The 56042-nt window shown below is 70.4% G+C and carries 52 protein-coding genes, 2 tRNA genes, 1 pseudogene and 1 riboswitch (1 of these 56 running past the window's edge); of the genes and pseudogenes, 33 read left to right on the forward strand and 22 right to left on the reverse strand.

From position 1 onward, the window contains the following. Positions 1-40: 40 nt before the first annotated feature. From KBX46_RS07505 to KBX46_RS07515, 3 genes are all read left to right on the forward strand, one after another. The gene (locus tag KBX46_RS07505; RefSeq protein ID WP_088950834.1) at positions 41-1573 is read left to right on the forward strand and encodes an acyl-CoA carboxylase subunit beta; all 1533 of its coding nucleotides are present in this window, start codon (positions 41-43) and stop codon (positions 1571-1573) included. 77 nt (positions 1574-1650) lie between these two features. Continuing rightward, a complete protein-coding gene (locus KBX46_RS07510) occupies positions 1651-2799 on the forward strand; it encodes an acyl-CoA dehydrogenase family protein (protein WP_210791830.1) in 1149 nt (382 codons plus the stop codon). A gap of 124 nt (positions 2800-2923) precedes the next feature. Beyond that, a complete protein-coding gene (locus KBX46_RS07515; RefSeq protein WP_210791832.1) occupies positions 2924-5581 on the forward strand; it encodes a helix-turn-helix domain-containing protein in 2658 nt (885 codons plus the stop codon). A gap of 250 nt (positions 5582-5831) precedes the next feature. Here the strand turns inward: KBX46_RS07515 and KBX46_RS07520 are convergent, their stop codons facing one another. Next, the gene (locus KBX46_RS07520; RefSeq protein WP_099849546.1) at positions 5832-6338 is read right to left on the reverse strand and encodes a MarR family winged helix-turn-helix transcriptional regulator; all 507 of its coding nucleotides are present in this window, start codon (positions 6336-6338) and stop codon (positions 5832-5834) included. Between the two features lie 99 nt (positions 6339-6437). Between KBX46_RS07520 and KBX46_RS07525 the strand changes: the two genes are divergently transcribed. Continuing rightward, positions 6438-7019, forward strand: coding sequence for a YceI family protein (locus tag KBX46_RS07525; RefSeq protein WP_088950838.1), 582 nt, complete (start codon positions 6438-6440; stop codon positions 7017-7019). Between the two features lie 297 nt (positions 7020-7316). Further along, entirely contained in the window at positions 7317-8795 is a 1479-nt protein-coding gene (locus KBX46_RS07530; RefSeq protein WP_141912009.1) for a glutamate--cysteine ligase, read from the forward strand. A 107-nt stretch (positions 8796-8902) separates the two neighbouring features. Here KBX46_RS07530 and KBX46_RS07535 read toward each other — a convergent pair whose 3' ends face one another. Beyond that, a complete protein-coding gene (locus tag KBX46_RS07535) occupies positions 8903-10282 on the reverse strand; it encodes a hypothetical protein (RefSeq protein WP_210791834.1) in 1380 nt (459 codons plus the stop codon). A 122-nt stretch (positions 10283-10404) separates the two neighbouring features. Here KBX46_RS07535 and KBX46_RS07540 point away from each other — a divergent pair, with 122 nt between their 5' ends. Together KBX46_RS07540 and KBX46_RS07545 are read left to right on the forward strand one after the other, a co-directional pair. Beyond that, positions 10405-11100, forward strand: a complete 696-nt coding sequence (locus tag KBX46_RS07540; protein WP_099849551.1) for a PASTA domain-containing protein — start codon at positions 10405-10407, stop codon at positions 11098-11100. A gap of 166 nt (positions 11101-11266) precedes the next feature. Further along, positions 11267-12151 (forward strand): PASTA domain-containing protein, encoded by an 885-nt coding sequence (locus KBX46_RS07545; RefSeq protein ID WP_210791836.1) that lies wholly within the window; start codon positions 11267-11269, stop codon positions 12149-12151. 7 nt (positions 12152-12158) lie between these two features. Here the strand turns inward: KBX46_RS07545 and KBX46_RS07550 are convergent, their stop codons facing one another. Beyond that, positions 12159-12620 carry a hypothetical protein gene (locus KBX46_RS07550; RefSeq protein WP_210791838.1) on the reverse strand — a complete coding sequence of 154 codons (462 nt, stop codon included), beginning with the start codon at positions 12618-12620 and terminating at the stop codon, positions 12159-12161. A 98-nt stretch (positions 12621-12718) separates the two neighbouring features. Beyond that, positions 12719-13003: a hypothetical protein gene (locus KBX46_RS07555; protein ID WP_088950844.1), complete on the reverse strand. Its 285-nt coding sequence runs from the start codon at positions 13001-13003 to the stop codon at positions 12719-12721. Positions 13004-13629: 626 nt separating this feature from the next. Here KBX46_RS07555 and KBX46_RS07560 point away from each other — a divergent pair. The 3 genes from KBX46_RS07560 to KBX46_RS07570 all read left to right on the forward strand — a co-directional run bounded on the left by KBX46_RS07560 (position 13630) and on the right by KBX46_RS07570 (position 15316). After that, positions 13630-14505, forward strand: a complete 876-nt coding sequence (locus tag KBX46_RS07560; RefSeq protein WP_088950845.1) for a helix-turn-helix transcriptional regulator — start codon at positions 13630-13632, stop codon at positions 14503-14505. Continuing rightward, a complete protein-coding gene (locus KBX46_RS07565) occupies positions 14481-14702 on the forward strand; it encodes a DUF397 domain-containing protein (protein ID WP_088950846.1) in 222 nt (73 codons plus the stop codon). The genes KBX46_RS07560 and KBX46_RS07565 overlap by 25 nt, the downstream gene beginning before the upstream one ends. A gap of 215 nt (positions 14703-14917) precedes the next feature. Next, the gene (locus KBX46_RS07570) at positions 14918-15316 is read left to right on the forward strand and encodes a hypothetical protein (RefSeq protein ID WP_141912017.1); all 399 of its coding nucleotides are present in this window, start codon (positions 14918-14920) and stop codon (positions 15314-15316) included. On the opposite strand, the gene KBX46_RS07575 is transcribed toward KBX46_RS07570, so the two are convergent. Continuing rightward, a complete protein-coding gene (locus KBX46_RS07575) occupies positions 15284-15883 on the reverse strand; it encodes a hypothetical protein (protein ID WP_141912018.1) in 600 nt (199 codons plus the stop codon). The two genes, KBX46_RS07570 and KBX46_RS07575, sit on opposite strands and share 33 nt — an antisense overlap. Before the next feature lie 217 nt (positions 15884-16100). On the opposite strand from KBX46_RS07575, the gene KBX46_RS07580 reads away from it, so the two are divergent. Further along, a complete protein-coding gene (locus KBX46_RS07580) occupies positions 16101-17657 on the forward strand; it encodes a S8 family serine peptidase (RefSeq protein ID WP_210791840.1) in 1557 nt (518 codons plus the stop codon). Positions 17658-17721: 64 nt separating this feature from the next. On the opposite strand, the gene KBX46_RS07585 is transcribed toward KBX46_RS07580, so the two are convergent. The 3 genes from KBX46_RS07585 to KBX46_RS07595 form a co-directional block, all read right to left on the reverse strand. Beyond that, positions 17722-18531, reverse strand: coding sequence for a WecB/TagA/CpsF family glycosyltransferase (locus KBX46_RS07585; RefSeq protein WP_374223697.1), 810 nt, complete (start codon positions 18529-18531; stop codon positions 17722-17724). Beyond that, entirely contained in the window at positions 18528-19643 is a 1116-nt protein-coding gene (locus KBX46_RS07590; RefSeq protein ID WP_210791844.1) for an NAD-dependent epimerase/dehydratase family protein, read from the reverse strand. The genes KBX46_RS07585 and KBX46_RS07590 overlap by 4 nt, the downstream gene beginning before the upstream one ends. A 64-nt stretch (positions 19644-19707) precedes the next feature. Further along, positions 19708-19793 (reverse strand) — tRNA-Leu (locus tag KBX46_RS07595). 207 nt (positions 19794-20000) lie between these two features. Between KBX46_RS07595 and KBX46_RS07600 the strand changes: the two genes are divergently transcribed. The 8 genes from KBX46_RS07600 to KBX46_RS07635 are packed head-to-tail and all read left to right on the forward strand — an operon-like array spanning position 20001 to position 29713. Beyond that, on the forward strand, positions 20001-20789 hold the full coding sequence (locus KBX46_RS07600; protein WP_007454122.1) for a DUF3662 and FHA domain-containing protein: 789 nt from the start codon (positions 20001-20003) through the stop codon (positions 20787-20789). A gap of 6 nt (positions 20790-20795) precedes the next feature. Then, a complete protein-coding gene (locus KBX46_RS07605) occupies positions 20796-21281 on the forward strand; it encodes an FHA domain-containing protein (protein ID WP_088950851.1) in 486 nt (161 codons plus the stop codon). Further along, a complete protein-coding gene (locus tag KBX46_RS07610) occupies positions 21278-22747 on the forward strand; it encodes a PP2C family serine/threonine-protein phosphatase (protein WP_210791846.1) in 1470 nt (489 codons plus the stop codon). Before KBX46_RS07605 ends, KBX46_RS07610 begins: the two co-directional genes overlap by 4 nt. Positions 22748-22777: 30 nt before the next feature. After that, positions 22778-24268 carry an FtsW/RodA/SpoVE family cell cycle protein gene (locus KBX46_RS07615; protein WP_088950853.1) on the forward strand — a complete coding sequence of 497 codons (1491 nt, stop codon included), beginning with the start codon at positions 22778-22780 and terminating at the stop codon, positions 24266-24268. Beyond that, entirely contained in the window at positions 24265-25770 is a 1506-nt protein-coding gene (locus KBX46_RS07620) for a penicillin-binding protein 2 (protein ID WP_210791848.1), read from the forward strand. Before KBX46_RS07615 ends, KBX46_RS07620 begins: the two co-directional genes overlap by 4 nt. Then, positions 25770-27182 (forward strand): serine/threonine-protein kinase, encoded by a 1413-nt coding sequence (locus KBX46_RS07625; RefSeq protein WP_210791857.1) that lies wholly within the window; start codon positions 25770-25772, stop codon positions 27180-27182. The genes KBX46_RS07620 and KBX46_RS07625 overlap by 1 nt, the downstream gene beginning before the upstream one ends. Beyond that, the gene (gene pknB, locus KBX46_RS07630; protein WP_210791859.1) at positions 27179-28996 is read left to right on the forward strand and encodes a Stk1 family PASTA domain-containing Ser/Thr kinase; all 1818 of its coding nucleotides are present in this window, start codon (positions 27179-27181) and stop codon (positions 28994-28996) included. The genes KBX46_RS07625 and pknB overlap by 4 nt, the downstream gene beginning before the upstream one ends. Positions 28997-29023: 27 nt before the next feature. Further along, positions 29024-29713 (forward strand): vancomycin high temperature exclusion protein, encoded by a 690-nt coding sequence (locus tag KBX46_RS07635; RefSeq protein WP_210791861.1) that lies wholly within the window; start codon positions 29024-29026, stop codon positions 29711-29713. A 22-nt stretch (positions 29714-29735) separates the two neighbouring features. Here the strand turns inward: KBX46_RS07635 and KBX46_RS07640 are convergent, their stop codons facing one another. The 4 genes from KBX46_RS07640 to KBX46_RS07655 are packed head-to-tail and all read right to left on the reverse strand — an operon-like array spanning position 29736 to position 33322. Continuing rightward, positions 29736-30386, reverse strand: coding sequence for an aminodeoxychorismate/anthranilate synthase component II (locus KBX46_RS07640; RefSeq protein ID WP_210791863.1), 651 nt, complete (start codon positions 30384-30386; stop codon positions 29736-29738). A gap of 2 nt (positions 30387-30388) precedes the next feature. Continuing rightward, positions 30389-30667, reverse strand: coding sequence for a hypothetical protein (locus KBX46_RS07645; protein WP_210791865.1), 279 nt, complete (start codon positions 30665-30667; stop codon positions 30389-30391). Between the two features lie 4 nt (positions 30668-30671). Further along, positions 30672-32525 carry a class E sortase gene (locus KBX46_RS33265; RefSeq protein WP_210791867.1) on the reverse strand — a complete coding sequence of 618 codons (1854 nt, stop codon included), beginning with the start codon at positions 32523-32525 and terminating at the stop codon, positions 30672-30674. Next, positions 32522-33322, reverse strand: a complete 801-nt coding sequence (locus KBX46_RS07655; RefSeq protein ID WP_210791869.1) for a DUF881 domain-containing protein — start codon at positions 33320-33322, stop codon at positions 32522-32524. The genes KBX46_RS33265 and KBX46_RS07655 overlap by 4 nt, the downstream gene beginning before the upstream one ends. A gap of 221 nt (positions 33323-33543) precedes the next feature. Between KBX46_RS07655 and KBX46_RS07660 the strand changes: the two genes are divergently transcribed. The 5 genes from KBX46_RS07660 (at position 33544) to KBX46_RS07680 (ending at position 39816) form a co-directional block, all read left to right on the forward strand. Beyond that, complete coding sequence (locus tag KBX46_RS07660; protein WP_088950861.1) at positions 33544-33807, forward strand: cell division protein CrgA; 264 nt, start codon at positions 33544-33546, stop codon at positions 33805-33807. 208 nt (positions 33808-34015) lie between these two features. Continuing rightward, entirely contained in the window at positions 34016-36211 is a 2196-nt protein-coding gene (locus tag KBX46_RS07665; protein WP_088950862.1) for a (Fe-S)-binding protein, read from the forward strand. Between the two features lie 104 nt (positions 36212-36315). Further along, positions 36316-37641: a hemolysin family protein gene (locus KBX46_RS07670; protein WP_231927178.1), complete on the forward strand. Its 1326-nt coding sequence runs from the start codon at positions 36316-36318 to the stop codon at positions 37639-37641. Continuing rightward, a complete protein-coding gene (locus tag KBX46_RS07675) occupies positions 37634-38635 on the forward strand; it encodes a hemolysin family protein (RefSeq protein WP_088950863.1) in 1002 nt (333 codons plus the stop codon). Before KBX46_RS07670 ends, KBX46_RS07675 begins: the two co-directional genes overlap by 8 nt. A gap of 167 nt (positions 38636-38802) precedes the next feature. Continuing rightward, the gene (locus KBX46_RS07680; protein WP_210791871.1) at positions 38803-39816 is read left to right on the forward strand and encodes a C40 family peptidase; all 1014 of its coding nucleotides are present in this window, start codon (positions 38803-38805) and stop codon (positions 39814-39816) included. Between the two features lie 54 nt (positions 39817-39870). Here KBX46_RS07680 and KBX46_RS07685 read toward each other — a convergent pair whose 3' ends face one another. Next, the gene (locus KBX46_RS07685; RefSeq protein ID WP_210791873.1) at positions 39871-41850 is read right to left on the reverse strand and encodes an N-acetylmuramoyl-L-alanine amidase; all 1980 of its coding nucleotides are present in this window, start codon (positions 41848-41850) and stop codon (positions 39871-39873) included. A 236-nt stretch (positions 41851-42086) separates the two neighbouring features. Then, positions 42087-42222: riboswitch (cyclic di-AMP (ydaO/yuaA leader) on the forward strand. Positions 42223-42235: 13 nt separating this feature from the next. Here KBX46_RS07685 and KBX46_RS33100 point away from each other — a divergent pair. Next, positions 42236-43276 carry an NlpC/P60 family protein gene (locus KBX46_RS33100; RefSeq protein WP_099849584.1) on the forward strand — a complete coding sequence of 347 codons (1041 nt, stop codon included), beginning with the start codon at positions 42236-42238 and terminating at the stop codon, positions 43274-43276. Positions 43277-43351: 75 nt separating this feature from the next. Here the strand turns inward: KBX46_RS33100 and dcd are convergent, their stop codons facing one another. Further along, positions 43352-43930, reverse strand: a complete 579-nt coding sequence (dcd, locus tag KBX46_RS07695) for a dCTP deaminase (RefSeq protein WP_099856866.1) — start codon at positions 43928-43930, stop codon at positions 43352-43354. 99 nt (positions 43931-44029) lie between these two features. Here dcd and KBX46_RS07700 point away from each other — a divergent pair, with 99 nt between their 5' ends. Further along, positions 44030-44569 (forward strand): pyridoxamine 5'-phosphate oxidase family protein, encoded by a 540-nt coding sequence (locus KBX46_RS07700; RefSeq protein ID WP_088950868.1) that lies wholly within the window; start codon positions 44030-44032, stop codon positions 44567-44569. A 73-nt stretch (positions 44570-44642) separates the two neighbouring features. Here the strand turns inward: KBX46_RS07700 and KBX46_RS07705 are convergent, their stop codons facing one another. Beyond that, a complete protein-coding gene (locus KBX46_RS07705) occupies positions 44643-45626 on the reverse strand; it encodes a zinc metalloprotease (RefSeq protein WP_210791875.1) in 984 nt (327 codons plus the stop codon). Positions 45627-45828: 202 nt separating this feature from the next. Between KBX46_RS07705 and KBX46_RS07710 the strand changes: the two genes are divergently transcribed. Together KBX46_RS07710 and KBX46_RS07715 are read left to right on the forward strand one after the other, a co-directional pair. Further along, positions 45829-45902 (forward strand) — tRNA-Gly (locus KBX46_RS07710). Positions 45903-46476: 574 nt separating this feature from the next. Next, entirely contained in the window at positions 46477-48768 is a 2292-nt protein-coding gene (locus KBX46_RS07715; RefSeq protein WP_210791876.1) for a hypothetical protein, read from the forward strand. A gap of 316 nt (positions 48769-49084) precedes the next feature. Here the strand turns inward: KBX46_RS07715 and KBX46_RS07720 are convergent, their stop codons facing one another. The 3 genes from KBX46_RS07720 to KBX46_RS07730 are packed head-to-tail and all read right to left on the reverse strand — an operon-like array spanning position 49085 to position 50292. Further along, positions 49085-49546, reverse strand: a complete 462-nt coding sequence (locus tag KBX46_RS07720) for a hypothetical protein (protein ID WP_210791878.1) — start codon at positions 49544-49546, stop codon at positions 49085-49087. Positions 49547-49597: 51 nt separating this feature from the next. After that, a complete protein-coding gene (locus KBX46_RS07725; protein WP_210791880.1) occupies positions 49598-49948 on the reverse strand; it encodes a hypothetical protein in 351 nt (116 codons plus the stop codon). Positions 49949-49965: 17 nt separating this feature from the next. Continuing rightward, positions 49966-50292 carry a hypothetical protein gene (locus KBX46_RS07730; RefSeq protein WP_210791882.1) on the reverse strand — a complete coding sequence of 109 codons (327 nt, stop codon included), beginning with the start codon at positions 50290-50292 and terminating at the stop codon, positions 49966-49968. A gap of 132 nt (positions 50293-50424) precedes the next feature. On the opposite strand from KBX46_RS07730, the gene KBX46_RS07735 reads away from it, so the two are divergent. From KBX46_RS07735 to KBX46_RS07745, 3 genes and pseudogenes are all read left to right on the forward strand, one after another. Continuing rightward, positions 50425-51012, forward strand: a complete 588-nt coding sequence (locus KBX46_RS07735) for an RNA polymerase sigma factor (RefSeq protein ID WP_099849592.1) — start codon at positions 50425-50427, stop codon at positions 51010-51012. Next, positions 51009-51812 (forward strand): hypothetical protein, encoded by an 804-nt coding sequence (locus KBX46_RS07740; RefSeq protein ID WP_210791885.1) that lies wholly within the window; start codon positions 51009-51011, stop codon positions 51810-51812. Before KBX46_RS07735 ends, KBX46_RS07740 begins: the two co-directional genes overlap by 4 nt. 114 nt (positions 51813-51926) lie before the next feature. Continuing rightward, positions 51927-52777, forward strand: a pseudogene (locus KBX46_RS07745) (IS5 family transposase). Positions 52778-52863: 86 nt separating this feature from the next. Here KBX46_RS07745 and KBX46_RS07750 read toward each other — a convergent pair. After that, positions 52864-53379 carry a DUF6886 family protein gene (locus tag KBX46_RS07750; RefSeq protein ID WP_308159412.1) on the reverse strand — a complete coding sequence of 172 codons (516 nt, stop codon included), beginning with the start codon at positions 53377-53379 and terminating at the stop codon, positions 52864-52866. A 229-nt stretch (positions 53380-53608) separates the two neighbouring features. On the opposite strand from KBX46_RS07750, the gene KBX46_RS07755 reads away from it, so the two are divergent. Further along, positions 53609-53953 carry a VOC family protein gene (locus KBX46_RS07755; protein ID WP_308159413.1) on the forward strand — a complete coding sequence of 115 codons (345 nt, stop codon included), beginning with the start codon at positions 53609-53611 and terminating at the stop codon, positions 53951-53953. 56 nt (positions 53954-54009) lie between these two features. Here the strand turns inward: KBX46_RS07755 and KBX46_RS07760 are convergent, their stop codons facing one another. The 3 genes from KBX46_RS07760 to KBX46_RS07770 all read right to left on the reverse strand — a co-directional run bounded on the left by KBX46_RS07760 (position 54010) and on the right by KBX46_RS07770 (position 55885). Beyond that, positions 54010-54654, reverse strand: coding sequence for a dihydrofolate reductase family protein (locus KBX46_RS07760; protein WP_210791891.1), 645 nt, complete (start codon positions 54652-54654; stop codon positions 54010-54012). Positions 54655-54687: 33 nt separating this feature from the next. Further along, positions 54688-55392: a dihydrofolate reductase family protein gene (locus KBX46_RS07765; RefSeq protein WP_210791893.1), complete on the reverse strand. Its 705-nt coding sequence runs from the start codon at positions 55390-55392 to the stop codon at positions 54688-54690. A 73-nt stretch (positions 55393-55465) separates the two neighbouring features. Continuing rightward, a complete protein-coding gene (locus tag KBX46_RS07770) occupies positions 55466-55885 on the reverse strand; it encodes a hypothetical protein (protein ID WP_210791895.1) in 420 nt (139 codons plus the stop codon). 75 nt (positions 55886-55960) lie between these two features. Here KBX46_RS07770 and KBX46_RS07775 point away from each other — a divergent pair, with 75 nt between their 5' ends. After that, positions 55961-56042 carry the 5' end (the start) of an LLM class flavin-dependent oxidoreductase gene (locus KBX46_RS07775; protein WP_210791897.1) on the forward strand. The gene runs 797 nt beyond the window's last position, so the window shows 82 of its 879 coding nt (coding positions 1-82); the start codon lies at positions 55961-55963; the stop codon falls past the right edge of the window.

The raw sequence follows: 56042 nt of genomic DNA on the forward strand, positions 1-56042 counted from the left end.
GCCTAACGATCGTTCAGGTCGTTATGGCGAGGGAGTCGGCGTGACGCTCGACGGTGAGGCACTGGAGCAGCTGCGCAAGCGGGCCCGGTCCGGCGGCGCGGACAAGTACCACGCGGCCAACGCGGCCAAGGGCAAGCTGTTCGCGCGAGAGCGGGTCGCGCTCCTGGTCGACGAGGGCTCCTTCGTCGAGGACGGCCTCTATGCCAACACGATGGCCGAGGGGCTGCCCGCCGACGGGGTGGTCACCGGCACCGCCACGATCGACGGCCGACAGGTCTGCCTGATGGCCAACGACTCCACCGTCAAGGCCGGCAGCTGGGGCGCCCGCACCGTCGAGAAGATCATTCGGATCATCGAGCGGGCGTACGGCGCCGGTGTGCCGATGGTCTACCTGGTCGACTCGGCCGGCGCCCGGATCACCGACCAGGTCGACCTGTTCCCCGGCCGCCGTGGCGCCGGCAAGATCTTCTGGAACCAGGTGCGCGCCTCCGGCTCGATCCCGCAGGTGTGCGCGCTGTTCGGCCCGAGCGCCGCCGGAGGGGCGTACATTCCGGCGTTCTGCGACGTGGTCGCCCTGGTCGACGGCAACGCGAGCATGTATCTGGGCTCGGACCGGATGGTCGAGATGGTCACCGGCGAGAAGACCACCCTGGAGGCGATGGGCGGGGCCAAGGTGCACACCGCCGAATCCGGGGTCGGGCACTTCCTCTGCAAGACCGAGGCCGACGCGCTCGACGTGGTGAAGACCTACCTGTCGTACCTCCCGGCGAACTGGACGCAGGCGCCGCCGACCGCCCCGGCCGTCGCCGCCCCGGCCAAGGCCGACCTTGCCGCGCTCGTGCCGGCCAGCGAGCGGCAGGCGTTCGACATGCGGCGCTACGTCAAGGGTCTGCTCGACGAGGGTTCCTTCTTCGAGATCCAGGCACTCTGGGCCAAGGAGTTGACCATCGGCTTCGGCCGACTCGACGGCCAGGTCGTCGGTGTCATCGGCAACAACTCGATGTTCAAGGGCGGCGTGCTCTTCGTCGACTCGGCCGACAAGGCGACCCGGTTCGTGCAGCTCTGCGACGCGTTCAACGTGCCGCTGCTGTTCCTCAGCGACGTACCCGGCTTCATGGTCGGCAGCGTGGTGGAGAAGCAGGGCATCATCCGGCACGGCGCGAAGATGATCACCGCGATCTCCGAGGCGACGGTGCCGAAGATCTGCGTGGTGGTCCGCAAGGCGTACGGCGCCGGCCTCTACGCGATGGCCGGTCCCGGGTTCGAGCCGGACGCCACGATCGCGCTGCCGACCGCGAAGATCGCGGTGATGGGGGCCGAGGCCGCCGTGAACGCGGTCTACGCCAACAAGATCGCCGCCATCGCGGACGAGAACGAGCGGGCCGCCTTCGTCGCCGCGAAGCGGGCCGAGTACGAGCAGGACATCGACGTCGTCCGCCTCGCCAGTGAGCTGGTGGTGGACGCCATCGTCGAGCCGCAGGACCTGCGCACCGAGCTGGTCCGTCGGTTCGCGGCGGCGCGTACGAAGGACCGGCACTTCTCCCGCCGTCGGCACGGCGTCACCCCGGTCTGATCCTCGATCCGGGCCCCCACAGCGACCCGCCCCGGCGTCACGAGCGCCGGGCGGGACCGTCCTTACAGGAGGATGAGATGGACTTCCGGCTCACCGACGAACAAACGGCGCTGCGGGACAGCGTGCGGGACTTCGCGCGCGAGGTGGTCGCCCCGGTCATCGCCGAGCACTACGAGCAGCACACCTTCCCGTACGAGGTGATCCGGCAGATGGGCAAGATGGGCCTCTTCGGCCTGCCCTTCGGCGAGGAGCACGGCGGCATGGGCGGCGACTACTTCGCCCTCTGCCTGGCCCTGGAGGAGATCGCCCGGGTCGACTCCAGCGTGGCCATCACGCTGGAGGCTGCGGTGTCGTTGGGCGCGATGCCGATCTACCGCTTCGGCACCGAGGAGCAGAAGGCGACCTGGCTGCCCAAGCTGCTCAGCGGCGAGGCGCTGGCCGGTTTCGGTCTCACCGAGCCGGGCACCGGCTCCGACGCCGCCGGCACCCAGACGCGGGCGGTGCTGGACGGCGACGAGTGGGTGATCAACGGCTCGAAGGCGTTCATCACCAACTCGGGCACCGACATCACGGCCATGGTGACAGTCACCGCGGTGACCGGCACGAACCCGGACGGTTCCAAGGAACTGTCGACCATCATCGTGCCGTCCGGCACGCCCGGGTTCACTGTGGCGCCGGGCTACTCCAAGGTGGGATGGACCGCCTCGGACACCCACGAGCTGACCTTCGACGACTGTCGCGTGCCGGCTGCCAACCTGCTCGGTGCACGTGGCCGGGGTTTCGCCCAGTTCCTGCGCATCCTCGACGAGGGCCGGATCGCCATCGCCGCGCTGGCCGTCGGCCTCGCCCAGGGCTGCGTCGACGAGTCGATCAAGTACGCGAAGGAGCGGCACGCCTTCGGCCGGCCGATCGGCGCCAACCAGGCGATCCAGTTCAAGATCGCCGACATGGAGCTGAAGGCGCACACCGCCCGGCTGGCCTACTACGACGCCGCCGCCCGGATGCTGGCCGGCGAGCCGTTCAAGCGGCAGGCCGCCATCGCCAAGCTGCACGCCAGCACGATCGCCGTGGACAACGCCCGGGAGGCCACCCAGATCCATGGCGGGTACGGCTTCATGAACGAGTACCCGGTGGCCCGGTTCTGGCGGGACTCCAAGATCCTGGAGATCGGTGAGGGCACCAGTGAGGTGCAGCGCATGATCATCGCTCGGGATCTGGGCCTCTGAGAGATCCAGTCGGACACCCGCACCGGGTGGACCGCCAGTACGGCTGTCGGGTTTCGGCGGGTGGGCGTCAATAGCCCGACGTTCGACTGCCGAGCGTCGGAGTCGATCCGTACTCTTCGTGCCCATGACTCCGGATCATGATCGGTCGCGGAGCCCGGCTGGTCGTACCGCCCTGTCGGAGCTGCTCCGCGAGCATCGACGCGCCGCCGGCCTGACCCAGGCCGAGCTGGCGTCCCGGGCCGGGGTGGGTGTGCGGACGGTGCGTGACCTGGAGCGCGGTCGGGCGGTCCGGCCGCAGCGCACCACAGTGGACCTGCTCGCCACGGCGCTGGCGTTGACCGACACCGGCCGGGCAGCGTTCCTGGCCGCGGCCCGCGGCTCCGCCGGTGAGCTGGTCCGCCCGGACACCACCTCGCCAGCGCTCGCGGTCAGCGGCAGAACCACGTCCGCCGACCGGCCGGTCAACCTCCCACCACCGGTGACGCTGATCGGCCGGGACCGCGACATCACCGAGCTGACCGGAATGCTGACGGCGGAGCGCGGGCCCCGGCTGGTGAGCCTGGTCGGGTTGGCCGGGGTCGGCAAGACCGCCCTGGCGACGTCGATGGCGCACGTGGTGGCCTCGGCCCACCCGGCCGGCGTGACCGGGGTGCTGATCGGCGAGGGCTCGGACGGGCCGGATGTGCTCGCCGCCTCGATGTCGGTGCTTGGCGCGGCACGGCTGCCGGACCTGGTGGCCCGGCTCGCCGGGCAGCCGGCGCTGTTGGTGATGGACGCGGTGGAACGCGCTCCGGGGCCGGTGGCCGCGACGCTGCACCGGCTGCTCGCGGCCCTGCCCTCGCTGCGGGTGCTGGTCACCGGACGGCACCCGGTTGGCCTACCCGGCGAGCGGGTCTGGCCGGTCTCCCCGCTCGACGTGCCGCCACCGGACGCCGAACGCTCCGGGCTGGCCACGCTCGAATCGTGGCCGGCTGTCGCGTTGTTCACCGCCCGGCTCGCTCAGGTCCGCCGGGAGACACCCACACCCGACGAGCTGCCAGCGCTTGCCGCGCTGGTTCGTCGCCTGGGCGGGCTGCCGCTGGCCATCGAGCTGATGGCCGCCCGGGGCCGGCTCCTCGACCTCACCGAGCTCCTCGACCGGTACGGCGACCGGGTGCTCGACCTCGCCACTCCCGCCGATCCCCCCGTCCACCCCGGTTGGGACGCGTTGGACGCGTTCACCCCGGGGTCGAGCGGCCCGGAGACCACCCCGGCGGTGGCCACGGTCACCCTGCGCGACGCGGTGGCGACGAGCTACCGACTGCTGGCGCCGGACGAGCGGGCGGCGCTGCGGCAGCTCGCCGTGTTCGGCAACCGCTGGTCGGTGGAGTTGGCCGAGGAGATGCTCGCCGACGAGGCCGACCGGGACGGCACGGTGGCGATCGATCCTGTTCCGCTGTTGGACCGGCTCGTCGAGCTGGGGCTGCTAGGCGTACGCGGCACCGGGTCGTTCCGGTTCCGGCTGCTCGACGCTGTCCGTGACTATGCCGTGGAGCAGGCGGCCGGGGAGGGTGAGCTGACCTGCATCCGACGGCGGCACGCGGAGGTGATCGCTCGGTTGGTGGCACGGACCGCGGTCGACCTGATCGGCCCACGAATGTCCGAGGCGGTGCACCTGCTGGACGAGATGAGCAGTGACATCAGCTCGTCGCTGTCCCACGCGGCCACCGACGACCCGTTGACCGCGCTGCGACTGGCGGCCTGTCTGACCCGCTGGTGGCGGTTCCGTGGGCGCGACGTCGTCGGACGACAGTGGCTGCACCGCCTGCTGGCCGACCCGCGTACCGCCGACGCCGATCCGGTCCTGCGTGGCTGGGCCGCGCTCGGGGTTGCCCGGCTCGCGGCCGAGCATGGCGCGAGCGCCGAGGAACTGCCGACGGCGCGCGCGGCGTTGGACACCTTCCTGGAGGCCGGCGACGTCACCGGGGAGTTGGAGGCGCGCACCGTGCTCGGCAACCTGTTGATCTCCGTCGGCCGGCACGACGAGTCTCGCGAGCAGGCCGAGGTGGTGCTGCGGCTGGCCGCCCGCAATGGGCGGACCCGCGACCTGGCGGTGGCCCAGAACAGCCTGGCCTGGCACGAGATCCGGGTCGGTGATCTGGCTGCGGCCCGACGCCGGCTCGCCGCGGTGGACCGGCTCGCCGCCGAGAGTGGGGAGCAGCGGCTGCGGGTGCTGGCCTGGGCCAATCGCGCCGAGGTCGCCCGCCTGGAGGGCTGGTACGCGGACGCCGTCGACCATGGTCGGCGGGCGATGGCGGGGTTCTCCGAGCTGGGCGATCCCGGACACCGCCGCCGGGTGCTGGGAACGGTCGGGTTGGCGCTCGCCCAGGACGGGCGTGCTGCCGAGGCGACCGAGGTGCTCGCCGAGCTGCGTACCGGGGTGGCCGAGGCTGCGGCGGCCAGGTCGGGGCGGGTCCTGCCGCGACCGCGCTCCGGTGACGCGGCACTGCCCTGGGGTGGACCGGACGCCGGGCTCTGCGCGCTGATCGAGGGGAATCTCGCGCTGCACCGGGGTGACCGGGAGTTGGCTGCCGAGTGGTTCGCCGCCGCCGCCGACGAGGCGGGCCAGGATCGCCGGGACGTGGTGGAAGCGCTGGTGGGGCTGGCCGCGAGCACTGCCGATCCGGGAGTGCTCGACCGGCTCGCCCGGGCCTGCCAGGAGAGCGGCATCCAGCTGCTGCCGCAGGAGACCGGACTGCTCTACGCGTTGACCACCGCTCGGGAAGGGCCGGCGGCCCAGTAACCCGGACCGTGTCGGCCGCCTCGGGCGCGCCCGAGGCGGCCGGGGCGAGAGAGTGGCGCGGGCGAAGAGCCCCCTTGGTGCTACCCCTCGCTGATCGCCCGCGCCGTCACCCCCCGGTGATCCCCGGTGCACGAAGCCTGCCACCGCTGCGACGGCAGAAAGCCGGCTTCGCCCGGATCATCCAGCTTGGCTCAGTCAGTTCTGCCGGTCTTTCTGCCGGTGCTGTCACCCCGCCCACCCTCGGGTGTGCTCAGGACCGGGCGGCGTCGGTCTGCTGCTCGAAGCTGGTGTCGTCGCTGCCGGCGGTGGCGCACGGATGCGCGGCGTCGCGGACCCGGCGCAGCCCGTCGAGAAGGGCCGCCAGTGCCTCGGGGTCGAGTTGACCGGTGAACCACTGCTCGATCATCTGCAGGTGCCCGGGCAGCGTCTCGTTCAGTCGCTGCATGCCGGCGGCGGTGACCACCGCGTACGAGCTGCGCCGGTCGCTCGGACAGGCGCGCCGGGTGAGCAACCCGTCACGTTCCATCCGGTCCACCACACGGGTCACTCCGCTGGTCGACAGGGAGGTCTGCGCGGCGAGGTCGGTCATGCGTAGCTGGTTGCCCGGTGAGCGGGCCAGACGGGTGATGACCTCGAACTCGACCGCGGAGAGGCCGTGCTCTTCGAGTTGGGCGTTGAACCGGGCTGAGAGCCCGGCGTGTGCCTCGAAGAGCAGGCCGACGGCGGTGATCCGGGGATCGTCGAAGACGTTGGTCACCGGTTCATCGTAGCAGTACTTGACACGGGGAATATTGCAGTGGTTATAGTTGCTCAGGCAGTCGTTGGGCTACTAAACAATCTCCTGGAGGACAGCAGCATGACCAGCAGCATCGATGCGGTTACCCGCGACTGGGACGGCCTCACCATCCCGGCGGCCGGCACCTACGCGCTGGACGTGGCGCACAAGCGGGTTGGCTTCGTTGCCCGGCACATGATGGTGAGCAAGGTTCGCGGTGAGTTCAACGAGGCGACCGCCACCATCACCATCGCCGAGGACCCGCTGCAGTCGTCGGTCGTCGCGACCATTCAGGCGGCCAGCATCGACACCACGCAGGCCGACCGGGACGCACACCTGCGCAGCCCCGAGTTCCTGGACTCGGAGAAGTTCCCGACGCTCGAGTTCCGCAGCACCGGGGTCAAGTCCCGTCGTGGCAACGAGTTCGTGCTCACCGGTGAGCTGAGCATCAAGGACGTCACCCGCCCGGTCGAGCTGGAGGTGGAGTTCGAGGGTGTCGGCCGCAGCCCCTTCGGCCAGGACATCTTCGGTTTCTCGGCGAGCACCGAGATCGACCGCGAGGAGTTCGGCCTGACCTGGAACGTCGCCCTGGAGACCGGGGGCGTGCTGGTCAGCCGCAAGATCAAGATTGAGATCGAGGGCGAGGCCGTCCGTCAGGCCTGATCCCTCCCGGATCAACCACGCAGGGCCCGCGCCGCACGTCGGCGCGGGCCCTGCGTCGTCTCTGACATCCGATGCCGAGGTCGTGGTAATTGTCACGAGTTGTTCTCACCGCCATCGGGTCCTGGCGGCTGGCAGCGGGGTACAGATGGCGCCACGAGCAGCGTCCGCTCGGGTCGATGTCGGATCACCGCCATTGGCCTCTGGCCCCGGTCAGGTGGGCGCTCTTACCGTGATGGTTCACAATGCGCTTCCGGGACGGCAGGATCCCGACCGCGCCGGTTGTCGGGAGGACACCACATGGGCAGGGACGTCTCGCAGGGCGCCTTCACCCGGGATGATCGCGTCCGGTACCGGCAGAAGGTGCGGCGGTGCCTGGACGTCTTCGCCCTGATGCTGGACGACTTCGGGTTCGACGCCGACCGACCGATGACCGGCCTGGAGATCGAACTCAACCTGGTCGACTCGGCGGCCGAGCCGGCGATGCGCAACGAGGAGATCCTCGCCGACATCGCCGACCCCCTCTTCCAGACCGAGCTGGGGCAGTTCAACCTCGAACTCAACGCCGAGCCCCGGCTGATCGAGGGCGCCGGTTTCGCCGAATACGAGCATGACCTGCGCGGCAGCCTCTCCCGGGCCGACGAGCGAGCGGCCAGGTCCGACGCCAAGATCGTCCTGGTCGGCATCCTGCCCACCCTCACCGAGGGGCACCTGGTCGAGGACAATCTCTCCACCAACGAGCGCTACCGGGTGCTCAACGACCAGATCGTCGGCGCTCGGGGCGAGGACATCGAGCTGGACATCCGTGGCGTCGAACAGCTCCGCACGCACACCGACTCGATCGCCCCCGAGGCCGCCTGCACCAGCCTCCAGTTCCACCTCCAGGTGGCACCGGACAGCTTCGCCGACTACTGGAACGCGTCCCAGGCCATCGCCGGTGTGCAGGTGGCGGTCGGCGCGAACAGCCCCTTCCTGTACGGCCGTCAACTCTGGGCCGAGACCCGGATCGCCCTTTTCCAGCAGGCCACCGACACTCGTCCGGATGAACTGAAGGCCCAGGGCGTACGGCCCCGGGTGTGGTTCGGCGAGCGGTGGATCACCTCGATCTTCGACCTGTTCGAGGAGAACGTCCGGTATTTCCCGCCGCTGCTGCCGATCTGCGAGGACGAGGACCCGGTGGAGGTGCTGCACGCCGGCGGTGTGCCGCAGCTCGGGGAGCTGAGGTTGCACAACGGCACGGTCTACCGGTGGAACCGCCCGGTCTACGACATCATGAACGGCCGTCCGCACCTGCGGGTGGAGAACCGGGTGCTCCCGGCCGGTCCGACGGTGGTGGACATGCTCGCCAACGCGGCCTTCTACTTCGGGCTGGCCCGCGGTCTGGCCGAGTCGGACCGCCCCATCTGGAGTCAGCTCACCTTCAGCTCCGCCGAGGAGAACTTCCACGCCGCCGCCCGGCGTGGCCTCGACGCCGTGCTGCACTGGCCCGGGCTCGGTGAGGTGCCGGTCACCAAGCTGGTGCTGGAGCAGTTGCTGCCCACCGCCGCCGTCGGCCTGGACGGGTTCGGCGTCGCCCCGGCCCAGCGGGACCGGCTGCTCGGCATCATCGAGCAGCGCTGCCGGACCGGTCGCAACGGCGCCGTCTGGCAGACCGAGGCGGTCTGGGCGGCGGAGCGGCGGCACGGCATGGACCGGAAGGACGCGCTGCACCACATGGTCCAGCGCTACGCGGAACTCCAGCGCACCAACAACCCGGTCCACACCTGGCCAGTCCCCTAACCCCATCCCCCTCCCGCCCACCCCCACCGGCGTCGATCATGAAGTTGTTGCCACGACACGCCGCGTGGGATGGCAACAATTTCATGGTCAACAGAGCAGGGCAGTCCTCAGTCCGTCGTGGGGCGGGTGGCGCGGCGGGTTGAGCGGGTGCGCCGGGCGCTTGACGTCGGATCCTCGGTGGATGGGGCGACAACCGGGACGTCCGGGTTCACGCGTGGTGCGGGCACCCTGGGTGTCGGACCCTCGTTCGGCGGGGAGGCCGCCTCAGTTGCCTGCGGTGCGGTGTCGGCCCTGCTGCGCCGACCTGTGGTGCGGGTCGACGAGTCGGGGGCCGGTGGCGCGGGATCGGCTTCGGCGACCGCAGTGGGCGTGACCCGGGCGGTCGGAGTCGGCCCGCCGTCGGTAGCCGGGGTCAGTTCGGGCTCAACGGTCGAGGTCGGGCCGCTGGTCGTACCCGGCGAGGTCGCGCCGCGGTGCGCCGCCCGGTGCCGGTCGGCCCGCTCGGCGAGGACGGCGGCCAGCACCGAGCCGCCGACCCCGGCGATCACCGCGTACGGGGCGATCAGTTGGGTGGACAACTGTGCGGGGCCCAGCGTCGACCAGTGCGGCAGTGTGGTCAGGTAGGCGAGCGCGACGAGCACCGGACCGGCAGCGCCGGAGGCTGCCGCGCCGACGCGGTGCCCGGCCGGGCGGGCGGCCCGCCGGGCGGCCAGCAGACCGATCAGCAGCGCGGGTACGAGTGCCAGCAGCGCGCCGGGCCAGTAGAGCTGGTCACCGATCCAGTACCGCGAGTGGTCCGGGTCGAGCTGCCAGGTGCCCAGTTGAGCACCGGTCAGCCCTCGCCCGACGCGTACCCCGTCAATGACCGAGACCACCGCGAGCAGCCAGAGCCAGGCGGCCGTCGCGGTCACGTTGACCGCGGCTGCCCGGGAGCGGAGCGCCCAGATCGCGACGAGTACGCCCAGCAGGATCCCGAGCGTCGCCTGGACGGCGGCGGTCCGTTGCGGTGCGCCGGTGTCCGCGCCGGTCGCGACCCGCGCGGGCACAGCGATCAGCAGCACCGTCACCAGGCCGCCGATCCCGGCGCCGAGCGCGAGGGCGACCCGGCGCAGCAGACCGCCACGGTCGTCGGGCGCGGCCACCTTGCTCGCCTGGGGGTCGGCGGCACCGGTGGCAGGTGGAACTCCGCCACTCTGGGACGCCTGATCCAGCACGGTGGCGGGCTCGGTCACCTGCGGCTCGGCCGTTGTCGGTGTGGTGCGTTGGTGCAGTCGCTGCGCGCAGACCGCGCCGAGGACCGTTGAGCTGGCAGCGAGCCAGGTCGCCCAGGCGAGGCCATCCGCCCAGGCGGTGTCGGTGGCTCCGGCATCGGTGGGCGTCCAGGTGATGACGCCCAACCCGTAGCCGAAGCCCAGTTGGGCGGCGCCCGCGCCGGCAGCGACCCCGATCGCCGTGGCGATCGACACTCCCCAGCCCTGTCTGGCCATGCCGGGCAGCGTAACGTCCCGTCGTCGGCGCGGCGAGTCGCACGACCCGCCGGTATGAACGGCCCGGCGCAACAGGTTGGGCGACGGGCGGTACGGTCGCCGGTGATGAGGCGGTGGGCGGTATGACGGACACGAACACGGGCCGACAGGATGCCGTCGGTGGTCAGGACGGCGGCGGCGCCGGCCGGGCCAGCGTGCTGCTGGGCGGTGGGCTGGCCGCTGTGCTGCTCGCCGCGGTCGGCGCGACGGGCGGTTGGCTGCTGGCCGGCGAGGACGGCGCATCCTCGGGGGATCCGTTGGCGGTCGCGACGACCGGTTCGCCGACGAGCCGGGCCACCGCTTCACGGCCGAGCACCGGCCGGGCCACACCGTCGACCGTCCGGACCTCCGCCACCGCGACCAAGGGTGCGGGTCTGACCGTGCCACCGGTGATCGGCACCGACTTCGTGCAGGCTCGGGACGCGTTGCGCAAGCAGCGGCTGGGCTGGCGGTTGGTCTTCGGAGGCGGCACCGGCCGTACGGTCGAGAGCACCTCACCCGCCGTGGGCACCGCGGTCACCCGGGGCACGACCGTGCAACTTCAGGTGTCCGGGCCGGCGCCAGCGGCCGAGGTGCCGGACGTGATCGGGGACAACTGCGACAAGGCCGTCAACGAGTTGATCGACGAGGGCCTCTATCCGCGTTACGTCAGTGGACGCAGCGGAAAGGTCACCCGGCAGGAGCCGGCCGAGGATGGCCCTGCCCGCTGGAACGACGAGGTCAGCATCTGGTGTGGGGCGGACGCCCCCGAACAGCCGACCACGAAACCCACGCCCTGACCTCGGTGGGAGCTGATTCTCGGCGGCGGCTTGCGCGGCCCCGCCGCGGATCGGTAGGCCGCGACCGGCGCGACTCGACACGCTGATCCCCACCGAGGGCGCTACGGCCGGCTAGGTTGACGGTCCGAGGGCCATGACGCCCGTCCGGTCCGGGAAGGGACGAGCGATGAGCGACGACCGCCAGGAGCCTCCCGCCGGCGAGCACGACGACGACCGGACCCGCCCTCTGCCACCGGCCGACCGGCCGGAACCACCGCAACCGGCTCGACCTGCCCCCGCGCCGGATGAGACCGCACCGGTCACTCGGCCTGCGGCTCCGGATGAGACCACGCCGATCGACCGCACCGAGCCGGCTGGTCCCGCCCTGTCGCCGGACCAGACCATGCCGATCGACCGTTCCGCCGGTATGCCGTCGGGCGCCCCGAGCGACCAGACGAGGCGGATCCCCGCCGAGCCGCCGAGCCCGCCGCCGACCCCGCCGTCATGGTCTGGACGGGCCGAGGTGCGGCCGCCCCGGTCGGCGGAACCCGCCGGGGAGTGGTACGTGGAGGAACAGGGCGGCCGGCGATGGTGGCTGCCGATCCTCTGGGGTGTGCTCGCGTTGCTGCTCGTCGCCCTGCTCGGGGGCGCCCTCTGGCTGGTGCTCTCCAGCCGGGAGAACGATCGGGACGACCCGGGGTCCACCCCGTCGCTCCCGTCCGCCAGCGCGACCAGCGCCGCGCCGACCAGCGCGTCCCCGACCTCGGCGGCGCCGACCAGCGAGACGCCGAGCAGTTCGGCGACCACCGAGGCACCGGAGGAGGTGCCGGTGCCGCCACTCACCGGCCTGCCGCAGGCCACCGCCGAGGGGTTGCTGGACCGGCTCGGCCTGGCCCACCGGGTGGTGTACCGGCCGTCGGAACTGCCGCCGGGGACCGTGGTGGGCACCGAGCCGGAGGCGGGCACGTCGGTGTCGACCGACGACGAGGTGTTGTTGGTGATCTCCCAGGCCCGACCCTCGACCGGGGCGAGCCCGACCACGGCGCGCCCCACGGTGACGAACACGCCGTGACCGGTGGTCACCACATCCGACGGCGGGTGCCGACCAGGCCGAGGCCGGCCAGCGAGATGGTGAGGCCGAAGATTCCGGACCAGAACAGGGAGCGGCGGACGTCCGTCGCGGTGTGTCCGGCCGGGGCTGCTTCGGTGAGTTCCTGACGCCCGTCGGACTGGCCGCCGGCACCGTGGCCGGCCGCCGGGGTGGTCGGGTCGGCAACTCCGGCGTGACTGCTCCGAGCGTCGGCGCCGATCCAGCCGGGGTCGTCGCGCACCGATGGATCTGTGTCGTACGGAGGGTCGACGTCGACCACGGTGATCTCCGGTGCGGGCACCGGCGCGGTCAGCCGGGTGGACGACATCGCTGGGTCGCGGACGAGGACCAGCAGTGTGGCCATCGCCCCGAGGAGGGCGAGTAGTCCGAATGCGTAGGCGATACGGGAGCGGTGGTGCCGCCGCAGGGCGGGCTGATTGACCATGACCATCCCAGGGTCAGGGTCCTGGACGTACGGGTGGAACGGTGCCGGGGTGGGCGTACCGATTCTATGGCGACGGCACGCCCACCGGCGGCGGATCGGGTCGGTCAGCCCACCCGGAGTGGGGTACGGGCGACCGGCCGCCGGGCCCGCACGGTGTGCGGACGGGGCTCAGGGGCGGCCTGCAGCTGCTCCAGCCCGGCCCGCTGGACGAAGATCGAGCGTCGGTTGACCGCGTCGCCCGCGGCGTTCAACTCGTAGCCGTCGAGCCAGAGCCAGCCGTCATAGGTGGGCCAGTCGAGCACCCGGATCACCCGGAACTTGATAGGCCTGAGGAACTGGACACTCGCCGCGCGAGTCACGTGCAGTACGTCACCGGTGCGGGGAAGCACATGGGCTCCTGGGGAGGATCGGCCGGCCGTGGTGCCGGCGGTGCCTGAACGGGGGACGTCTCGGCCGGCGACGGGGTCGTGCCTCGTGAACCGGTGGTGCGGATGGTGGTGGTCGGGCCGTACTCCGCTGGTGACGTGCCGCCACCCGACCACCACCCGACTGCTTCCGGGAACCGCGCCCGCCGCCGCAGCTTGCCGGCTTGCAGCGGCGGGGTCATCACCCCGGAGCAGGTCTGGGTATCGTCGGCCGGGTCCGCGTCGTGTCCGGCTTCCCCGGCTCGGTGGGGTAACCACTCCGAGGGACCGGACGGAGACGCTGAGTGATCCGTGCCATACGGACAGACTGCATCAGGGACGTGCTTCATGCAAGTTGCACGTCGACTTTTGCCGATACGTGAGCGTGTCGCGCGAAAGGCCTATTGAAGCCATCCGCGTCCGGACGGCACACTGAGGGCCGGTATCGCCCGTCGCGGCCGGCCGAGGACCGGCACCACCCCCTTCGTCGCGAACGCTCGCCGGTCGACGGTCGCGCCCCCGGCGGGTGTCACCCAGTGGCGCGTGACCGGAGGTAGCCCGAGTGGGGTCGAGCAGCCAGCGGCGGGGACCAGTGGCGCACGGGTTGCGCCATGAGTGAGAGGCGCAGTCCCACCATCAGACGGCGACGGCTCGGTGCCGAGCTACGCCGCCAGCGGGAGTCCGCCGGAATCACCATCGAGGTGGTCGCCGAGCAGTTGGAGTGCTCCGCCTCGAAGGTCTCCCGGATCGAGACCGGCCACACCACAGCCACCCCTCGCGACGTGCGGGACATGCTGCGGATCTACGGCGTGGTCGGCGCCGAGAGCGACGAGCTCGTGCAGATCGCCCGGGAGGCGCGCCAGAAGGGCTGGTGGCACCCCTACAGCACGGTGCTCGTCGGCGCGTACGTCGGGCTGGAGGCGGCGGCGAGTTCGATCCGGGCATACGAGCAGCAGGTCGTGCCGGGTCTGCTGGAGACCGAGGAGTACGCCAGCGCCATGATCCGCGCCGCTCGGCCGGACTTCACCCCCGACCAGGTGCACCAGAGAGTGCGTGTCCGTCTGGGCCGTCAGTCGTTATTGACCCAGGACGATCCGGTCGATCTGTGGGTGGTGCTCGATGAGGCGGTGGTAAGTCGGCCGGTGGGCGGGGACGAGGTGATGCGCGGCCAGCTCAAGCGGTTGGTCGAGGTGGCCGAGTTGCCGAACGTGACGCTGCAGATCCTGCCGTTCGAGGTTGGTGCGCATGCCGGCATGGACGGCACTTTCACGATCCTCAGCTTCCCTGAGCCCGGTGATCCGGATGTTGTGTACGCGGAGAACGCCACGGGTGGGCTTTTCCTCGAGAAGAGCGACGAACTACAGAAGTACAGCTTCATCTTCGATCACATCCGCGCTGCGGCCATACGTCCGGAGGAGTCCGTCGCACACATCGCAAAACTGGCAGAGGAGCCGTTGTGGAAATGGCGACCAAGGGGTTCCCCGTGAACCTGGCGCAGGCAGCATGGTTCAAGAGCTCGAAGAGCGGGCCGAACTGTGACAACTGCGTGGAGGTGGCATACGTGACGGGGGCGGTCGGAGTGCGGGACTCGAAGGACAAGGCGGGCCCAGCCCTGGTCTTCGCGCCGGGTGACTGGCACGCCTTCGTCGCCGGCACGCGAGGCGGTGCGTTCGGCGTGGCCTGACCAAGTGGTCAACAAAGTCCCCGTCCGGTCCTCCGGACGGGGACTTTGCCACGGCCGGGGAAAAGCCCTGGTGGGAGGCCGGTTCGTGACGGTGGTGGGTGAGGTTCCGTGGGCGATCCCGTCGCCACAACGCGCCCGTCTCGTTGAACCGGTCGGTACGGCGATGGCCAACGGTCTGCCGCACCGACCCGCAACCGAGCGAGTAGGCGAGACGGATGACGACGATCGGTTCAGAAAATCTCACCAACGGTCCGGCCAAGCCGGAACGATTCGGTGGCAAGTACCGCGGCGCCCGTCGGGACACCGTTCTGACCGAGGTGGTTTCGACGGACCAGGAGTTGAGCGGGCGGGAGGGGTCCTCCGAGTCGACGGACCCGCCGCTCTCGCTGCCCTCGCTGGACCCGAATCCGCTGATCGAGCCGTCGTTTCCGCCGACTGGCTGGCCGATGGAGTCCACCGAGTCCCTTGCCGACCATCCGTTGCTGCGTGGCCTCCTGATGGAGTTGCCGCCGAAGGGCAGTGCGCCGCCGCAGGAGTGGCTGGACCGTTGGTTCGAAGCGACCAGGGCAATCCTGGAGCTGCTATACGTGCAGGGGGTTGGTCGCCCGCGTTGACCGTGGCACGTCGGGCTGGGCCCGCTCGGCGAGACGGCTGTGGCGTAGCGCGTGTCGGACCGCGATGGCGGCCACCGCGAGCGCGCCCACGGTGATCGCCGGCCCGGTGACACTCGGATCGGCGCCGAGGTCGGTGCCGTTCGCCGCGATCACCGCAGGCACCGTGGCCAGGGCGGTCACCTGCAGTGGCAGCCCGAGCAGCGGGTGGGCCGCGGCGGCGCGCAGCCCGTGCGGCGCAGGTGTCGCGGGCGCGCTGGCGAAGGCGCCCGCGCCGGCCCACAGCCGGCGGACCCGGCGTACCGAGCAGACCGCGGCCACGAGCGCCGGCCCGGCCGCCAGGCCGAGCCCGGCGGCGGCCCGGTCGACCGGCGTGGTGCCGGCGCTGAGCAGACCGCCGCCGAGCACGGCCGCGGTGAGCGCCACCCCGGTGAGGGTCAACACCAGCAACCATCCGGTACGCCGGCGCAGCACGCGGGTGTTGTGCAGCCGAGGGAGGCCGTCGGCAACGACGCCGGCGGCCAACCAGAGGGCGGCGACCGGAAGCAGGATGGTGAGCTGACTCTCCATGTTCGAGAGTCTTTCCCGGATCGACGCGAGGCGAATCCGGGCCGGTCCCCCGTTCGTCCCGGACGTCGTGCCCGTAGGGGGCATCCTCCCGAAGTTATGGACGTTTCGACATGTCCAACTGCCTGGGCCCTGATCTACCCTCAGCTGGATCGGCAATGGTCGATTGATTCAGGGGACCGGCGGTCGCGTTCCGCCGCCGGTCGGAGGGAGGTAGGAAATGGGTCTTCCACGAAGGTCCGTGCTGGTCGGGGTGGCCGCAGCGACCATGCTGGCCGTCGGCGCCCCAGCGCTGGCAGCCGAGCCCACCGGAGCGGTCCGGGCCGCGGGCGGCGCCACCGCCGTGCCGGACAGCTACATCGTCGTACTCAAGGACAGCGCGGTGGCCCGGGACCGGGTCGGTGACACCGCGAAGCGGCTCTCCGGCCGCCACGGTGGCACGGTGGCCCGCACCTACGGCGCGGCGCTGCGCGGCTTCGAGGTCAAGGTCAGCGCGAGCGCGGCGGCGCGGATCGCGGCCGACCCGGCGGTGGCGTACGTCGAGCAGAACCACACCGTGTCGATCTCCGGAACGCAGGCCAACCCGCCCTCCTGGGGCCTGGACCGGATCGATCAGCGCAACCTGCCGCTGGACAGCTCCTACACCTACCCGAACACGGCGAGCAACGTGCACGCCTACATCATCGACACCGGCATCAAGTTCTCCCACAACGACTTCGGTGGCCGGGCGACCTCCGGCTACGACGCGGTGGACGGCGGCTCGGCCGACGACTGCAACGGGCACGGCACGCACGTCGCCGGCACCGTCGGCGGTTCCTCGTACGGGGTGGCCAAGGCCGTCCAGCTCGTCGGCGTACGGGTGCTGAACTGCTCCGGCAGCGGCACCAACGCCGGCGTGATCGGCGGTGTCGACTGGGTCACCGCGAACGCGATCAAGCCGGCTGTGGCCAACATGAGCCTCGGCGGCGGCGCGAACACCTCACTGGACAACGCCGTCCGCAACTCCATCGCCTCGGGTGTGACGTACGGCCTGGCGGCCGGCAACGACAGCGGCGCGAACGCCTGCAACACCTCGCCGGCGCGCACCACGGAAGCCATCACGGTCGGCTCGACGACCAACACGGACGCCCGGTCGTCGTTCTCCAACATCGGCACCTGCCTGGACATCTTCGCGCCCGGCTCGTCGATCACCTCGGCCTGGTACACGAGCAACACCGCCACCAACACGATCAGCGGCACCTCGATGGCCACCCCCCACGTGGTCGGAGCGGCGGCCCTGGTGGCCAGCGCCAACCCGGGCTGGACCCCGGCGCAGGTCCGCAACCAACTGGTGGCCAACGCGACCCCCAACGTGGTCTCCAACCCCGGCTCGGGTTCGCCGAACCTGTTGCTCAACGTGGGCACCGGCACCACCCCGCCGCCGCCCACCGGCTGCACCGGCACCAACGGCTCCGACGTGTCGATCCCGGACGCCGGGGCCGCGGTCACCAGCTCGATCACCATCTCCGGCTGTGGACGCAACGCCTCGTCGACCTCCACCGTCGCGGTGAACATCGTGCACACCTACCGCGGTGACCTGGTCATCGACCTGCTCGCGCCGGACGGCAGCGCGTACCGGTTGAAGAACAGCAGCACCTCGGACAGCGCCGACAACGTGAACGCCACGTACACGGTCAACGTGTCCGGTGAGGCCGCCGACGGCATCTGGCGGCTCCAGGTGCGGGACACCTACTCGGCCGACACCGGCTACATCAACACCTGGACCCTGACCGTCTGACCGGTCTCCCACGGCCGAGGCCCCACCGGAAGACCGGTGGGGCCTCGTGCCGTACGGGATCGGGTCAGACCGAGAAGGTGGCCGGCATTTCGGTGGCCGGCACCGGCGGGCGGGCCTTCCACAGGCCGGTCTTCTGGGCGGCGAGCCGGCTCAGGTAGGCCGGGTTGAGGATGACGTAGCGGCGCCAGAGCCTCTTCGGCTCCAGACCCAGACGCCAGAACCACTCCAGGCCGGCGCGCTGCATCCATGACGGGGGCTGGCGGAGCAGCCCGGCGTGGTAGTCGAAGGCCGCGCCGACCGCCATCAGCGGCATGTCGAGCAGCGGTCGCATGGCGTACGCGAAGACCTCCTGGCGCGGGCAGCCGAGCCCCACCAGGACCAGCCGGGCACCGCTGGAACGGATCCGGTCGGCGATCTCGGCATCCTCACCGGGCTGGGCGGCACGGAACTTCGACGGCTCCACCCCGGCGATCTTCAGCGCCGGGAACATCCGCTCCAGGGCCGGGATCAACCTGGCGAGGGTCTCCTCGGTCGAGCCGTACAGGTAGACCGGAAGGCCCTCGTCGGCGAAGCGCGACAGCACGTGCAGTGTCAGCGTCGGCCCGTAGACCCGGTCGGTGAGCCCGGCGTGGTGCAGCAGGTTGAGCGCCCAGCGCACCGGCTGCCCGTCCGGAGTGACCACGTCGAAGGAGTTGAGCCGCGCGTTGTGCGCCGGGTCCAGCACTCCGGTCATCACGCCGTGCACGGCCAGCGCGGTCAGCGCGAGCGGGCGCCGCTCGTGCGCCGCGGTCACCACCGCATCGGTCGCCGTGGCGTAGTCGGTGGCGTCGACCAGGACACCGAGGACGTTGCGCTTGGTCCGTGGTGTGGTCATGACTGGGGCACCCATTTGCCGACGTTGGCCTCGTAGATCTCGCGCAGGATCATCGGCACGTCGTATGTGATCTTCCAGTCCGGGTACTGCTCCTCGAACCGGGCCATGCTGCTGACGTACCACTGGTGGTCGCCGGTGCGGTTCTGCTCGACGTAGTTGATCCGTGCCTCGCGGCCGGTGATCTCCTCGGCGATCCGGAACGCCTCGATGTGGGAGGTGTTGGAGTGCCGGCCGCCGCCGAGGTTGTAGACCTCGGCGGAGCGCGGAGCCCGGAAGAATGCCTCGAACGCGGTCAGCACGTCATGCGAGTGGATCGCGTCGCGGACCATCTTGCCCTTGTAGCCGTACAGGTTGTATGTGCGGCCCTCCATGACGCAGCGCATCAGGTAGGCCAGGAACCCGTGCAGCTCGGCCGCGGAGTGGGCAGGGCCGGTCAGCGTGCCGCCCCGGAAGCAGGCGGTCTTCATGTCGAAGTAGCGCCCGTACTCCTGGACCATCACGTCCGCGGCGACCTTGGAGGCGCCGAAGACCGAGTGCAGCGAGTGGTCGATCGACATCTCTTCGGTGATGCCCTGGTGCCAGCGGTGGTCCTCGGGCAGCTCGTACCGTGTCTCCAGCTCGACCAGCGGCAGGCTGTTGGGCCGGTCGCCATAGACCTTGTTGGTCGAGCAGTGGATGAACGGCGCATCGATCGCGTGCTGGCGGGTGTTCTCCAGGATGTTGAGCGTGCCGCCGGCGTTCACGTCGAAGTCCGTGTACGGCTCCTTGGCGGCCCAGTCGTGGCTCGGCTGCGCGGCGCTGTGGATCACCACGGCGATGTCCGAGCCGTATTTCTTGAAGACCTGCTCCAAGCCGTCCCGGTCCCGGATGTCCACCGCGTAATGGGTGTACGAGTTGCCCAGGTCCCGGCCGAGCCGCTCCAGGCTCCACGAGGTGGAGCCGTCCTCGCCGAAGAAATACCGGCGCATGTCGTTGTCGATGCCGACGACGTCCAGGCCGAGGCCGGCGAAGTGCCGGACCGCCTCGGAGCCGATCAGGCCACCCGAGCCTGTCACCAACGCGACACTCACACGCCACTCCTGGTCCATCGGAGGCAGAATCCAACGCAGCATAGCGTGACGCCCGGCACGCCCCGATATGACGGAAGGGCCCCGCATCAAGCGGAGCCCTCGTCGGTGGTGGGGATGGGGGGAGTTGAACCCCCACGCCCTTTCGGGCACACGGACCTGAACCGTGCGCGTCTGCCATTCCGCCACATCCCCGTGGCACGACCCGGAACACTGTAGCCGCCCCGGTCCCCCTGTCTCCAGTGGGCCTCGGGAATACTACGCTGTCCCTGGCGCTCGCCACGAGCGGTTACCGTTCGTGGCGGACGAAAGATTAGCACGACAGTCCCGGCCCTTCCGAACGGGTCGAGAGCAGCCGGCCGAGCGGCGTGTGAGCTGCGCGCGCGCCGGCCGGATACCATCATGTCCTCGGGACCCGAGGAGGAGCCGGTGAGCGTGCTGCAACGCTTCGAGAAGCGTCTGGAAGGCCTGGTCGAAGGGGCCTTTGCCAAGGTCTTCAAAGGGGTGGTCCACCCCGTGGAGATCCTCAACGCCATGCAGCGGGAGGCCGAGGCGCACAAGGCGATCCTGGCCGGTGGGCGCACGTTGGTGCCCAACCGCTACGTGATCGATCTCTCGCCGTTCGACCACAGTCGGCTGGCGCCGTACGCCGCTGCGCTGGCCCAGGAGCTGGCCCAGTCGCAGGCGGAGTTCATCGGCGAGCAGGCCTGGACTGTCTACGGCGACGTGATCGTCGAGATCGAGCGAGGCGAGGGCCTGGACACGGGCATGTTCCGTGTCACGGCCGAGGTCTACACCGGCGGCGAGGTCGCCCCGGTGTCGGCACCCGGCTACGACGCCGGCCCGCCCGCCTACCCCGCGTACGACCAGGGCGGTGGCTACGGCCCCCCGCCTGGGCACGGTGGCGGTCGCAACGTGCGGCTGGTCTCCGGCGACGGTCGCACCTACCCCCTCCAGATGGGGTCGACGGTGATCGGTCGCGGCGACCAGGCCAACCTGCGCCTGCCCGACGTCGGCATCTCCCGGCGACACGCCCGGCTGGATTTCGACGGCGGCCAGGTCGTGCTGACCGATCTGGGGTCGACCAACGGCACCATGGTCAACGGGCAGCGGGTCTCCGCCGTCGCTCTGAACCCCGGTGACATGGTCCAGCTCGGCACCACGACGCTGACCTTCCGCGTGGACGGCTGACCCGCCTTGCCGGAACTGGTCATCACGGTTGCCCGGTTCGGGTTCCTGATCCTGCTGTGGATCTTCGTGTTCACGGTGGTCGGCGTGATCCGGCGGGATCTCTTCGCGGGCGCCCGGTCCGGTCGTCTGGTCGCCGCACCACGCGCGGTGGGAGCCTCGACCGGGCAGGGGGCGAAGCCGGCGAAGGTGAAACGGGGCAGGGCGGCGCACCAGATGGTGGTGACGGCCGGGCAACTGGCCGGCACCAGGATCACTCTGGGTGAAGCGCAGATCACCATTGGTCGGGCCGAGGACTCCACCCTGGTCATCACCGACGACTACGCCTCCGCGCGACACGCCCGGCTCGTGCCACGTGACGGGCAGTGGTACGTCGAGGACCTTGGCTCGACTAACGGCACGTACCTCGATCGCGCTAAGGTCACCGGACCAACCCCCGTCCCCCTCGGCGTGCCGATCCGGATCGGCCGCACTTCCCTCGAATTACGGCCATGACTCTGACCCTGCGCTATGCGGCCCACAGCGACCGCGGTCTGATCCGAGACGGCAATCAAGACTCCGTCTACGCCGGGCCGCGGCTACTCGCCGTTGCCGACGGCATGGGCGGTATGGCCGCCGGTGACGTCGCCAGCAACATCGTCATCGGTGCCATGGCGCCGCTCGACGAGGACGTCCCTGGGGACGCCCTCGTCGATGCGTTGCGTTCGGCCGTCGGCACCGCCAACCAACAACTCCGCGACACGGTGGACGCCAACCCGCAGTTGGAGGGGATGGGCACCACACTGACGGCGACCCTCTTCACCGGCAGCAAGCTGGGAATGGTCCACATCGGTGACTCGCGGGCCTACCTGCTGCGTAACGGCGAGTTCGCGCAGATCACCAAGGACGACACCTACGTCCAGATGCTCGTCGACGAAGGCCGGATCAGCGCCGAGGAGGCGAGCAGCCACCCGCAGCGGTCGCTGCTCACCCGAGCGCTGGACGGCCGGGACATCGACCCGGAATATTCGGTGCGCCAGGTTCTGCCCGGCGACCGGTACCTGATCTGCTCCGACGGCCTCTCGGGTGTGGTCAGCGCCGAAACCATCGGCGAGACCCTGCGGGAATACGTCGACCCGCAGAAGTGCGTCGAGCGACTGGTGCAGCTCGCGCTGCGCGGCGGCGGTCCGGACAACATCACGGTGATCATCGCCGACGCGACGGATCAGGACATCGTCGAGGCGACCCCCATCGTCGGCGGCGCCGCCGCCCGCGACCGGGGCATGGCGACCTCAGCGGACGACTCGACCCCGGCCGCACGGGCATCGGCGCTCTCCGCGCCGCGCCCGCCCGCGCCGGAGGAGCCGGCAGCATCGGACGACGAATCGGACCGGCCGAAGCGCCGCCCGGTGCGGACCGCAGCCATGGCCCTGGCCCTGCTGATCATCGTGGGCGGAGCAGCCTTCGGCGGCTGGACGTACACCCAGCGGCAGTACTACGTGGGAGCCACCGACGAGGGCCAGGTCGCCGTCTTCCGTGGCGTCCAGGGTCAGATCGCGGGGATGGACCTCTCCGCCGTGCACCGGCGCAGCGGCACCCGACTGGACGACCTCACGGTCGCCGCGCAGGACACCGTCAAGGTCGGCATCCGGGCCAAGAACGAGCCGGACGCCGAGCGTCAGCTCGCCGAGCTGACCAGCGACACCCCGAGCAACCCCAACCTGAAGCCGCTCTGTCCCCTCGACCCGACCGGCACGGTGGGCGGCACTCCGACGCCCCCGCCGACCGGCACGACGCCGACCCCGAACGGCAGCCCGAGCGCCGATGCGTCGGTGACCCCCAACGGGGTTGTCAGCGCAAGCCCGACCGTCGGTGCCACCGACGCCGTCGGTGCGACCGGCCCGACCACCACACCCGACGTCACGCCCTCCGATTCGGCCACACCGGCGCTCGACCCGGCCGGTTGCCGGTCTCCTGAGTGAGCGTCGGCTGAGATCCAGAGGACTCCACCCGTGACCGTAGCGGCCACACCGGCACCCTCGCCCGCCACCGCGGGCGAGCAGTCCGGCGTACGCCTGGCGCGGTCGCGCCGCAACGCCGAGCTGTCCCTGCTGCTGCTCGCGATGGTGCTGGTGGCCGCGTACGGGGCGACCGTCGAAGCGAACCTGCTGGACACGGTCACCCCGGATTTCTGGATGCCCGCAGCCGCGCTCGGTGCGGTCTTCCTCGGGTTGCACCTGGTCATCCGGTTCCTCGCCCCGTTCGCCGACCCGGCCCTGCTGCCGGCGGTGGCCCTGCTCAACGGGCTCGGGGTGGGCTTCCTGCGTCGGATCGACCTCGGCGACGCCCCCGTGCCCGAGCGCGAGAGCCTGGCCATCTTCGCCGGGATCGGGGGGCGGCAGCTCGCGTGGACGCTCGCCTCGGTGATCCTCGCAGCCGGGCTGCTCGCCCTGATGCGCGACCACCGGTCGATCTCCCGGTACGCGTACACCCTGGGGTTGGCCGGCATCGTGCTGGTGATGCTCCCGGCGGTGCTGCCGTCGAGCATCTCCGAGATCAACGGTGCGAAGCTGTGGGTCCGGGTGGGCGGTTTCTCCATCCAGCCGGGTGAGTTCGCCAAGCTGGCGCTGCTGGTCTTCTTCGCCTACTACCTGGTCCGCAAGCGCGAGGTGCTCTCGCTGGCCAGTCGACGCTTCCTCGGCATCGACTTCCCCCGTGGCCGGGACCTCGGCCCGGTGGTCGGCGTCTGGTTGGTCAGCCTCCTCGTCCTGATCTTCGAGAAGGACCTGGGCACCTCGCTGCTCTACTTCGGCATGTTCGTGGTGACGCTCTACATCGCCACCGAACGGGTCAGCTGGCTGCTGATCGGCCTGGTCCTCTTCTTCGGCGGCGCCTATCTCGCCTACGTCCTCGGTTCGACGGTCGGCGGGCCGTTCGCCAACTTCTACGTGCGTGCGGAGATCTGGCTGGACCCGTTCGCCGACCCGACCGACAAGGGCTACCAACTCGTCCAGGGGCTGCTCGCCCTTGGCACGGGCGGGCTCTTCGGTGCGGGGCCGGGCGGCGGCCAGCCGGAGATCCTGCCCGAGGTGCAGAACGACTTCATCTTCGCCGGCCTCGGTGAGGAGCTCGGCCTCTTCGGCCTCTCCGCGCTGCTGGTCGTCTACCTGCTGATCGTGGAGCGAGGGTTGCGTGCCGCGCTCGCGGTCCGGGACTCGTTCGGCAAGCTGCTCGCCGGCGGTCTGGCGTTCACCCTCGGCCTCCAGGTCTTCGTGATCGTCGGTGGGATCAGCAAGCTCATCCCGCTGACCGGTCAGACCACCCCGTTCCTGTCCGCCGGTGGCTCGTCGTTGATGGCCAACTGGTTGCTCATCGCGGTGCTGCTGCGGGTCTCCGACGGAGCCCGCCGGCCGGTGGGCGGGAGCACCAGCAAGGCTGCCCGACCCACCGGTGGCCGGCCCGAGCAGCTGCACGGTGCTCCCACGGAGGTGATCAAGCCGTGAACGCACCACTGCGCCGCGTCGGCGTTGTCGTCATGGTCCTGTTCGGCCTGCTCTTCGCGAACCTCAACTGGGTTCAGTTCCAGAAGGCCGACGAATACCGCACCAGCGACTACAACGGTCGGGTCCAGGTCGCCGACTACAAGAGCAAGCGCGGCAACATCGAGGCTGGTGGCACCGCGCTGGCCACCAGCAAGGAGACCACCGGCAAGCTGAAGTTCCAGCGCACCTACCCGGGCGGCGCGAAGTACGCACACGTGCTCGGCTACAAGCCGGTCAACCTCGCCGAGACCGGCATCGAGCGCGTGGAGAACGACTTCCTGGCCGGCACCAGCGACAATTTGATCGGCGACCGGTTCAAGGACATGTTCACCGGCGACGACACCGGTGGCGGCAACGTGCTGCTCACGCTCTCCAAGCGGGCTCAGGACACGGCGTACGACCAACTGCGCAACAACCAGGTGGGGGCGAAGAAGGGCGCGGTGATCGCCATCGACCCGCGTACCGGCGCCGTTCAGGCGCTGGTCTCCATGCCCAGCTTCGACCCGAACCCGCTGGCCAGCCACGACGGCAGCGAGGCAACTGCGGCGTTCAACAAGCTGGAAAAGGACCCGGACGGCCCGCTGAAGAACCGCGCGCTCTCCGAGACGCTGCCGCCGGGCTCCACCTTCAAGATCGTGGTCGCCGCGGCAGCGCTGGAGAACGGGATCAGCAAGACCACCCAGATCCCGGCCGGATCCACCTGGACCCCGCCCACGTCGGGCACCCCGATCCGTAACGCCGCCGCCTCGATCTGCCCCGATCCGAAGGTCACCCTGCTGGATGCGGTCACCTACTCGTGCAACACCGGCTTCGCCCAGCTCGGTGTGCGGCTCGGTGCCGAGACCCTCAAGGAGAAGGCCCGGCAGTTCGGCTTCGAGCAGGAGGACCTCACCGTCGGTCAGCTCGGCGAGGGGGGCCTGCGCACGGAGGCCAGCCGGACCGGGGACATGCAGAACCCCGACGGCAGCACCGACCCGGCCGCGCTGGCCCAGTCCTCGATCGGCCAGAACAACGTCCGGATGACCCCGCTCGAAGGCGCCATGATCGCCGGCGCGGTCGCCAACAACGGCAGCCAGATGCGGCCGTACCTGGTGCGGCAGTTGCTCGCTCCGGACCGGACCACCAGCTACTACACCGCCAGCGCCCGTGAGCTGCGCCAGCCGGTCGACGCGCAGGTCGCTACCGACCTGCGCGAGATGATGGTCAGCGTGGTCGAGAACGGCACCGGGCGGAAGGCCGCGATCAACGGCTACACGGTCGGTGGCAAGACCGGCACCGCGCAGTCCGCTCCGGACCGGCCCGACCACGGTTGGTTCATCGGCTTCGCGCTGGACAAGAACGGCACTCCGGTCTCCGCGGTCTGCGTGATGTTGGAGCAGGCCGGCTCCGGCGGCAGCGCCGAGGCGGCCCGGATCGCCGGGCAGGTCATGAAGGCCGCCATCGCCGACCCCGGGGGTCGCTGATGCTGAGCCCCGGCGTTCAGCTCGGCAACCGCTACCGTCTCGACGAGCGGATCGCCAGCGGCGGCATGGGCGACGTCTGGCGCGGCACCGACCAGGTGCTCGGCCGGACGGTCGCGGTCAAGAGCCTGCTGCCCGCGCTGCTCGACGACCCGGACTTCGCCGAGCGGTTCCGCGGTGAGGCTCGCACCATGGCCACCATCAACCATCCGGGCGTGGTCGACGTCTACGACTTCGGCAACGACCAGCAGATCGCGTTCCTGGTCATGGAGTACGTCGAGGGCGACGCCCTGTCGTCCACGCTGAGCCGGGTCGGCCGGCTCACCCCGGCCCGGACGATGGCCCTCGTCGCGCAGGCCGCGGACGCGTTGCACGCGGCGCACGAGAAGGGCATCGTGCACCGCGACGTGAAGCCGGGCAACCTGCTGGTCCGACCGAACGGCACGCTGGTGCTGACCGACTTCGGCATCGCCCGCTCCGACATGGTCGGCCAGCTCACCGCCGCCGGTTCGGTGCTCGGCACCGCCTCGTACATCTCGCCTGAGCAGGCCACCGGCGGCGTGGCGACCCCGGCATCCGATGTGTACGCGCTCGGCGTTGTCGCCTACCAGTGCCTGGCCGGTCGGCGCCCGTTCGAGGGTGACAACCCGCTCGACATCGCGATGCAGCACGTGCGGGAGAAGCCCCGGCCGTTGCCCGCCGACATCCCGCCGCAGGTGCGCCAGGTGGTGGAACGGGCGCTGGCCAAGGACCCGGCCGCCCGGTGGCCGAGCGCCGCCGCACTCGCCGGGGTCGCCCGCCAGCTCAAGGTCACGCTCTCCCAGCAGGCCAGGGCCGGTGGCAACTCGGGGTCGGTCTCCGTGGCGCCGGCATCGCCCGCCGCGCCTGGCCGGGCCCAGGTGCCGCAGGCACACCAGATGCGCCCACCAGGCGCCCGCCCACCGGCCGCCGGGCCGAGGCCGACAGCGGTCGCGCCAGCCCAGCAGCAGCCGCGCCCCACCGCCGTCGCGCCGGCGGTCCAGCCCGCCCGGCCGCCGATGGCACCGAACGGGTATCCGCGCGGCGCCGCCTCGGTGCCGTCGGCACCGCCCCGCCAGGAACACTCACCGGCGTACGTCCGGCAGGCCGGCCCGTCGGTGCCGTCGCCCGGTCCCCGCCGGTCCCGGCCCGGGATGGTCCTTCTGGCCATCCTGCTGGCCGTGCTGGTCCTACTCTGCTCCGGCGTGATTTCCTACAACCTGCGGAAGCAGTCGCAGGCCGGTGAACACGCCGGGATGACTCCACGTGCCGTTACGTCCGGCGCGCTACGACTCGACGGGCGCGACGATCCGACCCGAACGTCGTACCGTCGGGAGGTACGACTCCAGCCGGGCAACGGCGGGACGACGACGAGCGAAGGACGACAGACGCGATGACAGCGCAGGCCCGCCTGCTCGGTGGCAGGTACCAGGTCGGCGAGCTGCTCGGCTACGGCGGCATGGCCGAGGTGCACCGCGGTCGCGACCTCCGGCTCGGTCGGGACGTCGCGATCAAGATGCTCCGTACCGACCTGGCCCGGGACGCGACGTTCCAGATGCGATTCCGTCGTGAGGCGCAGAACGCCGCCTCGCTCAACCACCCGGCGATCGTGGCGGTCTACGACACCGGTGAGGAGACCGCGCCGACCGGCGAGACACTGCCGTTCATCGTGATGGAGTTCGTCAACGGGCGGACCTTGAAGGAGGTCCTCGGCGCCGAGGGGCGGTTGCAGCCGCGCCGGGCGTTGGAGATCTGCGCCGACATGTGCGCGGCCCTGGAGTTCAGCCACCGGCACGGCATCATCCACCGCGACATCAAGCCGGGCAACGTGATGCTCACCCAGACCGGCCAGGTCAAGGTGATGGACTTCGGCATCGCCCGCGCGCTCGCCAGCGGTGCGACCACCATGACGCAGACCAGCGCGGTGATCGGCACGGCGCAGTACCTGTCCCCGGAGCAGGCGCGCGGCGAGGCCGTCGACGCCCGCTCCGACGTGTACGCGGCCGGCTGTGTGCTCTTCGAGTTGGTCTGCGGGCACCCGCCGTTCGTCGGGGACAGCCCGGTCAGCGTCGCCTACCAGCACGTACGGGAGACGCCGCCGACGCCGAGCGACATCAACCCGGATGTCACCCCGGCGATCGACGCGATCGTCCTGAAGGCGCTGTCGAAGAACCCGCTCAACCGCTACCAGAGCGCTGGCGAGATGCGGGCCGACCTGCTCCGTGCCGCCGCCGGCCGGCCCGTGCTGGCCACCCCGGTCATGACCGAGGCGGAGACGGTGGCGATGGCGCCGGCCGCGGGCCGGGGCGGCTACCCGGCTCCCGCCGGTGGGCCGCAGACCGGGCAGCTGGCCCGGGTGGGCGATCCGCGCCAACGCAAGGCGTCCTCCTGGCTGATCGCGACGTTCAGCGCGGTCGGCGTGCTGGCGGTGATCGCCCTGGTCGCGGCCCTGCTCTGGACCCAGCAGCAGGACAAGGCCAACAAGTCGGTGCCCGCCCTCACCGGCAAGAGCCAGGCCGTCGCGATCGCCGAGATCCGCAACGCCGGGCTCTCCCCGAAGGTGGGTGACCCGGTGCTGGCAAGCGACTGCACCAAGGGCAACGTCGTCAACCAGGATCCGGCGCCAGCCAGCCGACTGAAGCAGAGCGAAACTGTCACCATTCAGGTCTGTGGCGGCGTTCCCGAGGTGCGCGTTCCGGCCGGGCTCAAGGGCAGCAAGCGGGAGAGCGCCATCGCCCGGCTCACCGAGGCGAAGCTCAAGTACGACATCAAGACGGTGGACGACGAGGCCAGCCAGGACGAGGTTCTCAAAGTCGACCCGCCCGAGGGCGAGAGCGTCCCGGAAAACACGAAGATCACGCTCACCGTCTCGAACGGCAAGGTCCGTGAGGTGCCGGACGTCGTGGGGCTGAGCCAGGAGGAGGCCACCCGGGTCCTCCGGAACGACGGCTTCACGGTCGTCGTGCAGAACGGGCCGGAGGTGCCCGCTGCCGAGGCGGGAAAGGTCACCGACCAGAGCCCGAACGGCAGGGAGAAGAAGCCGACCGGCACGAGGGTGACCATCAAGGTGAGTCAGCCGGAGCCGGAGACCGACCCGACGCCCACCGTGACGCCGACGGTCACGCCGACGGCCACGCCGACCACTCCCGGCAACGGGGGCGGCATAGGTCTGCCGTTCCCGCCCCCGCCGACCCGGCTCCCCGAGAACTAGTCCGACGCCTCGGGCTCGGCCATCGGTATGACGGACGTCGAAGCCTCCGGGCCGGTGACCGGCCGGTTTCGTCGACTCCGCCGGGTGGTCGTCCTGGGCATCGCCGTGCTGATCCTCGTCAGCCTTCCGTGGCTGTGGACGACCTTCGCCGCGCGTGGCCACGTGCACGACGAGGCGGACGCGCCGTCCGCCGACGTGGTGATCGTCCTCGGCACCGCGGTGTCGGCCGATCGGCAGCGACCAGGTGATCGGCTCGCCGGTCGCCTGGATACCGCCGCAGCACTGGTGACCAGCGGACGGGCCACTGTCGTCCTCGTCTCGGGCGACGGCGGCGGCACATCGGGTGACGAGCCGGCCGTGATGACGTCGTACCTCACCGAGCGAGGTGTCGACCCGCGACGCGTCGTGGCCGACCCGTTCGGTCTGGACACCTACGACAGCTGCGCCCGGGCGCGTGAGGTGTACGGCGTCGAGCGGGCCCTGATCGTGACCCAGTCCTACCACCTGTCCCGGGCGGTGACGCTGTGTCGCCATCTCGGCCTCGACGTCGACGGGGTGGTCGCCCGGTGCGACGGTTGCGGCCCGGCCCTGCTGGCCGAGAAGTCGGTCCGTGACTACTTCGCCAGTGGCAAGGCGGCGTGGGATGCGCTCCGCGGCCGCGCGCCGGCGGTCCGCTCGCCCGCTGACCCGGCGGTCCAGAACGCGCTACGGAGCTGACCCGGGCTCGGGTGGCGGAGCCTCAGCTGGTGGCGAATGCGGCCAGTCGGCGGGCGTCGACCTCGGCGGCGAGCGCGGGTGCCCGCTCCAGCGCCTCCGGGTGACCGCAACCGGCCAGCCAGTTGGCCAGCATCAGGTGGCCGCCCTCGGTGAGCACCGACTCCGGGTGGAACTGGACGCCCTCGATGGGCAGCGTGCGGTGCCGCATCGCCATCACCACGCCGGAGCCGGTCCAGCCGGTCACCTCCAGCTCGTCGGGGAGCGTCTCGGGGAGCACGGCGAGTGAGTGGTACCGGGTGGCGGTGAACGGGTCGGGCAGGCCGGCGAGGACACCCATCGAGTTGTGCCGGACCTCGGAGGTCTTGCCGTGCAGCAGCTCGGGGGCGCGGGTCACGGTCGCCCCGAACGCCTCACCGATCGCCTGGTGGCCGAGGCAGACGCCGAAGATCGGAAGCTCGCCCGCGTACTCCCGGATGACGTCCAGGCAGATGCCGGCGCGGTCGGGGCTGCCCGGCCCCGGTGAGAGCAGAACGCCGTCCGCGCCGACCCTGCCCACCTCCGCGACGTCGATCTCGTCGTTGCGGCGGACCTCACAGTCCACGCCGAGCTGGCCGAGGTATTGCACGAGGTTGAAGACGAACGAGTCGTAGTTGTCGATCACCAGAACCCGCATGGTCACCTGCTCGGGGAGGACGGAACGGGATTGTTCTGGTCGGTGTCGTACGGCAGCTCGTGCTCGTCGCCGGCCGGCGTGTCCCCGGTCACCGGGGCGTTGTCGCCCGACTCCGAAGGAACGCCGGACTCGACCTGCACGTCGTCGAAGGGCAGCAGGGGCTCGGCCCAAGGGAAGGCGACATACCAGAGCAGGGCCACCGTGGCGGCCACCAGGAGCACCGAGCCGGTCAGCTTTCCGACCAGGCCGAAGGGCAGCTTGCGCCAGATGAACGCGTACATCGGATCAGCCTCCCAGCTCCGCCGGGCGGCCCGCTGACTTGGGTTGGGTGCGGTCCAGTTCGGCGTGGATGATCAGGCGCTGGTAGTTGTCGAACTTCGGGTTGCACGTGGTCAGGGTGAGCATCCGCTTGGTCGGCTTCTTGTCCGGATCGCCGGGCACCGGTGCCACCACTTCCACCTGTGTCGGTCGGACGATCCGCGACTGCGACACCCGGTAGACGTACCAGTCGGTCTTGCTCTCGACGACGATCGCGTCGCCGTCGTCGAGCTCGTCCAGTCGCCAGAAGGTGGCCCGGTTGCGGTGGCCGGCGACGGAGAAGTTGCCCACCTGGCCGGGTAGCGCACTGGCCGGGTAGTGGCCCGGGGCGTAGCGGATGTCCTGTTGGGTGACGCCCTCGACGACGACCCAGTTCTTGTCGAGCTTGGGGATGTAGAGGCCCGCGAGCGGCTTGCCGCGTACCGGTGGCGACGGTTTGACGCTCGGGCCGACCGATGGAGCCACTGTCGGGTCGTCGGTCGGGCCCCACTCCTGCGCGAGTTGGCTGTTGAGGTCGTTCTGGTGGGCGTCGACGATGGCCGACTTGCCCCAGACCTCGTAGCCGGCGAAGAGCAGCACGACGAGGCCGAAGGTGATCAGGACCTCGCCGGTGACGCGAATGCCGGTGCGGATCCGGGAGCCGAGCGACGGCCGGGTCAGCTCGGAGTAGACGCTCTTGTAGCCCTCGCCGGTCTGGTGTGGCCGGAGTTGGATGACCCGTTCGCCGCGCCGGGGTCGAGGAGGCTCGGCGGGGTTGTCGCCGCCACCGGTCTGATCGTCGGGGACCGAGGCGCGGGGCACGGCACCCATCAGCGCCGTCGAGTCCATGGCAGGCGGCCGGGCTGCGGGGGTGGCGGGCACGGTCGGAATCAACGCCGTGGCACCAGGGTCGACGGCGCGATCCGGCCCGGCCGGCGGGACTCGACCCGGCCCGGCCGGAGGGACACGGCCCGGGCCGGACGGGAAGAAGTTGTCCTGCCCGGCGGCCGACACGCGGTCGGGGGCGGCCGGTGAGATCGGCGCGGCCGGGGAGCCGGTGGGGCGTGCGGGTCGGGCGGGAACCTGGGGTATGAACGCGGTCGGCGAGTCGGCAACCGGCGGGGTAGAGGGGCCGGACGGGGCAGGCCGGCCCGGCGTGCCCGAGGTCGGGTGGGTCGGCATCCCGCCGGCAGCGCCCGGGCTGGCCGGGACCGCACCCGGCCGGTCGCCGGTCGCCGGTGGCGGAGTCGAGGCGGCTCCGGCCGGTCGCGTGGACGAGGCACTGGGCCAGGAGGGTCGGGTCGGGACGTTGCCGGGGGCAGCGGGTCGAACGGGGCCCTGGTTGATCGGGGTCGGCGGTGGGCCGGGGGGCGCCGAAGGGGGCAGGCCGGCTGCACCGTGCGGGCTCGGCCTGTGCGCCGTGTTGCCCGGCCAGGGCGGAGGCGCTTCGACACCTGGGCGACCCGGGGCCGGGTCGGGTCGGCTGGCGCCCGGTCGTCCCGGATGGTCGACACGTCCGGGATTCTCGGTGCGGCCAGGCGGGGGCACAGCAGGCCGGTCGTCCCGAGGAGGCTCGGCGGCGCGCAGCGGCTCCGGGGTGCGGGGAGGCTCTGGAATGCGGGGAGGTTCGGTGACGCGGGGAGGCTCGGTGGCGCGGGGAGCCTCGGGGTTGGTCAGCGGGCGCGGCGCAGCGGGTCTGCTCGGCAGCACCGGCTCGGGCCAGTTGCCGGTCGGGGTCGGCCGGGGTGCCGGCTCGGGACGGTCGACCTTGGGAAGGAAATCGGTCGGCTCGTCGGTCTGATTCCGGTGTCGCCCGTCGCGACGCTCGTCCGGCCCACTCATTTGGGCACCGTAGCCGAGCGCAGGGCGGTTGAGTCCTCAAATGCCGGGACCCGCACCGTGGAGGCCGTTTCCTTGTAACCGAGCTGGTAGTCGTCGACCGCGTCCTTGAACAACCGGACTCCCTCAGAGCTGGCGAGGGCCTGCTGGAGGGCAGCGGGATCGCCGATCGCCACGATCTTGAACGGTGGGGAGTACACCCGGCCATGGAGCAGCAGGGTGTTACCGACGCAGCGTACCGCGCTGGTCGCGAGCACGCGGACATTCATGATTGACATGGCCTCCGCTCCGCCGGCCCAGAGCGCGTTGACCACCGCCTGCACGTCAGACTGGTGCACCACCAGGTCGTCGTTGCTGGCGTCCGACTGGGTCTGGTCGAGCTGCGGCGCGTCGTTCAGCTCCACTGTCACCCCGGGGCCGGCGAGGGCGGTGAACCCGGCGGCCTGGAGGCTGCCCTGGGCGCGATTCTGCTGACTCTTGATCGGGGTGTCCGAGCCGGCGAGCGTGTTGGTGCGTTGCTCGACCTCGCCGCGTAGCGTGGCGGCCCGTCGCTCGCTCGCCGCCACCTGCTCGCGCCGCTCCTCGATGAGCTGGTTGAGCTGGGGTCGCCGGTCCTCGCGCAGGGCGGTGCCGTCGGCTGTGGTCGCGGAAGTGGTGAAGAGCAGCCCCGCCGCGGCGGCGATCAGGGGCACCCCGATCGACCAGCCCGGACGCCGTTGACGCGGTCGCCGGGGCAGCAGCCCGGCGGCGGCCCGGCGCAGGACCTTCTGCCAGGAGGTTGCGCCGGATGTGTACTCCACCGAGCGTTCCTTCCGCGTATCAGGGATCGGTCCGCTCCGGCCGGGCCGGTGATGCGAACAGTCCCGCCTCTTTCGGTCACTCCGTGCACCGGCCTGACCCCATTCGTGGTCCGGGCGGGCAATCGGGACTACGCTAGCTCTCGAACATTATTGGCCATGGACCGTCGCCCCGGCGCCCGGTTGTCAGGCCGGACGAGGTCGTCACCCCTCTGGAGAGCGCCGTGCCCAAGTCTCAGGTCCGTAAGAAGAAGGTGTACACCCCGCCGACGGACGTCCGTCCGACGACGACGGCGTCGTCGCGCAAGCCTAGCCCGGTGTGGTTGCCGGTCACCGCGGTCGCCTTGATCGTCGCCGGGATCGGCTGGCTGGTCGTCTACTACCTGTCTGAGCAGGAGTACCCGGTCATGGCGTGGGGTTACTGGAACCTTGCGGTCGGCTTCGGCGCGATGGTCGCCTCGCTGGCGCTGCTCTCCCGCTGGCGCTGAGCCGGCTCGGCGTCGCCGCACCGGCGGTTTCGCATCACCTCATCGAGCCCCTGCCCGGCAAGATCGGGTGGGGCACCCTATGGTGTCCGCAGGCAGCGTGGCCTACTGCGAGATGACTCACGTTACTGCTGGGTAACCTTCGCGTAGGCTGCACTGCATGACCGAGCGCAGCGAGGTCATCAGGTAGCAGACCGGGGAGGCCAACTCGATGGGCAGCGTCCAGATCGTCACCACGATCCTCGCGGCCGCCATCACCGCTGTGGCGGTGTGGCTTGCGGTGCGTGCGGTCCTGAAGATGACGGCAGTCATCCGGCTCGGTCAGCCCGCGCCGGAGCGGTTCACGGACAAGGGCGCCCGCACGAAGACGATGCTGGTGGAGACCGCCGGCCACACGCGGATGCTCAAGTGGGGCGTGGTGGGTGCCGCCCACTGGTTCGTGATGGTCGGTTTCATCGTGCTGTCGCTGCTGGTGCTCGAGGCGTACTTCGAGGTGGTCACTCCGACCGGCGGGCTGCCGATCATCGGGCACTGGACGATCTTCGGCCTGGCCACCGAGGTCATCACCGTGCTGGGCCTGGTCGGCATCCTGGTGCTGATGGCGATCCGGCTGCGCAACCGGCCGAACCGGCCGGGCGGTCGCTCCCGGTTCACCGGCTCGACGATGTGGCAGGGCTACTTCGTCGAGTGGATCGTGCTGCTGGTCCTGATCTTCGGCTTGCTGATCCGCGGTTTCAAGGTCGCCACCGACCACTTCGAGTACCCGTTCTGGGCCACTCCGGTCAGCCACGCCGTCGGCGCGGTGCTGCCCGACTGGCAGGACGGTACGAGCGTCGCCGCTGTCATCAAGATCATTATCTCGATGACCTGGCTGATCGTCATCTCGCTGAACGTCACCATGGGTGTCGCCTGGCACCGTTTCCTGGCGTTCCCCAACATCTTCTTCAAGCGCGAGCCGGCCCGGCCGGCCGGCTCCGGCCTCGGGGCGCTGCGCCCGATGACGAGCCAGGGCAAGCCGCTCGACTTCGAGGAGGCCGACCCCGAGAAGGACCAGTTCGGCGTCGCCCACGTCGAGCAGTTCAGCTGGAAGGGTCTGCTGGACTTCAGCACCTGCACCGAGTGCGGTCGCTGCCAGTCGCAGTGCCCGGCCTGGAACACCGGCAAGCCCCTGTCGCCCAAGCTGCTCGTGCTGAGCCTGCGCGACCACGCCTACGCCAAGGCGCCCTACCTGCTGGCCGGTGGCGGCAAGGACCTGACCGGCGAGGAGAAGGCCACCCAGGCGCAGCTCGCGCACCTGGACGTGCTGGCCCTGGCCGAGGCCGACAAGCCGTTGATCGGCACCGCCGAGGAGGGCGGTGTCATCGATCCGGACGTCCTCTGGTCCTGCACCACCTGCGGCGCCTGCGTCGAGCAGTGCCCGGTGGACATCGAGCACGTCGACCACATCGTCGACATGCGCCGTTACCAGGTGCTGATCGAGTCGAGCTTCCCCTCCGAGGCCGGCGTGATGCTGCGCAACCTGGAGAACAAGGGCAACCCGTGGGGCGCCCCGCAGAACACCCGCGAGGACTGGACCAAGGGCCTGGACTTCGAGGTGCCCCGGGTCGGCGAGGTGGACGACTTCGAGTACCTGTTCTGGGTCGGCTGCGCCGGCGCGTTCGAGGACCGGGCCAAGAAGACCACCCGGGCCGTGGCCACCCTGCTCAACGAGGCGGGGGTGAAGTTCGCGATCCTGGGCGAGGGCGAGACCTGCTCCGGTGACCCGGCGCGGCGGATCGGCAACGAGTTCGTCTTCCAGATGCTCGCCCAGCAGAACGTCGAGACGCTGAACGAGGCGTTCGAGGGTCGGGAGAAGGCCAAGCGCAAGATCGTGGCGACCTGCCCGCACTGCTTCAACACCCTGGGCAACGAGTACGGCCAGCTCGGCGGCGAGTTCGAGGTGGTCCACCACACCCAGTTGCTGGCCCACCTGGTGTCCACCGGCAAGCTCACCCCGGTGCAGCCGGTCGACGGTGGGGTCACCTACCACGACCCCTGCTACCTGGGCCGGCACAACCGGGTCTTCGCGGCCCCCCGTGAGGTGCTCGGGGACGCCATCGAGGGCGACCTCACCGAGATGCCGCGCAACAGCGAGCGTTCCTTCTGCTGCGGCGCCGGCGGTGCCCGGATGTGGATGGAAGAGAAGATCGGCAAGCGGATCAACGTGGACCGGGTCGAGGAGGCCATGGCCACCGGCGCGAAGACGGTCGCCGTCGGCTGCCCGTTCTGCTCGACGATGCTCAACGACGGCGTCAACGGCAAGGGCGCCGGCGAGCAGGTCGAGGTGATCGACGTGGCGAGCGTGCTGCTCCGCTCGGTCAAGCCGGAGCAGCCGCAGGGCGGCAAGGAGACGGCGCCGGTCGGCTGAGGCGCGTACATCTGGGATCTGAACATCGACGGCGGCGGCCCCCGAGGGGCCGCCGTCGTCGTGCAAGAATCTCGCCGAGGTGAGGCGACATCGACGGCCTACTCTTGACGACGCTGCTGCCCCTGGTCGGGTTCGTTGCCCTGACCGCGGGCAACGCGTTCTTCGTCGCGGCCGAGTTCGCCCTGGTCACGGTCGACCGCGCGGAGATCGACCGGCGGGCCGCCGCGGGCGACCAGGCCGCCCTGACGGTACGCGCTGCGCTGCGTGAGCTCTCCTTCCAGCTCTCCGGCGCACAGCTCGGCATCACCATCACCGCGCTGCTCACCGGCTACCTGGCCGAACCGGCCCTGGCCCGGCTCTTCACCCCGCTGCTGCGCCCGCTGGTCGGGGAGAACACCGGGCGCTACACCCCGTTCCTCGCGTTGGCCCTGGCGACGCTGATCTCCATGCTCTTCGGTGAGTTGGTGCCGAAGAACGCGGCGCTGGCCCGACCCATGCCGGCGGCGCTGGCCACGGCCGGGCCGATGCACACCTTCTCCCGGACGTTCGGCTGGCTGATCCGGGGGCTGAACGGCTCGGCGAACCGACTGGTCCGGGCGCTCGGTGTCGAGCCGCAGGAGGAGCTGGCCAGCGCCCGCTCACCGGAGGAGCTGGGCCTGCTGGCGGCCATCTCGGCCCGGGCCGGTGCGTTGCCGACGGACACCGCCATGCTGCTGCGCCGCACGATCCGGTTCGGCGACAAGCGGGCCGCCGAGGCGATGACCCCCCGGGTGGACGTGGTCGCGCTGCGCGTCACGGCCACCGTGGCCGAGCTGCTTGAGGAGTCCCGGCGGACCGGACGGACCCGCTTCCCGGTGTACGAGGAGACGCTGGACCTGGTGACCGGCGTGGCCGGGGTGCCCGACGCGCTGGGCGTGCCGCTGGCCGAGCGTGCGTCGACCATGGTCGGGTCGGTGGCCCGCGAGCCGGTGTACGTGCCGGAGAGCCTCGACCTGGACGGCGTCCTGGCCGCGTTGAAGGCGGCAGGCGCCGATCTGGCCATCGTGGTCGACGAGTACGGCGGGACGGACGGCGTGGTGACGATCGAGGACCTCGTCGAGGAGCTGGTCGGGGAGATCGCCGACGAGTTCGACCCGGCCAGCGTGGACGACGCTGACGCGGGCGAACTGACCGTGCCCGGCGGTGAGCGCACCGTGCTGGTCGACGGGGTGCTCCGCTCCGACGAGGTGGCCGAGCAGACCGGCTTCCGGCTGCCCGAGGGCCCGTACGAGACGTTGGCCGGGTTCCTGATGGCTCGGCTCGGGCACATTCCGCTGGCCGGCGAGACGGTCGAGGCGGACGGCTGGGAGTTCACAGTGGTGGAGGTGGAGCGGCACCGGATCGAGCAGGTCCGGGTGTTGCGCCCGGCGGAGCCGGACGACGATGACTGAGCTGTTGGTGACAGTGCTGCTGCTGCTCGGCAACGGGTTCTTCGTGGGCAGTGAGTTCGCGCTCATCGCGTCCCGCCGGACGGTGATCGAGCCGCTGGCCGCCGGATCGAAGCGGGCCCGCTGGGCGTTGTCGGCGATGAACCAGATCCCGCTGATGATCGCGGGCGCGCAGCTCGGCATCACGGTCTGCTCGCTGGGTCTGGGCGCGATCGCCGAGCCGGCGCTGGCCCACCTGCTGGAGCCTCCGTTCCACGCGGCCGGGCTGCCCGAGCGGGCGGTGCACCCGGTGGCGTTCGTGCTGGCACTGGGCGTGGTGGTCTTCCTGCACACCGTCGTCGGCGAGATGGTGCCGAAGAACATCACGCTGGCCGGTCCGGAGGTCTCGGCACTGTGGCTCGGCCCGGCGATGCTGGCGTTCTGTGTGGCCACCAAGCCGCTGCTGCTCGCGATGAAGTGGGCGGCCCGCCGCGTCCTCGCGTTCTGGCGTATCGAGGCGTCCGAGGCGGTGAAGACGGTGTTCACCGCCGAGGAACTGGCCGGGCTCGTCTCCCAGGCGCGTACGGAGGGTCTGCTCGACGAGGAGCAGCACGCCCGGATCACCGGCGCCCTGGCCCTGCACAGCCGCACGGCGGCGGACGCGCTACAGCCGTGGTCGACGGTGGTGACGGTGGCCGAGGACGTCTCACCGGCGTCGCTGGAGGTGTTGGCGACCCGGACCGGCCGGTCCCGGTTCCCGGTGGTGCAGCGGTCGACCCGTCGGGTGCTCGGCTTCGTGCACGTCAAGGACGTGCTCGGGTACGCCGGGCAGGGTCGCCGGTCGCCGGTGCCGGCCCGGGTCTACCGACCGCTGGCGGTGGTGCCGCCGGAGCGTACGCTGGCCGATCTGCTGCTGGCCATGCGCCGCGAGCGGCGGCACATGGTGCTGGTCAGCGACGGCCGGCGCCCTCTCGGCGTGGTCACACTCGACGATGTATTGACCGCAATCGTTGGCTAATCGGCGAATACCCTTGGTGTGCAAGCGGTTGCACGACAGTGACGGTTACTGCGCTCACCTTGATAACCGCTCCGAGCTTCCCTAATGTGAGGCACCGACCGCTGTGGGTCGTCTGCCTCGGCCCTTCCCTCACGCGAGGCGCCCGGCGGTCGGTTGCAAAGGAGTCGATGCCGGTGGCAACCATGCCCCCTCATCGTCACGGCCTGAACACGTCTGCTCGGTCAGGTGGCCTGCGCCGCGGCGTCCACCGTCTGCTCGTCCTGGTCGCCGCCGCCGCAGTCGGCGCCGGTCTGCTCGCCGCACCGGCTCACGCCGATCCGACGGTCGACGAGATCGAGGCGCAGATCGACAAGAAGTGGGAGCAGCTGGAGCCCACCATCGAGCAGTACAACAAGGTCCGGGCGCAGCTGAAGGTCAATCGACAGAAGTCGGCGGGCCTGCAGAAGAAGATCGAGCCGCTGGCGCTCCAGAGCGAGCTGGCGCTCAACCGGGTCGGCGACCTCGCCTCCCGCTACTACATCTCCGGACCGTCGCACGACATCGGCTCGCTGCTGGTCAGCGTCAAGCCGGACACGCTCGCCGAGCAGCTCACCGTGCTCGATCGGCTGGCCGCGCAGGAGCGCAAGGAGGTCGAGGGCGTGCTGGCCGTGCGGGCCAAGTACGACGGCGAGAAGCAGAAGCTGGACGAGCTGATCGTCACCCAGACCAAGCAGCAGAACGACCTGGCGGCCAAGAAGAAGCAGATCGACGCCGAGATCAAGCAGCTCGAGGCGTCGATGCCCAAGACCACGGTAAAGACCGCGGCCTGCCCGACCATCAACGGAGTGGTCAGCGAGGCCGCCCGCACCGCGATCAAGACCGCCTGCGGCAAGGTCGGCAAGCCGTACGTCTGGGGTGCCACCGGCCCGAACTCGTTCGACTGCTCGGGGCTGACCCAGTACGCCTACAAGGCGGCCGGGATCTCCCTGACCCACCACACCGGTGACCAGTGGAACGAGGGCAAGGCGGTTGCGCGAGCTGATGCTCGCCCCGGTGACCTGGTCTTCTTCTTCTCCGGGCTGAGTCACGTCGGGCTCTATCTGGGTAACAACCAGATGGTGCACGCGCCACGTGCCGGCAAACCGGTGCAGGTGTCCAGCATCAACACCATGCCGGTCGCCGGGTTCCGCAGACCTGGCTGATCCAGATCACGCACTGACGGCCCCCGGTCACCGACCGGGGGCCGTCGTTGTTCGTCAGCGGGGCGCGCCCACCGGGGAGGGCAGCAACTGCACGTCAGCGAGATCGACGTACATGATGCGGTGGCCGAACTGGATCTGCGCGTAGCGGTTCTTGCCGCGGATCACCGTCCAGTCGCCCGGCGACGAGCCGTCGAACGTGCTGGCCCGGTAGTACTCGCCGGCCAGCACCGCGCCGACTGCGTACCGCTGTCCGGCGGCCAGGGTGTACTGCAACGGCGAGATCGTCTGGTAGGGCACCCCGTCCGGGTACGCCGCCTCCTCCGGGTACGCCCTTCCGTACACGGGGATGGTCGTCCGACCGGGCTTCGGCGTGGCCACGACGCCGACGGTCCAACTGGCGGTCGGCGCGGACGCCGGGTTGTGGAACCAGGCCCGCTGCCCGAGGTACCAGATGGCGGTCCAGTCGCCCTGCCGTCCGGCGAGCGCGTACGTCTGCCCGGCTGATGCCCGGGCCCCGTGGTCCGACACGGCCATCGTGTTCGGGGTGCCGTCCGGTCGGAGCGCGATGTCGTTGACCAGCGGCGCGTCCGCGGACGGTGCGCTCCGCAGCACGACCGACGAGGAGCCGCGCGGCGCGCACGGGACGCCCGCAGTGACGCAACCGGTGAACGCCGGCTGGTTGGTGGCGTAGTCCGGGTCGATCCGGACCAGCCCGGTGGCCGGGGTGCCGGTGTCCAGCCGAGGTGCGTGCAGCAGGTCGAAGTAGTGCGTCCAGTCCCAGTACGGGCCCGGGTCCCAGTGCATCCCCCGCACGGTCGAAGCGACGGTGCCGGGCACGTTGTCGTGGCCGATGATGTGCTGGCGGTCCAGCGGGATGCCCAACCGCAGCGCCAGGTGCCGCACCAGTTTCGCCGAGGTCCGGTACATCGCCTCCGTGTACCAGGTGCCCTGCGCGGCGAAGCCCTCGTGTTCGAGACCGATCGACTTGGCGTTGACGTACCAGTTGCCCGCGTGCCAGCCGACGTCCTTGGTCTTGACGTGCTGGGCGATGTGCCCGTCGACCGAGCGCAGCGAGTAGTGCCAGCTCACGTACGTCGGGTCCTGGACGAGTTTCAGGGTCGTCGCCCAGCTCGCCTCGGTGTCGTGGATGACGATGTACTCGATCTTCTGCCGGGCGGGCCGGTCGGAGAGGTCGTGGTTGCCGTAGTCCCCGTCGCCGAACGCCTCGTAGGGTGCCGGGATCCACTCGCAGGAGATGGTGCGCGGGCACTCCAGCCCGTCCGGGCGGGCCAACCGGCGCAGGCCCAGCCGGTCCAACCGGGAGCGCTCGGGCTGTACCGCGCGCGCCGGCAGGGTGATCCGCTGGCCGTCGTCGGTCATCCGGGACTCGCCCGCGGCGATGGTGGTGAAGACCTCGTCGGCGAAGGCCGCGGCGGCGTCGGCGCTGTCCGCACCGGCGTAGCGGGCCACCGCGCCGTACCAGGCCGCCGGGTCGGTGTCCGCTCCGACCGGCGCACCCAACTCCCGCTGGTACGCGCTGAGCAACGCGGCCCCACCCCGGATGTTGACCGCCGCGTCGGTGCGCAGCGCCTCGGGGGTGGCACCGGTCAGTGCGGCCGCCGCGTCCACGGTCTGCAACGCGGCGGCGGTCGGTGCGGGTGCCTCGACGGGTCGGGGCGCGGGCACCCGGGAGGGCCGGGAGTCGTCACCGCGTGGGTCCTCGGCGCCGGCGTCGTGGTGGCCGCGCCCGGGTAGAGCGGCAACGTGGCGGGCATCGGTCAGGTGCATCGGGCCGTAGCCGCCGCTCGTGCTCGGTGTGCCGGCGTTGCTGTCCCAGCGGGACTCCAGATAGGAGACGCCGAGCAGCACGCCCGTCGGCACGCCGTACTCGGTCGCCGCGGCGGCGTACTGCTGCTGGCGATCGGCGGTGGGTGCGGCGTTGGCGGCCGTGGAGAGTGGCACCGCGCTCGCGGCGGCGACGACGGTCGTGGCGAGCAGCGCGCGCCAGCCGGCCGACACGGTTGGATGGTGCATCGAACCCCCTAGATTCTCGCGGGTAGAGGTCAGGTCACCATCGCGCCGCTGGAGAGTCCGCGTCAATACCTTTCCATCTATCTACTTGTTCAGAAAGAATTCTTCACGCACGGTCGGTGACCCCCACCCAATCGGTACGGAGTGTCACGGCCGTACGGGTTGCGGATCGGTAACGGGCGTCTCTACTCTGGTCATTTGTCGGCCCGACAGCAGCTCCGCCCATCCCGGGCGGTAACGGACCGACACCGCCGAGTCGTTTCCGAGCGAACCGGGGACCCACGTCCCTCGGGGTGAATCCGCAGCCACTGCGGTAGGGCGCCGACTTCCCGCCCGAACCCGTCAGCTAACCCGGTAGGCGGTCAGGAAGAAGGAGTACGGAACCCCGGTGGCACTCCATGCCCCGCGGCCGTCGTCCGAGCGGTCGGCATTCGCCGTCCCGACGTCGATCGTGCCGCGCCCACGCTGGTCCCGCTTCACCACCGCTCTCGCCGCACTGGTCGGCGTCGCCGTCGTCCTGACGGGCAGCGCCACGGCCGCCCACGCCGACCCGTCCGTCGCCGAGATCGAGCGCCAGATCGACGCCGACTGGAACACACTCGAACCGATCATCGAACGGCACAACGCCACCCGCGCCGACCTCGCCGTCAAGCGCAAGCAGGCGGACGCGCTGGCCGCCCGCATCGCCCCGCTCGAGCGGCAGGTCGACGCCGCGATGGACAAGGTCAGCGCGCTGGCCGTGCGCGCGTACAAGGGCGAGACCGTCTCGACCGTCAACGCGATGCTCGGCAGCCGGTCACCCAGCGAGGTGGTCAGCCAGCTCGAAATGCTCGACCGGTTCGCGCACAACCAGCAGCAGGACGTACGCGAGGTCGCCGACCTGCGCGACGAGCTGGCCGCGCAGAAGGCGCCGCTGGACGAGATGGTGGCCCAGCTGGCCCGCACCGAGGCCCAGTTGGCGGCCAAGAAGAAGCAGATCAACGAGGAGATCGACCGGCTGCAGAAGCTGCGCCTCAAGGTGTACGGCAACGGGGGCGGCGGTCCGCTGCGTCCGGCGCCCTGCCCCGGCAGCTATCCCGGCGGCGCTGCGGGCACGGCGGTCAAGTTCGCCTGCGCGCAGATCGGCAAGCCCTACGTGTGGGGTGCCGAGGGCCCGAACTCGTACGACTGCTCCGGGCTGATGCTGGCCGCATGGGCGAAGGCCGGGGTGTCGTTGCCGCACAACGCCGCTCAGCAGAGCCGCGTCACCAAGGACGTCAGCAAGGCCGACCTGCGCCCCGGCGACCTGGTCTTCTACTACAGCGACATCCACCACGTCGGCATGTACGTCGGCAACGGCTGGGTCGTGCACGCCTCGCAGGCCGGCCAACCGGTCAAGATGAAGAAGGTCGACGACGGCCCGATCCACAGCTACGGCCGCCCAGGCTGATCCTGGGTGACCAGGAGGGCCCGTCGCGATCGGTCGCGGCGGGCCCTCGTCGTCTGACCGTGGTGCCTCAGCCCGTCAGCGGGTGGGCCAGGTGCGCCAGTGCTGCCAGGCGCGGCTGGGCGTCGGACCCCGCTGGCCCTGGTAGCGCGAGCCGTAGACCGCCGAGCCGTACGGGTGCTCGGCCGGCGAGGAGAGCCGGAAGATGCAGAGCTGCCCGATCTTCATGCCCGGCCAGAGGGTGATCGGCAGGTTCGCCACGTTGGAGAGCTCCAGCGTCACGTGACCGGAGAACCCCGGGTCGATGAAGCCGGCGGTGGAGTGCGTGAGCAGCCCGAGCCGGCCCAGGGAGCTCTTACCCTCCAGTCGGCCGGCGAGCTGGTCGCCCAGCGAGATGACCTCCAGCGTCGAGGCCAGCACGAACTCGCCCGGGTGCAGCACGAACGGCTCCCCGTCGGGCACCTCGACCGAAGAGGTCAGGTCGTCCTGCTGCATCGCCGGATCGATGTGCGTGTAGAGGTGGTTGTTGAAGACCCGGAACAGCCGGTCGAGTCGGACGTCGATGCTGGAGGGTTGGACCAGGGTGGGCTCGAACGGCTCCAGGCCCAGCGTGCCGGCCTTGATCTCGGAGACCAGGTCGCGGTCGGAGAGCAGCATCGGACCACCATAGCTGCGTTGCCGAAAGTGCCAGGATTCGGTGCCGATGACCAGCGAGTCGAGGTCGCTGCTCGTACATTTGTTCGATAGAATGCCCGCATGGCTTCCTGGTCCGAATTCGCCGCCGACGAGCCCCGACTCGCCGACGGGATCCGCGTTCTCCTCCAGCAGTACGGGCCAGGCTTCGGCTACCTGGCCACGGTCCGCGCCGACGGCGGGCCCCGGGTCCATCCGGTCTCCCCGGTCATCACCGACGAGGGCTTGTTCTGCTTCATCGTCGACTCTCCGAAGCGCCGCGATCTCGAACGCGACGGCCGTTACGCGCTGCACTCGTTCCCGCCGGAGGAGAGCGACGACGAGGCATACGTGGCGGGTCGCGCCCGTCCGGTGACCGATCCGCTCCGGGTCGCACGGTTGGCGCAGGGCGCCCGGGCGGAGCCGCAGGTCGACTGGCGGTTGTTCGAGTTCACCGTCGACGTGGCGATGTTGGCCCGCCGGGAGCAGCACGGCCTCGGTGTCGCCGTCGGCGGGCCGGAGGTGCAGGTGTGGCTCGACCCACTGGCCCCGGCCGCACCTTCAGCCGTACCGCAGGCTCGCCCGGCCCGCCGCAGCCGCAACGTCCAGTGTTCGGCCGCCTGACCTGGTCCTGGGGAGAAAGCGACCGGTGCCGGCCCCGTCGTGACGGGGCCGGCACCGGTCGTACGCAGGGAAGTTATGCCGCCCGGTACGCGTTCCACGCGGTCAGCATCCGGCTGGCCTGCCCGGCGGTGAACTGGTACATGCACGAGTCGTAGGTGTAGTCCATGAAGTTGGTGATCGGGTCCAGCCCGGTCGCCGAGCAGGTGTCGCGCCCGGTCGGGCACTGGTAGGCCGGCGACGCCTCGGCCGGGGTGTCGCTGACGCTGTCACCCGAGCCGCCGCACCCGCCCTGGAAGGTGTGGTAGAGGTTCAGCCAGTGGCCCACCTCGTGGGTGCCCGTGTCGCCCTGGTTGTAGTTGGTGGCGGTGCCGCCCGGCAGCGACTCGCTCAGCGCGACCACGCCGTCCATGCTGCTCAGTTTGCGCTGCGGGAAGGTCGCCCAGCCCAGCAGGTCGTTGCTCAGCTCACCGAGGTAGATGTTGAGGGTGTTCTTGCCGCCCACCCGCAACGAGGACTTCATCGACCGCTCCGCCGACGAGCCCTGCACGATCGGGTACCACGACGGGTTCGTCACCCGGTTGATCTTGTCGAGTCGGAAGGCGAACGCGGTGACCGCTCCGCCGGTCGCACCGGCGTATGCCTGGTTGAGCACGGTGATCTGCGAGGTGATCAGCGAGTCGGGGATGTTGCCGCCGGCCCGGGTGCTGTTCTCCTGAATCACGTGCACCACCACCGGGATGGTGACCGTGGCCAGCGCCGTCGCACCGGCGCCGGTACGGAAGTTGGCGCGCTCGCGCAACGCAGCGGCGAGGTCCGCGTCCCGCTCGCGGACCTGCTGCGCGGTCAACTCGTTCGGGTCGTGCTTGGCCGCCGCACCGGGCTTGAGCCGGGCGTTGGAGTGGCTGTCGGCTGGCTCCACGCAGGCGCCACCGGGCGCCGCGGAGAAGGCCGAAGCAGCCGGAACGACGCCCACCGCAGCGGTGCTGAGCAGCAGCGCGAGGGTCGTCGACGCGACACCGGCAGCACGCCGGGTCAGCAGGTTGGGACGGGGTCCCATGGGCCCACCTCTTTCTGGCGGCGCGGCAGGGGGTGTGTCACGCCGTGGCTGGCAACGTGTGGCAGACGTTACAACTCATCGACGCATTTGAGAACGGCCATATGTTGCCGTCCGGAAACTTCTTCCTGGGCGCCTGGCGTGGTGGGCTCGCGGGGGTGCCTGGGTGCACCGGATCGACCACTCGGGTACAGTGGTGCCGCCTGCGGGTGTAGTTCAATGGCAGAACATCAGCTTCCCAAGCTGACAGTGCGGGTTCGATTCCCGTCACCCGCTCCACTGCGAAGGCCCTGGTCAGGACGCGAGTCCCGGTCAGGGCCTTCGATGTTCCGAGGTGAGCCGTCATGCCGTGTGCCATTAGCGTGCCATTAGCCACGGTCATCCCCGGCCCCGTCCCGGTCCGCTGACCCCTTCTTACCCTTCTTGCTGCCGGACTTCTTGCCCGGCTTGCCTTTGGTCTTGCTCGCGCTGCCTACCGGCTTACCGGGCCCATTCCGGTCCACCCGCAACGCCTGGTGCAGCGCCTGGCAATGGCACGGTCCGCTTCGGCCGTGGCGTGCTGATAGATCAACGCGGCCTGCGATGAGTCATGCCCCATCCGGGTCAGGTCACGGGTGCTCGCCCCGGTCTGAGTAGCCCGCCGGCGGGCCGCGTTCGCCGCGCCGCCTCGGCGAAAACGCTCTACACCACCAAAACCAGCGCCCCGCCGTCCCAAAAGGTCACATGATCATGTCGCCCTTGTCGCCATCTGAGGATGCCCGGTCGATCGGCGGAGCGGGGTGGAATCCCGTCGGAGGGGGCGGCCATGCTCCCTCCCGGCGCGGCGAGGTGTCGCGCCAGACGGGGAGTACCCATGCTTCACAGCTCACCATCCGCCCGTACCCGAGCCGCACTGCCGCGCCGGATCGCCGGCGCGACCGCCACGGCGGCCCTGGCCGCCGCCGCTGCGGTCGGCGTCGCGGCACCGGCCGCCGCCGCGGACACCAGCACCCTCCTGGAGGGCGTCACCAGCGCCCGCGACGTCGCCGCGGGCGACGGCCGGGTCTTCGTCGCCGCGGTCGACCGGGTCGTCGTCGCCGACGCCACCGGCGCGGTGACCGACACCCTGGAGGGGATGGCCGGCGCGGTCGGCCTCGCCATCGACACCGATCGCGACCGCCTCTACGTCGCGCTGAGCGACAGCGGTGAACTGGCCGAGGTCGACACCGCCACCCTGCAGGTCGTCCGGAAGATTTCCCTGGAGGGGTACCGCTGCCCGACGAACCTCGCCCTGTCCGGAAGCCGGGTCTGGGTCGGCTACGGCTGCGGGTTCGAGTCGACCGGCGGCGTGCTGACGCTCGACGTCGCGGCGGCCGATCCCACGGTCGTCGGCATCACCAACTACATGTACCAGGCGCCACGGGTCGCGGTGGCCGGCAACGTGCTGGCCACCGGCTCTCCCGGCCTCAGCCCCGCGATGGTCGAGGTCTACTCCGTGGACGGCGCACAGGCGACGCGGCGCGGCACGATCATGAACAGCATCGTGGCAGACCTTCGCGAGCTGGTCGTCACCCCGGACGGCAGCCAGGTGATCGGGGCCTACGGCAGCTCGGCCACCCACATCGGCTACGACACCACCACCCTGGCCGAGGTACGCCACTACGGCGCCGGCCCCGGCCGGCCGGACGCGGTCACGATCAGCCCCGACGGCCGCTACCTCGCCGGCGGGCGCGACGGCAGTCCGGAGCTGATCGTGCACACCCTCGCCAGTGGCGCACCGGTCAACCAGGCCGACAGCCTGGACGGTGCGGTGGTGGAGGGCAGCCTGGCATTCCTCGGCACCGACGTCTTCGGCCTGGTGTACGACCGGGACAGCGAGCGCTACCACCTCTGGCGGGCGGTCGACGTGACCCTGCCCAAGTCGGCGATCTCGCTGACCGGGCCGGAGTCCGCCACCGCCCTCGACCCGATGACCGTCACCGGCCGGCTCACCCTGGCCGACGGAGCGGCCCCGGGCGTGCAGCGGCTCGACGTCACCCGGATCCTGCCGGACGACAGCCGCACCGCGCTCTCGGCCACCACCGCGGCGGACGGCACCTTCACGATCACCGACACCCCGCCGGTCAGCGGGGAGATCCGCTACGAGGTCTCCTGGGCCCGGACCCCGAACTACCAGGGCAGCGACGCCTCGCTGACAGTGCCGGTGGCCGGGCGCACCCCGACGCTCACCCTCACCGGCGCGGCGGCCGGCGAGGACGGCAAGCGCCTGCAGCTCTCCGGCACGCTGAGCTTCGACGGCAAGGTGCCCACAGATCCCCAGCAGATCGGAGTTACCAGGACCATCTGGAACAACCGCGTGGACGGGGTGACCGAGCAGCTTCCGACCGTCACCACCGACAGCGCTGGCGGCTTCGCGATCCTCGACACGCCGGCGCAGGGCGGCCGGTACGTCTACACGGTCAGCTGGGACGCCGGCTCGCCGGTGTACGCGCCGGCGTCGGCCACCCGGGAGGTCACCGTCTCGTCCAAGGACTCCCAGATCAGCGGCACGGTGGCGGACCCGGCGTACGTCGGGGAGAAGTTCCGGGTCACCGGAGCGATCTCCCAGGACGTTGGGGCCTGCCAGGGCCCGGCCACGGTCCACGTGAGCCGGAGCGTCAACGGCGGTAACGAGAAGAAGCTGCCGGACCTGACCACCGACGCGTCGTGCGCCTTCGGCTTCGACGACAGCGTCACGGTCACGGGGCAGGTCACCTACAAGCTAGCCTGGGACGGCAACTCGACCCACCGGCGGTCGTCCGGCACCGTCGACGTGACCGTGCAGAAGCAGCCGTCGTCCATCGAGGTCACGTCCCCGGACCGCACCCTGGTCAACGGCCAGCAGTCGGTCATCGACGGCAAGGTCACCGGCACCCGTACCGGGTCGATCGGCGCAAGCGTGACGCTGACCGTCAACCGGGTCGGCCCGGACGGCACCTCGGTCCCGCTCCCGAACGTCACCACCGCGGCGGACGGCACCTTCTCGCTGCGGGACTCGCTGCCGACCGTGGACGCCAACACCTACCCGCAGTTCCTTTACGAGTTCTCCTGGTCCGGCAACGCCGGGTACGAGGGCAGCAACACCAACATCGCCTTCTACGTCGTCCCGCCCGACTGCACCTGCTGACGCGGTCGTGATCGCCGCCCGTCCGGGTCACCGGGCGGGCGGCGTCGTTTTCCGCCTTCGGATGCCGCCGAACCAGCTCGCTGGTTCGGCCGCCTGCTTCGGTAGCCGGTCGCGCAGACTACCGGCCCTGAACTGGCCGTGAGCTGTACCCAGCCGACCGGATCCGGGCCGGACGCTGGCGACAGCCCGCGGCCGACTAAGGGACGCCTGACGCTATTGGGGATCGACGAGGACGTCCCTTAGGACCACGACTTCAAGGAGCGGCTCAGTCCGCAGGCGACGGCCGAGCTCGGCGGATCACGGCCTGGTCGAGTCGTCAGGGTCGGTTGTGCACGAACCACGCGTCACCGGCGGGCAAGGCAACGGCGACCTCCCATCGGCACAGGTCGAGGTTCGGTGCCAGCGCCTTGAGCTGGCCGGCCGCGGTCCACGCCTCGTCACCCGGTGCCGGGCGACGACCCACCTGGAACTGCAGCATGGTGCCACCCCAAGACGCGACCAGGCGGGCGTCCCACCGGTGACGCCACTGCGTCAACGCCTCGGCCAGCATCCACCGGTACCCCCGGGCGGGCGCACCGAAGAAGTCGACCCAGTACCCCGAGCTGCGGACATCGCTGGTGGGCAGCAACATGAGCAGGACGCTGTTAGGCGTGAACCAGTAATCGGTCTGCGTCACGAACCGCACCCTGCCAAGCACCCGGGCGTACAGGTCGGCGTCGGCGAGCAGCCGATCGTACAGCGCCCGCTCCAGCTCCTGGAGCGGAGTCGGCAGCGCCATATCCGACACCAGGGCCGTCAGGTCCAGGTCTGCGCCAGCCCTGCCACGCGTTTAGTACTCGACCTCGCCCTCGTCGACGTCGTCGTCCGCGCGGTAGTGGCGGTAGACCAGCCAGGGGTCGGAAGATTCGGCCGCCTCGGCGAACGCGCGCAGCTCTGACTCCGACGGACCGGGCTCGGGCTCGGGCCGGATCCTCGGCGTGTCGCCGAAGTCGTCGGTGACCATGACGGGCAGGCGTCCGGTGACCGACACCAGTGCGTCGGCAACCTGCCAAGCCTCTTGCGTGCGATTGGGGTCGATGTCGGCGACGAGGACAGTGCCCGACGGGCCGTGCCCGATCGGCAGGCCGGCCAGTGGCGTGCCGACGAACGCCGCTTCGATCTGGTCGAGGTCGTTTCGCACGGTGAAAGTGTCTCCGATCATCGACGCGACCTGCCCATCCTGTGCATCGCGAGCCATCCCGCCGCAAGAGAAAGCACCACCGCTCCCTGTTGGGGCGCGATCAGCCAGAACCACTCTTCGTCGCGGTAGAACAGGGCCAGGTGCGCCGTCGACAGAAGAGCAAGGCCGGCAGCGCCGAAGTAGCCAGCGAAGACAGTTCGGGGCAGGTTGGCCGCCCGCCCCCATCCCCGTTCGCTGGCGCGTTGGCCTTTCACCCCGACCAGGATCACGGCGTAGGCGAAGACAAACGCCCCCGCGCACCCGATGGCGGTGATGACGGCCCCGAGGATTGCTCTAACCAGCACTCGGCGAGACTCCCACGGCCGTCAAGTGACCCCAGGCGGCGCCCCATTCGTTCCGGTCGATTCTCGCCTTCGCGCGCCGATCACCCCGGAAGACGACTGCAACAGGTTCGGCCCGACCGGCGATAGTCAGGTGTGACGAGCCAGATACAACCGTCCGACCAAGATCTGTGGTCGGCCATCGCAGCCAGTGACGAGGTCGCGTTCGGCCGGCTCTTCGACCGGTACGCCCGGGCGGTCTACAACCACGCGTTCCGGCTCACCGGCTCGTGGACGCTCGCCGAGGACGTGACGCAGTCCACCTTCCTGGTCGCGTGGCGTAGGCGTGGCGAAGCGGCGGTCCTGGTCGACGGGTTGGCGCTGCCGTGGCTGCTGGTGGTCGCCACCAACACGACCCGCACCGAGTGGCGCTCGGCCCGGCGGTGGTTGGCAGCCCTGCGGAGGTTGCCGCCGGGACGTGGGGTGGAGGCGGACCCGGCGGACGACGTAGTCGCTCGGCTCGATGACGAACGGCAGATGGCCGACGTCCTGGCGGTCGTACGCCGATTACCTCGCGCCGAGCGCGAGGCGGTTGCCCTGTGCCTCTGGTCGGGCGTGCCGTACGCCGAGGCGGCTGCGGTCCTCGGCATCAACGAAGGCGCGCTCCGTTCACGTGTCAGTCGCGCACGGGCCCGACTGGCACGGATGGTCGTCGACGGAACCAAGCAGGAGGATGAGCGATGAAGGGCATTTTCGAAACGCCTGTCGAGCGGGATCTGCCGCCCGGCGCGGCGGCGCGGATGCGTTCGGATCTGATGGCTTCTGTCCATCGTCCGCGATCCCGCCGGGCGCTACGGCTCGGAGTGGCCACCTTGGCGACGGCTGCGGCCATGGTCGCCGGTGTGGCGATGGTGCCGAGTGGCGACGATGTGCGGCATCTGGCGATGGGTCCGAGCGAACTGTCACCGACGCTGCGCCGATCAATGGAGCAGTGCCTGTCGTGGAACGAGGAGATGGAGCGGCTTCCGGTGTCGATGGACCAGTTGGCCGTGGCCGCCGAGCAGGATCACCGGGCCGTGGCGCTTTTCATATCGGAGACCGGGTACTTCACCTGTGAAGTCTCCACGGTGCCACATCAGGAGATCAGCGGGGCCGCCAGCAGTGAACGGGACTGGCCACAACGGAACTGGTTGCCCGGCCCGGTCCAGCGACTCCTGCTCGTGTCCAGCAGAGTCAACGGCGGCGACGTCGCGGCGACTGGCCGGGTCAGCGCTCGGGTGCACCGGCTGGTGCTCGAACACGGGGATGGGCAGACGACCACGGCGCGGTTGGCCAACGGTGTGTTCGGCCTGATCACCGAGAATGCCAACGCCAACGAGGGCGCCGAGTTGGTCAGTTACGACGACACCGGTGCCGAAATCGACCGCCGTCCGCTCTTTCGTCCGTCGGACGAGTTCGACCACTGCTACGGGGACCCGTCGGGCACTGTCGTCTACGGCTCGCCCGGCACCAACTGCCTACCCGCGGAGCGTTGGAGCCGGTAGGCAGCGCGGTGGTGCCAGCGACGACCGGGGCTTCCGGCGTCGGACGCGGTGCTTTCGCGCTGTCAGCTCTAGGCGGTGTCTTCAAAGGATTTTTGTTGTCGGATGATGTAGGGCGTGGGTCGTCGCTACGAGTTGTCTGACGTCGAGTGGGATGCGCTATCGCGGTATCTGCCGTCGGTGGTGATCGGTGGTCGGCCTCGGGTCGATGACCGGCGGGTCCTCAACGGGATCGTGTGGAAGATCCGGGCCGGGGCGGCGTGGCGTGATGTGCCCGTCCGCTACGGGTCGTGGCAGTCGATCTATACCCGTTTCCGCAGGTGGGCCCTTGATGGCACGTTCGAGCGGATGCTGGCCGGGGTCCAGGCCGACGCGGACGCTGCCGGGGACATTGACTGGCTGGTGTCGGTGGACTCCACGATCGTGCGTGCCCACCAGCACGCTGCGGGCGCTAAAGGGGGGCCTGCGAATCGGACGAACCACAAGATCACGCCCTCGGTCGAAGTCGAGGTGGACTGACCACCAAGATTCACCTCGCCTGCGACGGCCTGGGTCGGACCCTGGCGTTCGTGCTTACCGGCGGCAACGTCAACGACTGCAGCCGCTTCACGCACGTCATGGCAGCGATCCGGGTCGAGCGGGCCGGACCCGGCCGACCTCGGGTCCGGCCCGACCATGTCATCGCCGACAAGGGCTACAGCTCCAAGGCCATCCGGGCTGACCTGCGCCGGCGCGGCGTCGGACACACGATCCCTGAGCGCGCCGACCAGCAGGCCAACCGCTACCGACGCGGCAGCCGTGGCGGCCGACCACCGGCGTTCGACAAGCAGCTCTACAAACGGCGCAACGTCGTCGAACGGTGCTTCAACCGGCTCAAGCAGTGCCGCAGCGTGGCGACCCGCTACGACAAGACCGCGACCTCGTTCCAGGCCACAGTCACTATCGCCGCGCTACTCCAATGGTTGTGAGCCTTTGAAGACACGCCCTAGAGCCCTCAGAGGGATCTCAGCGGCGGTCATCGTCCCAGCAACGGCCTTCCAATTTCCAGGGAGGATCAGGAGCGGGGCCTTGCGTTGCGCAGCCTGATGCCACTGAAGCCGACCGAGCTGTTGGTCACTACGTCCCAGAAGGACCAGAGGTTGTTCAGCACGCGAAGCTGGATTCCCGCCTCGGCGTGACACCGCAGCAGATCACCCACCGGCTCGGGAGGACCGAGGGGTGTGACGGGCTCGACTGCCACGAGCGCGTGTGGTTCGGGAGTGCCGAATAGTTGGAAGCGATCAGCGGGTAGCCGGTACGCGAACAGTCGCACCCTCTGCATCGCCTCCAGCCAGCCGTACTCGATCGCATGTACTCGCTCGCCGCAGCCCGCTCCGACGACCCGATCACGATCCGCCCGAGAGGTGGTCGGCAGCACCCAGGCCATCGCCCGGGGGCACTGGCGCGGGAACCAGTAATCGGGAGCCCGATCCTGGTCGACGGCCCACACGTATGCGTCCGGTTGCTGAGCGGTCGCGGCGACATGCGGAACGAACCGCGTGATCGTCGGGTCTTCCGAGAAATGCAGCACCTGCCCAGGCTCTGGTCGCATTTGGTCGTTCCTACCTGGGAGAGGTGCTCAGCTCAACCACATTCGGGCAGCCTCCGGTCGCGCTCCTAACTCAGCGCCACCGGAATAGCGGCACTCGAACAACCGCTCTTCGACGGGGGTGCATCCCAAACGGTTGCTCCCGATCACACAGAGCGTCCGTTAGTGTCCGCTCTGGAGGTGGTCCGTGTTCACCGAAGCTTTTCCGATCGTGACGACACCTGACCTGCCACGACTGATCGGGTTCTACCGGGATGTGGTCGGCTTCGAGCTGACCTACCGGTTCCCGGACGAGGGTGTTCCAGAGTTCGTCGCACTCCGACTGGGCAACAGCGAGCTGGGCCTGGCCGCCAATCCGGAGGCCGGCGGGCCGGCCGAGTCGCACCGCTGGGAACTGTGCGTCTATGCCGACGACTGCGACGCCGCCGTGCACGCCCTGCGCTCGGGCGGTGCCACGGTCACCGAGGACCCCGTCGACCAGCCGTGGGGGGAGCGGTCCGCCCGGGTCACGGATCCCGACGGCAACCGCATGCTGGTGCTGTCCCGCCTCGCTTAGAGCCTGCCGAGATCTTGGACAGTTCAGGCGTAACGGAAACTGCCCAGGATCGCGGGTCAGCGTCGCCAGAACAGGAGATGGGTGACTCCGCTGGCGCTGGGCACCGACTCCAGGTGGAAGCGGTCGAGAAGTTCGTCGGGGCTGTCCCACAGGCGCTCGCCCCGGTCGAGGTCGACGGGCGCGACGGCGATGTGCATCGTGTCGACCAGGTCGGCATCGAGGAACTCGCGGATGGTGGCGACCCCACCACCGAGGCGTACGTCGCGACCGTCGGCTGCCTGCTTCGCCCGGGCCAGCGCCTCGGCCGGGCTGGCGTCGAGGAAGTGGAACGTGGTGTCGGACAGCGTGAACGACGGGCGTACGTGGTGGGTGAGCACGAAGACCGGCGTGTGGAACGGCGGGTTGTCCCCCCACCAGCCCTGCCAGTCGTGGTTCTCCCAGGGCCCGCGCTGAGGGCCGAACTTGTTGCGACCCATGATCTCCGCGCCGATGTTGCACTCGGCGTCGCGGGTCAGATAGTCGTCGAGGCCGCGACTGCCGCCGGGCTCGGTGCGATACACGAAGCTGGCGGTGGCGGCCCGCCAGGAGAACAGCGGGGTGGGGTCCGCGTGGCCGAAGGGCCGTTCCAGGCTCTGCCCCTCGCTGGTGCCGAACCCGTCGCGCGACACGTTGAAGCACTGCACCCGCAGCAGTTGCGGCATGGCGTCTCCTCTTGAGGTGGCGGGTCGGGTGACTCAGTTCGTGGTCGTCGTCGGGCCGCCGCCCCTGCCCCGATCGTCGAGCACGAGTGGGGCGCGACCGTTCACGTCGTACCGGATGTGGGTGACCTGCGGGGTGTGCAGGACGCGGGTCGGCGTCAGTTCGATCGCCTCCTTGTCGCCGAGGTCGAGATCCGCGTCGAACAGTCGCAGGCCGGTGCCGAGCACGACCGGTACGACGTGCAGCTCCAACTCGTCGAGCAGCCCCGCCTTGATGACCTGCCGCACCAGGCTGCCGCCTCCGGCCACGGCGACGTTCTTGCCGCCGGCCACGGCGCGCGCCTGCTCGACGGCACTGGCCACGCCATCGGTGACGTAGGTGAAGCTGGTGCCTCCGCCCCGCAGGAGAGTCTGGCGGGGGCGGTGCGTGACGACGAAGACCGGCGCGCGGAACGGCGGCTCCTCGCCCCAGGGCGCCTCACCGCCGTCGGCCATCCGGCGCCCCATCACGTACGCGCCGGCGGCCCCGAACGACTCGGCGATTACCTCGGAGTTGGTGTCCTTCTCACCACCGGCGAAGCCCTGTCGTTCACGCCACGCCGACGCCTCCGTCGCCCAGCGGGTGACCCGGAAGAACCCGGCACTCTCCGCCGAGTCCATCCAGTTGCTGTCGCCCTCGAACCGCGGGCCGGCGTAGAAGCCGTCCACCGACACCGACAGCTGTGCGGTCACCTTGGTCATCGCGTTGGTCCTCTCCTCGGTCACACCCGACGGGGTGCAGCTCGCCAAGGGGTCGGAGCCGAACGGGAGACCCCTACCCGAGAGCAGTGTGACGTGCGTCACCCGAAGGCTCGGTCAGGTACCAGGTTCCGGCGTGTTCCGGGTCCCGGGACCAGCGCATCCGGGGCAACTCCTCGGGGCGGGGCCGCCAGTCCCGGTAGGGCGCGAGGGCCACCCGCCAGGCGATCACCGCGAAGACGTAGATGCCCGGGCCCGCCAGCCAGAGCAGGGCGTCGCGTCGCCGATAGGAGGCGTACGGCGCCAGCCACGCGGTCGCCGCCATCGGCAGTGCGATCGCACTGAGGTCGGCCATCGGCCCGCGACCGAACCGGGACTCGATCAGCTCGCGGAGGAGGAAGGACGGGACAACCACCGCGAGCGTCATGGCCACCGTGCGGATCGTGCGGCCGCGGCGATCCCGGGGTACGCGGGCAGCAGATGCTTCGGCGGGCATGCCGGGAGGGTACGGGCCGACCGCAACGCGGATCGACAACCGGCGGCGGTGCTGTCCCCGGCTAGGCTGGCGATCATGCGGATTGGCATCGTCATCCTGCCCGACCAGCGGTGGGCGGAGGCACAGCGTCGGTGGCGGCAGGTGGACGAGTGGGGCT

Origin of the sequence: Micromonospora sp. C81 (assembly GCF_018070425.1) — a bacterium.
GTDB classification, from domain to species: domain Bacteria; phylum Actinomycetota; class Actinomycetes; order Mycobacteriales; family Micromonosporaceae; genus Micromonospora; species Micromonospora zamorensis.

Excerpts from the sequence above, each read along its gene's own strand:
- KBX46_RS07515 (WP_210791832.1), top strand. The coding sequence starts at position 2,924 with ATGACTCCGGATCATGATCGGTCGCGGAGCCCGGCTGGTCGTACCGCC.
- KBX46_RS07570 (WP_141912017.1), top strand. The coding sequence starts at position 14,918 with ATGACGACGATCGGTTCAGAAAATCTCACCAACGGTCCGGCCAAGCCG.
- KBX46_RS07575 (WP_141912018.1), bottom strand. The coding sequence starts at position 15,883 with ATGGAGAGTCAGCTCACCATCCTGCTTCCGGTCGCCGCCCTCTGGTTG.
- KBX46_RS07565 (WP_088950846.1), top strand. The coding sequence starts at position 14,481 with ATGGCGACCAAGGGGTTCCCCGTGAACCTGGCGCAGGCAGCATGGTTC.
- KBX46_RS07535 (WP_210791834.1), bottom strand. The coding sequence starts at position 10,282 with ATGGCCAGACAGGGCTGGGGAGTGTCGATCGCCACGGCGATCGGGGTC.
- KBX46_RS07610 (WP_210791846.1), top strand. The coding sequence starts at position 21,278 with ATGACTCTGACCCTGCGCTATGCGGCCCACAGCGACCGCGGTCTGATC.
- KBX46_RS07600 (WP_007454122.1), top strand. The coding sequence starts at position 20,001 with ATGTCCTCGGGACCCGAGGAGGAGCCGGTGAGCGTGCTGCAACGCTTC.
- KBX46_RS07590 (WP_210791844.1), bottom strand. The coding sequence starts at position 19,643 with ATGCTGCGTTGGATTCTGCCTCCGATGGACCAGGAGTGGCGTGTGAGT.
- KBX46_RS07510 (WP_210791830.1), top strand. The coding sequence starts at position 1,651 with ATGGACTTCCGGCTCACCGACGAACAAACGGCGCTGCGGGACAGCGTG.
- KBX46_RS07705 (WP_210791875.1), bottom strand. The coding sequence starts at position 45,626 with ATGGGACCCCGTCCCAACCTGCTGACCCGGCGTGCTGCCGGTGTCGCG.
- KBX46_RS07700 (WP_088950868.1), top strand. The coding sequence starts at position 44,030 with ATGGCTTCCTGGTCCGAATTCGCCGCCGACGAGCCCCGACTCGCCGAC.
- KBX46_RS07545 (WP_210791836.1), top strand. The coding sequence starts at position 11,267 with ATGAGCGACGACCGCCAGGAGCCTCCCGCCGGCGAGCACGACGACGAC.
- KBX46_RS07625 (WP_210791857.1), top strand. The coding sequence starts at position 25,770 with ATGCTGAGCCCCGGCGTTCAGCTCGGCAACCGCTACCGTCTCGACGAG.
- KBX46_RS07640 (WP_210791863.1), bottom strand. The coding sequence starts at position 30,386 with ATGCGGGTTCTGGTGATCGACAACTACGACTCGTTCGTCTTCAACCTC.
- KBX46_RS07680 (WP_210791871.1), top strand. The coding sequence starts at position 38,803 with ATGCCGGTGGCAACCATGCCCCCTCATCGTCACGGCCTGAACACGTCT.
- KBX46_RS07715 (WP_210791876.1), top strand. The coding sequence starts at position 46,477 with ATGCTTCACAGCTCACCATCCGCCCGTACCCGAGCCGCACTGCCGCGC.
- KBX46_RS07585 (WP_374223697.1), bottom strand. The coding sequence starts at position 18,531 with ATGACCACACCACGGACCAAGCGCAACGTCCTCGGTGTCCTGGTCGAC.
- KBX46_RS33265 (WP_210791867.1), bottom strand. The coding sequence starts at position 32,525 with ATGAGTGGGCCGGACGAGCGTCGCGACGGGCGACACCGGAATCAGACC.
- KBX46_RS07580 (WP_210791840.1), top strand. The coding sequence starts at position 16,101 with ATGGGTCTTCCACGAAGGTCCGTGCTGGTCGGGGTGGCCGCAGCGACC.
- KBX46_RS07740 (WP_210791885.1), top strand. The coding sequence starts at position 51,009 with ATGAAGGGCATTTTCGAAACGCCTGTCGAGCGGGATCTGCCGCCCGGC.
- KBX46_RS07665 (WP_088950862.1), top strand. The coding sequence starts at position 34,016 with ATGGGCAGCGTCCAGATCGTCACCACGATCCTCGCGGCCGCCATCACC.
- KBX46_RS07635 (WP_210791861.1), top strand. The coding sequence starts at position 29,024 with ATGACGGACGTCGAAGCCTCCGGGCCGGTGACCGGCCGGTTTCGTCGA.
- KBX46_RS07770 (WP_210791895.1), bottom strand. The coding sequence starts at position 55,885 with ATGCCCGCCGAAGCATCTGCTGCCCGCGTACCCCGGGATCGCCGCGGC.
- KBX46_RS07760 (WP_210791891.1), bottom strand. The coding sequence starts at position 54,654 with ATGCCGCAACTGCTGCGGGTGCAGTGCTTCAACGTGTCGCGCGACGGG.
- KBX46_RS07550 (WP_210791838.1), bottom strand. The coding sequence starts at position 12,620 with ATGGTCATGGTCAATCAGCCCGCCCTGCGGCGGCACCACCGCTCCCGT.
- KBX46_RS07685 (WP_210791873.1), bottom strand. The coding sequence starts at position 41,850 with ATGCACCATCCAACCGTGTCGGCCGGCTGGCGCGCGCTGCTCGCCACG.
- KBX46_RS07675 (WP_088950863.1), top strand. The coding sequence starts at position 37,634 with ATGACTGAGCTGTTGGTGACAGTGCTGCTGCTGCTCGGCAACGGGTTC.
- KBX46_RS07720 (WP_210791878.1), bottom strand. The coding sequence starts at position 49,546 with ATGGCGCTGCCGACTCCGCTCCAGGAGCTGGAGCGGGCGCTGTACGAT.
- KBX46_RS07560 (WP_088950845.1), top strand. The coding sequence starts at position 13,630 with ATGAGTGAGAGGCGCAGTCCCACCATCAGACGGCGACGGCTCGGTGCC.
- KBX46_RS07540 (WP_099849551.1), top strand. The coding sequence starts at position 10,405 with ATGACGGACACGAACACGGGCCGACAGGATGCCGTCGGTGGTCAGGAC.
- KBX46_RS07765 (WP_210791893.1), bottom strand. The coding sequence starts at position 55,392 with ATGACCAAGGTGACCGCACAGCTGTCGGTGTCGGTGGACGGCTTCTAC.
- KBX46_RS07530 (WP_141912009.1), top strand. The coding sequence starts at position 7,317 with ATGGGCAGGGACGTCTCGCAGGGCGCCTTCACCCGGGATGATCGCGTC.
- dcd (WP_099856866.1), bottom strand. The coding sequence starts at position 43,930 with ATGCTGCTCTCCGACCGCGACCTGGTCTCCGAGATCAAGGCCGGCACG.
- KBX46_RS07525 (WP_088950838.1), top strand. The coding sequence starts at position 6,438 with ATGACCAGCAGCATCGATGCGGTTACCCGCGACTGGGACGGCCTCACC.
- KBX46_RS07645 (WP_210791865.1), bottom strand. The coding sequence starts at position 30,667 with ATGTACGCGTTCATCTGGCGCAAGCTGCCCTTCGGCCTGGTCGGAAAG.
- pknB (WP_210791859.1), top strand. The coding sequence starts at position 27,179 with ATGACAGCGCAGGCCCGCCTGCTCGGTGGCAGGTACCAGGTCGGCGAG.